We start from the raw sequence: 46,757 nt of genomic DNA on the forward strand, positions 1-46,757 counted from the left end.
GGTGAAGCGGTTGGCCCAAATATGATTAACTTCTACAAAAATATCAGTATTGCGGCAGGCTTCCTGCTGCTGGCGATTGCCGGTCCGGGGGCGATTTCTCTCGACCGACGCTGAGTGACCAACCCTGATATAAGTTGACCGTTTTTTGTCTGTAAACGCCTGATGAACTTCATCGGGCGTTTTGTATTTCAGGACCAGTTTACTCTTTTTTAATATTCAGCCCGTTAAGCACAAATAAACCCGACGGTCACAGCAAACCCCGTCATGCTGTCTGGCGGCAAGCGCTTTTAGAGAAGAGATTAAACATGGAGAGAAGAAAATGAACGATTTAAAGATAGTGCTGGCAGTTCTTTTATTATCCGGATGCGCCGCCCGGACGGCTAATCCCCCGCCCTCTCAGTCGCCTATGGATGAATGCAGACAGGCACAGCAAAGCGGCGATTCCATCGCCAGCGCAGAGAAGTGTGGCGCTATCATGCGCGACCAGTAGCCTGAAATAACAAAGCCCACGCGAAGTGGGCTTTAGCAATAATGCCTGTTAAGGCTTACGCGTAAACCGGGAAGCGCGCGCAGATTTCCAGGACTTTCCCTTTGATGCGCTCAATAACCGCTTCATCATTGATATTGTCCAGAACGTCACACATCCAGCCAGCCAGTTCTTTAGCTTCTGCTTCTTTAAAACCACGGCGCGTAATAGCCGGAGAACCGATACGGATGCCGGAAGTCACAAATGGGCTTTTCGGATCGTTCGGCACGCTGTTTTTGTTTACCGTGATATTGGCACGACCCAGCGCAGCGTCAGCTTCTTTACCGGTCAGGTTCTTATCAACCAGGTCCAGCAGAAACAGGTGGTTTTCAGTACCGCCGGACACCACTTTATAGCCACGGTTCAGGAACACTTCCACCATCGCTTTGGCGTTTTTCGCAACCTGCTGCTGGTAGACTTTGAACTCTGGCTCCATCGCTTCTTTCAGCGCCACCGCTTTCGCCGCGATAACGTGCATCAGCGGACCACCCTGCGCACTAGGGAAAACGGCAGAGTTCAGTTTTTTGTACAGTTCTTCATCGCCACCCTTCGCCAGGATCAGGCCACCGCGCGGGCCAGCCAGGGTTTTGTGGGTGGTGGTGGTGACAACGTGAGCATGGGGAACCGGGTTCGGGTAAACACCGGCGGCTATCAGACCGGCGACGTGCGCCATGTCCACGAACAGGTATGCGCCGATGCTGTCTGCGATTTCACGCATTTTTGCCCAGTCAACCACACCGGAGTAGGCAGAGAAGCCGCCGATGATCATCTTCGGCTTGTGGGTCTGAGCCTGCTTCGCCATGTCTTCGTAGTCAATTTTACCGGACTCATCAATACCATAAGGGATGATGTTGTACAGTTTGCCAGAGAAGTTAACCGGGGAGCCGTGAGTCAGGTGGCCGCCTTGCGCCAGGTTCATACCCAGAACGGTATCACCCGGTTGCAGCAGCGCGGTGTAGACCGCGAAGTTAGCCTGAGAGCCGGAGTGTGGCTGAACGTTAGCGTAGTCTGCGCCAAACAGCTCTTTTGCGCGATCGATAGCCAGCTGTTCCACGATATCCACATATTCACAACCGCCGTAGTAGCGCTTGCCCGGATATCCTTCAGCGTATTTGTTGGTCAGCTGAGAGCCCTGTGCCTGCATAACGCGTGGGCTGGTGTAGTTTTCGGAGGCGATCAGTTCGATGTGCTCTTCCTGACGTACTTTTTCCTGCTCCATAGCCTGCCACAGTTCGGCATCATAATCGGCAATGTTCATTTCACGCTTTAACATCCGCATCTCCTGACTCAACTAACGATAAAATTTTCGGCCTTAAAAGGCGGTCCGTAGGACAACGGCGAACAGTATAACTGAATCACTCTGCGATAACAGGTCTTGACAAAGGATTTTACGCAAACGATTACCTTCACGGCACGCAAGGCTTTGGCGAATGAAGACCTTATGAGTTTCAACGGATTTCTTTTCAGGTTTGTGATGCAGATTTTTCACGTTGTCACCCTAATTACACAAAGTGACAAAGAACCATTTACAGTGCAGGGGTATTTTTATAAGATGCATTTGATATACATCATTAAAAATTCACATAAAGGAAGAACGTATGCTTGACGCCCAAACCATCGCGACCGTAAAGGCCACCATTCCCCTGCTCGTTGCAACGGGTCCTAAGCTGACTGCCCATTTCTACGATCGCATGTTTACGCATAACCCTGAACTTAAAGAAATTTTTAACATGAGTAACCAGCGTAACGGCGATCAGCGTGAAGCCCTGTTCAACGCGATTGCCGCCTATGCCAGCAATATCGAGAATCTGCCTGCCCTGCTGCCTGCGGTCGAGAAAATAGCCCAGAAGCACACCAGCTTTCAGATCAAACCGGAACAATACAATATTGTGGGCACCCACCTGCTGGCGACTCTCGACGAAATGTTCAGCCCCGGTCAGGAAGTGCTGGATGCATGGGGTAAGGCTTACGGCGTGCTGGCGAATGTCTTTATCCATCGTGAGGCCGAAATCTACAGCGAAAGCGCCCGTAAAACCGGCGGCTGGAAGGGCACCCGCGCATTCCGCCTCGTGAAGAAAACCCCGCAAAGCGCGCTGATAACCAGCTTTGAATTTGAGCCTGTCGACGGTGGCCCGGTCGCAGAATACCGTCCGGGTCAGTATCTGGCGGTCTGGCTGAAGCCGGAAGGTTTCCCACATCAGGAAATTCGGCAATATTCCCTGACCCGGAAACCCGACGGGAAGGGCTATCGCATAGCGGTTAAGCGCGAAGACGGCGGTCAGGTTTCAAACTGGCTGCACAATCATGCTGACGTTGGCGGTGTGGTGCAGATTGCCGCCCCTGCTGGCGATTTCTTTATGGATGTGGCAACCGATACGCCGGTAACCCTGATTTCTGCTGGGGTGGGCCAAACCCCGATGCTGGCAATGCTCGACACACTGGCAAAAGCGGGCCATACGGCGCAGGTCAACTGGTTCCATGCGGCGGAAAATGGCGACGTGCACGCATTTGCAGATGAAGTAAACGCGCTGGGCAAAACGTTACCGCGCTTTACTGCACATACCTGGTATCGTGAACCGACCGAAGCCGATCGCGCCAAAGGTGCCTTTGACAGTTCCGGTCTGATGGATCTGAACAAACTGGAAGGGGCAATCAGCGATCCGGCCATGCAGTTTTATCTGTGCGGTCCGGTCGGTTTCATGCAGTTTGCCGCGAAGCAGCTGGTTGGGCTGGGCGTGAAAAACGAGAACATTCACTATGAATGCTTCGGCCCGCATAAGGTGCTGTAAGTAAAATCCCCTCCCCATGCGGGGAGGGGAATAAATCAGATTGCCGCGTCGTCTTCTTCACCGGTACGAATACGAATGACGCGCGCCACGTCAAAGACGAAAATTTTACCGTCGCCGATTTTGCCCGTCTGGGCAGTACGAATAATGGTGTCGACGCAGGTATCCACGATATCGTCAGTCACTACGATCTCAATTTTCACCTTCGGCAGAAAATCCACCATATATTCTGCGCCACGGTACAGTTCAGTATGCCCCTTCTGACGACCAAAGCCTTTGACTTCGGTGACCGTCATCCCTGTGATACCCACCTCCGCCAGCGCTTCACGTACATCATCCAGTTTGAAAGGTTTAATAATCGCATCAATCTTTTTCATGGTGGGTCCTTAAACTCTTGCCTGTCTGCGGCCTCGTAATCGATGGCTCACAGTACCATATTCATTCAAATTGTGGGGGACTACTCTTTAAAATCATTTGCCTCTAACTCGTGGCGAGAAAGGAGTTTATAGAACTCCGTCCGGTTACGCCCCGCCATTCGCGCCGCATGAGTGACGTTGCCTTTGGTGATTTGCAGCAGCTTACGCAGGTAGTTGAGTTCAAACTGGTTACGCGCTTCAACAAAGGTCGGCAGCGCGGTGTTCTCCCCTTCCAGCGCCTGCTCCACCAGCGCGTCGCTGATCACCGGCGAGGAGGTCAGCGCCACGCACTGCTCAATCACATTCACCAGCTGGCGCACGTTGCCCGGCCAGCTGGCGGTCATCAGTCGCTTCATCGCATCCGTTGAGAAGGCGCGCACGAACGGTTTATGCCGCTGCGCCGACTGGCGTAGCAAATGGTTTGCCAACAGCGGAATGTCTTCCGTACGTTCGGCCAGCGCCGGGATCTTCAGGCTTACCACGTTGAGGCGATAATACAAATCTTCGCGGAACTCGCCGCGGGCCATCGCTTTTGGCAAATCGCGGTGGGTCGCCGAAATAATCCGCACGTTAATATCGATATCCCGGTTGCTGCCGAGCGGTCTGACCTTGCGCTCCTGTAACACGCGCAGCAGCTTGACCTGCAACGGCGCGGGCATATCGCCAATCTCATCAAGGAACAACGTCCCGCCTTCGGCCGCCTGGAACAGCCCCTCGCGATTGCTTACCGCGCCGGTAAACGCCCCGCGCGCGTGGCCAAACAGTTCGGACTCCAGTAGCTGTTCCGGCAGCGCGCCGCAGTTAATGGCTATAAACGGCTTGCCGCCGCGCGGACCGGCATTATGAATGGCCTGAGCGAAAATCTCTTTCCCGGTACCACTTTGTCCATTAATCAGCACGCTAACGTCAGACTGCGCCATCATTCGCGCCTGCTCCAGCAGACGCAGCATCAGTGGGCTTCGGGTGACGATAGATTCACGCCAGCGGTCATCCGTTGCCGGGGCCGATTGTTCCAGCGCGTCATCAATAGCCTGGTACAGCGCATCTTTATCGACCGGTTTCGTCAGGAAGCTGAAAACGCCTTTTTGCGTCGCCGCAACGGCGTCAGGAATGGAACCGTGCGCGGTCAGAATGATCACCGGCATTCCCGGCTGAACTTTCTGGATTTCGCTAAACAGCTGCATGCCGTCCATTTCATCCATGCGCAGATCGCTGATCACCAGATCCACTTTTTCGCGGTTCAGCACACGTAACCCTTCCTGCCCGCTTTCGGCTGTGACCACGCTGTAACCTTCGCTGATGAGCCGCATACCCAGCAGTTTCAGCAGACCCGGATCGTCATCCACGAGCAATAAATGCGCCGGTTTACGACTCATTATGGCGTTACCTCATCTTGTGACGGCGCAGGCGTTGCCTCGTCTGGCTTATCAGTGCCGTGCGCCGCGTCGGGGTTATAGTTCCCGGCAGGCTTGCGGGTGGAAAGCTGGCGTTCAATATCGGTCAGATTCTCCAGCTTGCGGGTGGTGAGATCGAGCTGCGACTGGAGGTGCTGATGCTCCTGGCGCAGGGTGTCAAGATCGCTATCGGCCGTTTGCTGTAGCTTACTGTAACGCTGACGCTCTTCCGAAAGCTGCAATTGCAGTGTTTGCCCATCCCGCCAGAGCTGATACAGGGGGCGCACCTGTGCCGGGATCTGTGAACTGAAAGTATCCATTCGGTTCACAATATCGCGGCGTTCGAGAGGCGTAATTTTGGCGTCTGCCAGCAGGATCCCCCGCTTAAAGCTGTTCTGCCAGCCGTCATCCGCCAGCGCACGAGCCTCATTACGCGACTGCACCGGCAGCAGACGATTAGCACAATCTATCGCCCGCAGCCAGTAAAGTGGATTGCTCTCGGTTGTTTGTCCCTGCACTGCCCAGATATCAGTACATTCAATGGAAAGGGAGTCCGCCTGTTGATACGTCGGGATTTTTTCCTGTGAAGTATCGCCATTCGTCTGACTGGCGATGTGCGGAGCACAACCCACCAGCAGCAGACAAGGAACCCCCGCCAGCATCAACCGACGGGGAAAAATTCGTTGAAAAATGTGCACAAAAACGTGTGGCATATTCACCAGACTTAGCTTGATTTAGAACCGGCCTGTTAGGCTATTTTGCTTACCATTTTGAACCTGGGCAGTGCCCGCACAAAACCTGACAGCGTTTTGCACGCCGCATGCGGCGGCCCGAAGGGTGAGCGTCGCGAATCATCTTCACGTACTCCGTGTTCGCTCCGGTTGCACCGCGCTGTCCGTGTTCAGACTGTCTGCGCCCGTCAAGCCTGATGGACCGGGTTAGTTTTCGACGCAGAAAGCGGCAGCGCTATGCGAAAGCAAACTTCTTGCATATTCTCTTCATCCAGATACAACTTCCCCTGCATACGGCGAATACAATCTCTGGCAATGCTCAACCCCAGCCCGCTGCCCTTCACCGCCCCTTTGCGTTGGAGGCTCCCCTGAAAAAAAGGCTCGAAGATCATCGCTCTTTCCGCTTCCGGAATCGGTGCGCCGGTATTGATAACATCGATATACACCGTGGAGCCCTGCAAACGGCTACGGATGCAAATGTTACCGGATTCAGCACCATAGTGCACCGCATTGGAATAAAGATTGTCCAGCACGCTCATCAGCAACATCGGCTCAGCAAGGCAGCGCTTTGCCTGCAGGTCAATCCCGGTATGCATCATTTTAGCGCGGGCAGGTAAACTGTGAGCGGAAACCACCATATCGACCAACGGCTCAATCTCCACGCTCTCCAGCTCCACGGCAGAATCTGCCAGCTTTCGGTTGTAATCAAGCAGTTGTTCTATCAGTTTTTGCAGGTTACGGCTGCTGTTATCAAGGATGCCGACCACCTCTTTTTGCTCCACCGTCAGCGGGCCAACAACCTGATCGGCAAGCAGTTCGGTGCCTTCGCGCATACTGGCTAACGGGGTTTTCAGCTCGTGGGAAAGATGGCGTAAAAACTGATGGCGCTGAGATTCAAGCCAGGAGAGACGTTCGCTCAGCCAGATAATGCGTTGCCCGACGGAGCGCAGCTCGCGCGGCCCGGTGAACGAAATCGTGTTTCCCAGCGTTCTTCCTTCTCCGAGACGATTGATCATCCGCTCGATGCCCTTGACCGGCCCGATAATCATCCGCGTAAAAAGCAGCACCATCGCCAGACTCACCAGAAACAGCACCAGCGCCTGCCAGCCAAAGAACTGCCCGCGTTCAGCAATCTCTTGCTGCAACTGCTGGCCCCGGGAGAACACCACGGTACGCGTCGCCTGCACCATCTCAGTATTGGCATTGGCAAAGGCTTCCAGACGTGCGGCAGCGACAGAATCTGGCCCGCTGTTTTTGCACTGTAACCCGGCGAGATCGTTTAAATCCTGGCGCAGCGCCTGATAAAGTTTATCGTCCGGCAAAACGCCCGCGTGGGCATCCAGCATTTCGCTGTAGCGCTTACGCTGGCTCTGGTACACCTTCGCCAGGGTGGGATCGTCAAGGACGCAATACTGGCGGTAGCTTCGCTCCATCTCCAGAGCGGCGTTGGTCATGGCTTCGCTACGCCGGGCGTCAACGAGCGTCGTGCGGTTGGTCAACGCGGCCTGGGCGCTTAAGGTATTCAGACTCTGCCACGCCTGCCAGGCCAGCACCAAAAGCGGCAGCAGGATCAGAATAAATGCCAGCATAACCAGCTGTCGTAAAGACCGGGGGAAAACAGACCAGCGCTTCAAAGCGTTACTCTCATCGGACATGAATATCAGGATGCTAACCGAGGGAAAGTCCAGATACAACAAAGCCGGGATAAACCCGGCTTTGTTGTGAAATAAGGCGGTGCCTAACTCCACGTTTCGCCCGATGGTTGATAAAGCAAAGCTATTATCAGAAGCTGGACGGCAGGCACCTTGTTGTGCGTCATTCGAAGTTTATGTAGCGCGTCCCGAAGGGGCTGACATAAGAGGGTGAATGAGCCACTGCCCGTTATTATGCAGCAAACGTGCCAACATTGAAAACATATTATTATTCTATTGATTTAAATGAATTTATTAATATTTTTGTATAATTACCAGGGCGAGCAAAATTTAACCAAACCGTCGCCTTTCGGAGACACTTAAAACTCACATCACACCAGTCCATATAAATCAATAAGTTAAGCGTCTCTTATTGACGACAACCTAAACAGACCGTTGTCGCAAATTCCCGACATACTGCGGCAGGTAAAGCCAGGTTTACTAGCCATCGAATGCCCCGACTGTCGACGCGTCGGCAGATAATATTCGAGAGTGCCGGACTGCCCGGCGCCCCCTGCGGCAGGAAGCACTGCTCAGGATGCTGGGGCAGCCGCCGGATGCGCCAGCCCTGTCCCTCAGATAAACGGGGCCAGAAAGCAAAACGCCCGGGCAATCTCTGCCCGGGCGTGTATTTAATGCGCTGGATTAACCCAGCTGTTTGCGGGCATTACGGAAGATCCGCATCCACGGGCCGTCCTCGCCCCAATTTTCCGGATGCCAGGAGTTGCTGACCGTGCGGAAAACGCGTTCCGGGTGCGGCATCATAATGGTCACGCGACCATTTTCCGTCGTGACGGCGGTAATACCATTCGGCGAGCCGTTCGGGTTAGCCGGATAAGTTTCGGTCACTTTGCCAAAGTTATCGACATAACGCAGCGCCACCAGACCTTTGCTCTCAAGCGCGGCCAGATGTGCATCGTTGCGGACTTCAACACGCCCTTCCCCGTGAGAAACAGCGATTGGCATTTGTGAACCCACCATCCCCTGTAGCAGCAGAGACGGGCTCTGCGTGACTTCCACCAGGCTAAAGCGCGCTTCAAAACGGTCAGAATGGTTACGCACAAAGCGTGGCCACAGCTCGCTTCCTGGGATCAGCTCACGCAGATTCGACATCATCTGGCAACCGTTGCACACGCCGAGCGCCAACGTCTGCGGACGATGGAAGAAAGTCTCAAACTCATCGCGAACACGATTGTTGAACAGGATGGATTTCGCCCAGCCTTCCCCTGCCCCCAGCACATCGCCATAGGAGAAGCCGCCGCACGCCACCAGCGACTGGAAGTTCCCCAGACCAATACGACCGCCGAGCAGATCGCTCATATGGACGTCAATGGCGTCAAAACCCGCACGGTGGAAGGCTGCCGCCATCTCCACATGAGAGTTAACCCCCTGCTCGCGCAGCACGGCGACCTTCGGACGCGCACCGGTGGCAATGTATGGCGCGGCGATATCTTCATTGATATCGAACGACAACGTCACATTAAGACCCGGATCGGCATCGTTGGTTTTGGCGTTGTGCTCCTGATCGGCACACTCCGGGTTATCCCGCAGACGCTGCATCTGCCAGGTCGTTTCGGCCCACCAGGTACGCAACGTGGTGCGGCTTTCGCTGAACACGGCATGACCGTCCGCTTCAATCACAAAACGATCGCCGGACACCGCCTGCCCTAAATAATGTACGCAGTCGCCCAGGCCAAATTGTGCCAGCAGCGCTTCCACCGCGTCACGATCGTCTTCGCGAACCTGAATGACCGCGCCCAGCTCTTCATTGAACAGCACAGCCAGAGGATCGTCATCAAGCGTTGCGATATCAGCCTGAATACCGCAGTGGCCAGTAAACGCCATTTCAGCCAGGGTCACCAGCAAACCGCCGTCGGAGCGGTCGTGGTAAGCCAGTAGCTTACGCTGCGCCACCAGCGCCTGAATGGCGTCATAGAAGCCTTTCAGTTGCCCCACATCGCGTACGTCAGCGGGTTTGTCGCCAAGCTGACGATACACCTGAGCCAGCGCCGTGGCGCCCAACGCGTTATGCCCCTTGCCGAGATCGATCAGCAGCAGGGCGTTATCTTCGGTAGAAAGCTGCGGCGTAATGGTATGACGTACGTCTTCCACGCGGGCAAACGCGGAAATCACCAGCGACAGCGGGGACGTCATTTCGCGCTGCTCGTTGCCTTCCTGCCAGCGGGTTTTCATCGACATGGAGTCTTTGCCAACCGGAATCGTCAGGCCGAGAGCGGGACAAAGCTCCTCGCCCACCGCTTTCACCGCTTCATACAGACCGGCATCTTCCCCCGGATGGCCGGCTGCCGCCATCCAGTTTGCGGACAGCTTGATACGTTTAATATCGCCAATCTGCGTTGCCGCGATATTTGTCAGCGCTTCGCCAACGGCCAGACGCGCGGAGGCGGAAAAGTCCAGCAGTGCCACCGGCGCACGCTCGCCAATTGACATCGCTTCACCATAGTAGCTGTCGAGGCTGGCGGTGGTCACCGCACAGTTAGCAACCGGCACCTGCCACGGACCAACCATCTGATCGCGCGCCACCATACCGGTGACGGTACGGTCGCCGATGGTGACCAGGAAGGTTTTCTCTGCCACGGTCGGCAGATGCAGCACGCGGTTCACGGCGTCAGCAACCGTGATATCCGCACGGTTTAACGCATCACCCTGCGCCTTCAGCGTCTGCACGTCGCGGGTCATTTTGGGGGTTTTGCCCAGCAGCACATCCAGCGGTAAGTCAATCGGCTGGTTGTCGAAATGGCGATCGTTGAGCGATAAATGTTGTTCTTCGGTCGCTTCGCCAATCACCGCGTATGGCGCGCGCTCACGGCGGCACAGCTCATCAAACAGCGGCAACAGGTCAGCGGCCACTGCCAGCACGTAGCGCTCCTGGGATTCGTTACACCAGATTTCCAGCGGGCTCATACCTGGCTCATCGCTGAGGATATCACGCAGCTCAAACCTGCCGCCGCGCCCGCCGTCACTGACCAGTTCCGGCATGGCGTTAGAAAGGCCACCCGCCCCCACGTCATGGATAAACAGGATCGGGTTGGCGTCGCCCAGCTGCCAGCAGCGGTCGATCACTTCCTGGCAGCGGCGTTCCATCTCCGGGTTATCGCGCTGCACGGAAGCAAAGTCGAGATCCGCATCGGACTGACCGGAGGCCATTGAGGAAGCTGCCCCCCCGCCGAGGCCAATATTCATCGCCGGACCGCCGAGAACGATCAGCTTCGCGCCAACGACGATCTCGCCTTTCTGCACGTGATCGGCGCGAATGTTGCCGATCCCGCCCGCCAGCATGATCGGTTTGTGATAGCCGCGCAGCTCTTCGCCGTTGTGGCTGTTCACTTTTTCTTCATACGTCCGGAAATAGCCGTTCAGCGCCGGACGACCAAATTCGTTGTTAAACGCCGCGCCGCCCAGCGGGCCTTCGGTCATGATATCCAGGGCGGTAACAATACGCTCCGGCTTACCGAAATCTTCTTCCCACGGCTGCTCAAAGCCCGGAATACGCAGGTTGGATACGGAAAAACCGACCAGGCCGGCTTTTGGCTTGGCTCCGCGCCCCGTCGCGCCTTCATCACGAATTTCACCACCAGACCCCGTCGCCGCCCCCGGCCAGGGGGAGATCGCCGTCGGATGGTTGTGCGTTTCCACTTTCATCAGGATATGGGCAGGCTCCTGGTGGAAATCGTAGCGTCCGGTGGCGTGGTCGGCATAATAACGACCGACGTCAGAGCCTTCCATTACCGCTGCGTTGTCTTTATACGCAGAAAGAACGTGATCCGGGGTGGTTTCGAAGGTGTTTTTAATCATTTTAAACAGCGACTTCGGCTGCTGTTTCCCATCGATAACCCAGTCAGCATTGAAAATCTTGTGACGGCAGTGCTCAGAGTTCGCCTGGGCGAACATGTACAGTTCGATGTCGTTCGGGTTGCGCCCCAGCTGAGTGAACGCATCCTGCAGGTAATCAATTTCATCGTCCGCCAGCGCCAGACCAAGACGCAGGTTAGCGTCAATCAGCGCCTGACGGCCCTCACCCAGCAGATCCACACAGGAAACCGGCGCTGGCTGATGATGAACAAACAGCTTCTCTGCATCATCCAGTGAAGGGAATACCGTCTCCATCATGCGGTCATGCAGCACCGCTGCAACCTGCTGCCACTGTTCAGCCGTCAGTTCTGAGGCCTCAACATAGTACGCGACGCCGCGCTCAAGGCGGTTAATCTGTTGCAGGCCGCAGTTGTGGGCAATATCGGTCGCTTTGGAAGACCAGGGGGAGATGGTGCCAGGACGAGGCGTAACCAGCAGCAGCGTCCCTTCCGGGGTATGGCTGCTTAAGTTCGGGCCATATTCCAGCAGCCGGGCAAGCTGCGCCTGCTCATCGCCACTCAGCGGCGCATTCAGATCGGCAAAATGGACGTACTCAGCGTAAATATTGTGGACCTGGAGGTTGGCAGCCTGAAAGCGCGCCAGCAGTTTGTTAATACGGAATGCCGACAGTGCAGGCGAACCACGCAGAATTTCCATCATAAGTCTCTCGTCTTCTAAGCTTTCGGTGTGCCCAAGTGGGGAAACGGGCGTCATTATAAAGAATCTGGCGCGCTGACGAAACCGTTTGCGTCGAAATAAAATCCACAGCAATTTTTGCCATACGATGCGACCAATGACTGTAATTAGTTGCCAACTGGCGGAAGTTTACGCAAAATGCCGCTCATTAATGAATAATCCTGGTCTTTATATTGACATCAACAGCCTGAGGCATCGCACGGTTCAGAGAATTAACTAATTGAAAAAATTAAAGATTAATTATCTGTTCATCGGCATATTGACGCTGCTGTTGGCAGCGGCCCTCTGGCCATCCATCCCCTGGTTCGGAAAAGCCGACAACCGCATCGCCGCGATTCAGTCGCGGGGAGAACTGCGCGTGAGCACCATAAACTCGCCGCTTACCTGGTCCACACTCAACGGTAAAGACTATGGACTGGATTACGAACTGGCCCAACAGTTCGCCAGTTATCTTGGTGTGAAGCTGAAAGTCACCGTACGCCAGAACATCAGCCAGCTGTTTGACGACCTGGACAACGGCAATGCCGACCTGCTGGCTGCGGGTCTGGTTTACAACAGCGAGCGCGTGAAGAATTACCAGCCTGGCCCCACCTATTACTCTGTCTCCCAGCAGCTCGTTTACAAGGTCGGACAGTATCGTCCCCGTACGCTGGACAGCGTGAGCGCGGATCGGCTCACCATTGCCCCAGGGCAGGTGGTGATCAATGACCTGCAGGCGCTAAAAGAGAGTAAATTCCCCGAACTGGGCTGGAAGGTTGACGCCAGAAAAGGGTCGACAGAACTGCTTGATGCGGTGATTTCCGGCGATCTGGATTATACCATCGCCGATTCTGTCGCGATCAGCCTGTACCAACGCGTACACCCTGAGCTGGCGGTGGCGCTGGACGTTACCGATGAACAGCCCGTGACCTGGTTTAGCCCGCTGGATAATGACAACACGCTCTCTGCCGCCCTGCTCGACTTCTTCAACTCTATAAATGAAGACGGGTCGCTGGCGCGGCTGGAAGAAAAGTATCTGGGACACGGGGCCGACTTCGATTATGTCGATACCCGCACCTTCCTGCGCGCGGTGGATGCGGTATTGCCGGAACTGAAGCCACTGTTTGAAAAACACGCTCAGGAAATTGACTGGCGACTGCTGGCCGCCATCGCCTACCAGGAATCACACTGGGACGCCCAGGCAACGTCGCCAACCGGCGTGCGCGGGATGATGATGCTGACCAAAAATACCGCCCAAAGTCTGGGACTGACTGACCGGACCGATGCGGAACAGAGCATCAGCGGCGGCGCGCGATATCTCCAGGACATGATGAGGAAAGTGCCGGATACCGTGCCGGAAAATGAGCGTATCTGGTTCGCACTGGCGGCATACAATATGGGCTATGCACATATGCTCGACGCCCGGACGCTGACGGTTAAGACGAAGGGAAACCCGGACAGCTGGGCCGACGTTAAACAACGCCTGCCGCTGCTCAGTCAGAAACCGTATTACAGCAAACTGACCTACGGCTACGCACGCGGACACGAAGCCTATGCCTATGTGGAGAATATCCGTAAATATCAGATAAGCCTCGTGGGTTATTTGCAGGAGAAAGAAAAGCAGAAAGCGGAAACGATGAAACTGGCGCAGGACTACCCCGCCGTATCGCCAGATGAGTTCGATAATGAGAAGTTCCCGCTCTCCTCATTTCTTTCGCAAACATCATCAAACTATCTGACGCACTCTCCTTCTCTGCTGTTCTCAACGCAGAAGAAGGAGGAAAAATAAAGAGATGATCTTGCCGGATGGCGACGCTAAAGCGTCTTATCAGGCCTGCGATGATTGCTTCAGCGCCTTAATTTCCTGACGCCGCATACGGAAGAAATCGCTGAGTAGCGTGGCGCATTCTTCACGCAAAACGCCTTCGGTCACCTCCACCCGATGATTCATTCCAGGGTGATGCAGTACATCCATCAGTGAACCTGCCGCGCCGGTTTTTGCATCACGAGCACCAAACACGACCTGCTTAATACGGCTATGCACCATTGCGCCGGCGCACATCACGCACGGCTCCAGCGTCACGTACAGCGTGGCATCGATAAGACGGTAGTTTTGCAGCACCAGTCCCCCCTGGCGCAACGCCATAATCTCCGCATGTGCAGTGGGATCGTGGTGACCAATCGGGCGATTCCAGCCTTCACCAATAACGCGATTGTTATGCACCAATACCGCGCCAACCGGTACTTCTCGTTCGTCCCAGGCGCGCTTCGCCAGCGTTAACGCATGACGCATCCAGTATTCGTGGCTAAATTCAACATCAGACAATGGGGCTACTCCGGTAATAAAAGCGGGCGCATTATATACCTGTCCTACACCAGGTTGCATGTGCGTTAGCTTTCCCGCAGCGCGAATGATTCAGGGTAAACCCAGGCGCTCTGGTTTATTCGAGTTGCTGGAGTTCGCCCCGGGGCGTGACGCGCCAGCGATGTTCACAGAAATAGAGCAGCGGATTATCCTGCTTGCTGTCGCTGTAACCACTGTAAAGGCGCAGCGGCGCGCCAATCTGACGCTCCAGCTGTGTGACCTTCTCATGCCCCAGGCAGCGCATAGTCAGCAGCCAGCCGCCGTAGCCGCGCTGCATCTGACTGGCGATCAGATTAACGCGCGGCAGCCACGGCGTATCAAAATAAACCTGCTCCACCAGCGACTGCGGGGAACCGGTAATCAGCCAGATATCGGCATCAGAGCTTAACAGGTAGGTCGTCAGACGCTCCTGCACCAGTGGAAATGCCGTGACGTTATCGCGAAACCAGCGCACAAAGTCGGCCTGATGCGCCTTCAGACGCTCTTCGCTGCGACCAAACGTACATCCCCAGAGCAGCAAACTCATCGGCCAGCGAGCGGCACGTCCTTTTATTAGCAGCGCCACCGCAATAACCGGTAACAAAGGCAGCACAAGCAACGCATTCAATGGCTGGCGACGGAGTAAATAGCGCAGGAAACTACCGAACATGTCCTGCTGATGTAATGTACCGTCCAAATCAAAAAATACGACGCGACGCTCCTGACTGATCAAACCTTACTCCTCTGGATCGTTGAACCCCAACAGCCAGGTAAACAGAAACCCGGCGATAACCGCTACCAGATAGCCTAACAGATAGAACATCACTTTTCCGGTAACAATCGTCAACGCCAGCGGTAATCCTGAAATGCCAAAGGTGATGACCGTCGCCACTTTCCAGTAGCCGATCAGCGCCCCCCCCACCGCACCGCCCAGACAGGCGCCGATAAACGGTTTACCCAGCGGGAGGGTCACCCCAAAAATCAGCGGTTCGCCAATGCCGAGCAGTCCCACCGGCAGCGCGCCCTTAATCACTTTTTTCAACCGCGCATTGCGGGTTTTCATCAGTACGGCAATCGCCGCGCCAACCTGCCCCACGCCGGCCATAGAAAGAATAGGAAGCAATGCGTTGTAACCGTGAGCCTGCACCAGTTCAACATGAATCGGCACCAGCCCCTGATGCAATCCTGTCAGCACCAGCGGCAGGAAGCTACCCGCCAGCACTCCGCCGACCAGAAAACCGCCACGGTCGATAGCCCATGCAGCGCCATGCGCGATAGATTCAGAGATCCACCCACCCAGCGGCTGAAGCACCACAATGGCAATCGTTCCGGTGATGATGGTGGTCAGCAATGGATTAAGGATCAGCTCCAGCGACCCCGGAAGCACCTGGCGAAATTTACGCTCGATCCAGCACATCAGCGCCACCACCAGCAGCACGGCAATTACGCCACCGCGTCCTGGCTGTAGCGCCTCGCCAAACAGCGTTATCTGAGCCAGCTGCGGGCTGGAGAGAATTCCCGCCATCACGCCGCCCAACGCCAGCGAGCCACCAAATACTTTGGCGGTGTTAACCCCCACCAGAATATTCATAATGGCAAACACCGCGCTGCCGAAAATGCCCATCAGCCCCAGCATATTGGGGTAATGGGTGGCAAAGTCACCGACGATATCCGGACGTTTGAGAATGTTGATAATGCCGGTAATCAGGCCGGAAGCGATAAACGCAGGAATAAGAGGAATAAAGACGTTTGCCAGCTTACGCAGCGCGTCGCTCATTGGCGCTTTATACTTCGCTTTGGCCTGAGACTTCGTTCGCTCCATGTCGTCGATATCAGCCCGTTCACCGCCATTCGCCAGCAGCGCTCGCATCGCCTCCACCACCTGTGCCGCTCTGCCTGGCCCAACAATCAGCTGATGCTGTGCCCCCTGCTTCACATACCCGCTGACGCCAGGCAACAGTTTAAGACGTGGGATATCAAGCCGTCCGTCATCCTTTACTTCCACCCTGACGCGGGTCATACAGTTTTCCAGACGCAGAATGTTATTTTCTCCGCCTATTCCCAGCAAGATCCCGCTGGCAAGCGCCGCCGTCTTATCCATAAATACCTCTTTAAAGTTCTAACGCTGCCCGCAAGAATCCCTGGTGGGCGGAGAGCTTTTCTCTGGCCGCAGTCGCGTCCAGTCCGGTAAGCGCCATCAGGATGGCAGGTTTTACGTCAAAATCGGTTTGTTTGAGTAACGTTTCAGCGTCTTCCCTGCTAATACCGGTCGCTTCCACCACCATCCGACCAGCACGGTCGATCAGTTTGACGTTGGTGGCTTTCATATCCACCATCAGGTTCTGATACACCTTGCCGAACTTCACCATGGCACCGGTGGAAATCATATTGAGCACCAGCTTCTGCGCCGTGCCTGATTTTAATCGCGTTGAGCCGGTGAGCGCCTCTGGCCCGACAACCGGTGAAATGGCGATCTCCGCCTCCTGGGCGACAGGAGAATCAGGATTGCAGGAGATAGCCACCGTCGTACACCCTGTCGTACGGGCATATTTCAGACCGCCGATAACGTAAGGCGTGCGTCCCGATGCCGCCAGTCCAACCACCAGATCTTCAGGTGCAAGAGCAAGAGCCTTAAGATCGTCTTCGCCAAGCTGCGGGCTGTCCTCCGCCCCTTCCACGGCTTTCAGCAGCGCGCCGGGACCACCGGCGATCAATCCAACCACCAGCCCATGCGGCACGCCAAACGTCGGTGGACATTCGGAAGCATCCAGCACGCCAAGACGTCCACTGGTGCCAGCCCCCATATAAATAATGCGTCCTCCCGCCTTTAAAGCATCGGCAGCGGCGTCCACCGCACGCGCAACTTCCGGCAACGTGGCTTTTACTGCTTCCGCTACCAGCGTATCCTGTTGGTTAAAACGCTGAACCAGCTCAATGGTGGAGAGCGCGTCGAGATCCATTGTCTGCGGATTGCGGGTTTCTGAAACTAAAGTACCGAGATTCATTTTTATTCCTCAGGAATTTTTAATTCATATTAAGCGCCCATCATGGAATATTATATTCATCCGGGCGAGTGAAATTTTGTTTTGCAATCGCCATCACGTTTTCGCCAGGAGAGAGCATGAACTGTTTGAATCGCATTCGTCAGCGTTACCAGGGACTCGCACAGAGTGATAAGAAGCTCGCGGACTATCTCCTTGCCCAGCCTGATAATGCACGGCATCTCAGCTCGCTGCAGCTTGCTGCCGAAGCCGGCGTCAGCCAGTCCAGCGTCGTTAAATTTGCGCAAAAACTGGGATTTAAAGGATTTCCGGCACTGAAACTGGCGATTATCGAAGCGCTGGCCAGCAGCCCGAATCCCCATTCTGTGCCGGTACATAATCAAATCCGTGGCGACGACCCCATGCTCATCGTCGGGGAGAAACTTATTCAGGAGAACGTGGCGGCCATGCACGCCACGCTGGATGTCAACAGCGAAGAAAAGCTACTTGAAGGCGTGGCGATGCTACGTGCCGCACGCCGTATCGTCCTGACTGGCATCGGCGCCTCCGGTCTGGTTGCGCAAAACCTTGCCTGGAAATTAATGAAGATTGGTTTTAATGCCGTCGTTGAGCATGATATGCACGCCCTGCTGGCGACGGTGCAGGCGCTGGCGCCGGACGATCTGCTGCTGGCCATTTCTTATAGCGGCGAACGTCGGGAGCTTAATCTGGCAGCGGATGAAACATTACGCGCCGGCGCGAGTATCCTTGCGATCACCGGATTTACGCCCAACGCCCTGCAACAACGCGCAACCCGCTGTCTTTATACCATCGCCGAGGAGCAGGCCACGCGCAGCGCCGCCATCTCTTCGACACATGCGCAAATGATGCTGGCCGACCTGCTCTTTATGGCGCTGGTACAGCAGGATCTGGCACATGCCCCGGAGCGCATTCGCCACAGCGAGGCGCTGGTAAAAAAACTGGTCTGAGCAAAGAATGCGCGTATAATGCCCGCCCGGTTTGTGATATTTGAGAGTTTCCTGATGGCCCTGTTAATCACCAAAAAATGTATCAACTGCGATATGTGCGAACCCGAATGCCCGAATGAGGCGATTTCAATGGGTGACAGCATCTACGAGATTAACAGCGACAAGTGTACGGAATGTGTTGGTCATTACGAAACGCCAACCTGCCAGAAGGTGTGCCCAATCCCGAATACGATTCTGAAAGATCCGGCACATGTCGAAACGCAAGAGCAGCTGTGGGATAAGTTTGTGCTGATGCACCACGCGGATAAGCTTTAACTCTCGATAATCACCGTGGCGCAGGCATAGTGGCGCTCATCGGCCAGCGTCACATGCATATACGCAACGCCCAGTTTTTCAGCCAGCGTTAACGCCTCTCCCCATAGCCGCAAGCGTGGCTTGCCCAGATCGTCGTTAAACACCTCAAACTGATTGAACGCCAGACCGTTGCGGATGCCCGTCCCAAACGCTTTCGCCGCCGCCTCTTTTACCGCAAAACGTTTAGCAAGAAAACGCACGGGCTGCTGGTGGTTTTCCCAGATAGCCCACTCATTATCGCTGAGAACTCGTCTTGCCAGACGGTCGCCGGAGCGGGAGATGACCGCCTCAATGCGGGCAATCTCCACAATATCCGTCCCCAGTCCCAGAATCGCCATTAGCCGCGTGCTTCCAGCATCAGACGCTTCATTTCAGCCACTGCCTCTTTCAGACCGCTCATGACGGCACGTCCGATAATGGCATGACCGATATTCAGCTCGTGCATCTGTGGCAGCGCAGCAATCGCTTTCACGTTATGATAGGTCAGGCCGTGGCCTGCGTTCACTTTCAGCCCCAGGCTTGCCGCAAAGGTTGCCGCTTTCGCAATACGAGCCAGCTCCAGTGCCTGCTCAGCGTCGGTTTTCGCATCCGCATAGCAACCTGTATGAATTTCGATGTACGGCGCGCCCACTTCCGCAGCCGCTTTAATCTGCGTCTCATCGGCATCAATAAACAGCGACACCTGAATACCGGCGTCAGCCAGACGTTTGCAGGCATCACGCATCTTGTCGCGCTGGCCTGCCACATCCAGACCGCCTTCAGTGGTCACTTCCTGGCGTTTTTCCGGTACCAGACAACAAAAATGCGGCTGCGTTTCAACGGCGATCGCCAGCATCTCTTCGGTTACCGCCATTTCCAGATTCATCCGCGTATCCAGCGTCTGACGCAAAATGCGCACGTCGCGGTCGGTGATATGACGACGGTCCTCACGCAGGTGTACCGTGATCCCATCAGCCCCTGCCTGCTCCGCGATAAACGCCGCCTGAACCGGATCCGGATAAGCGGTGCCGCGTGCATTACGTAAAGTGGCAATATGGTCAATGTTGACGCCTAACAGTAATTCAGCCATGACAATCCTCGTTAATCATTATCCCCGTCATACTTCAGGCTGCAGGTTTATTGGCTTTACTCGCTCACCCCAGTCACATACTCATGTACGCTCCTGGGATGTATGAGGGACATCCATGTCCCTCACCGAAGGCAGCCTTTGGCTGTTCAAATTCGTTCCTGACGAATTTGTCCCCGTGTCGCCGTGTTACCCGGCCTTCGGCCTCGCCCCTTCGGGGGCCAGCGCAAGCGCTGTTCGAAACGACTACGCCGTTTTGTCCTGCAACTCGAATTATTTAAGGTATATTCGTTTTTACTGCACGTTTGGGTATAAATTGCCGAAACAGCTCCCGGCTTTTTAACGGCTTGCCCCCAAGATACGGCTTTAGCGCCATGCGGGTAAAGCGTTTCGCGGCGCGCAAGGTATCAACATCCGGAAATTCACGGGATTCAAGCGCTTTTAAGTGCCGCCCGGTAAAGGTGTTGTTATCCATCACCACGCTGGCGATAAAGCCCTTTTCTTCGCGGTAGCGGTAGGTCATCGTATCATCCACCGATTCGCCGCTACCTGCACAATGGGTAAAATCCACGCCATAGCCCAGATGCCCTAACAGGGCCAGTTCAAAACGACGAAGCACGGGTTCCGGCGTGCCGGTCGTGCCCGCCAGCGCCTGAATACAGTGCAGATAATCGAAAAAGAGTTCGGAGAAGCGCGTTTCATACTCGAGCACGCGTGAGAGTAGCTCATTGATATACAGGCCGCTGTAAAGCGTGATGCCGCTCAGAGGAAGTGCCAGAGAGACCGCTTCAGCGCTACGTAAGGTTTTGACCTCACCGCGCCCACCGAAGCGGATCAGGAGTGGCGTAAAAGGCTGCAAAGCGCCTTTCAGGTTAGAACGTCTGGAGCGAGCGCCTTTGGCGACGAGGCGCACACGCCCCGACTCTTCCGTGAAGACGTCCAGCATCAGGCTGGTTTCGCTCCAGGGGCGACTGTGAAGCACGAATGCGCGCTGCCACCCTTCCATCATACTCGTCGCCTTTCAGGTCGCACTGAGGCAATATTAAAGGTCGTCTACGTAACCGAGACTGCGAAGCGCTCGTTCGTCGTCGGCCCAGCCGGATTTCACTTTCACCCACAGTTCCAGATGAACCGGGGCTTCAAACATGTCCTGCATATCCTTACGCGCTTCAATACCGATCGTCTTGATTTTGGCCCCTTTGTTGCCAATAACCATCTTCTTCTGCCCTTCGCGCTCAACGAGGATCAGCCCGTTGATGTCATAACCACCGCGCTCGTTAGAGACAAAACGCTCGATTTCAACGGTGACGGAGTACGGCAATTCTGCGCCAAGGAAACGCATCAGCTTTTCACGGATGATTTCTGACGCCATAAACCGCTGAGAACGATCGGTGATGTAATCTTCCGGGAAGTGATGGACAGCCTCCGGCAGGTGTTTACGCACGATACCCGCAACAGTATCGACGTTCATCCCTGTTTCTGCGGAAACAGGCACGATATCGAGAAAGTTCATCTGGCTTGCCAGGAACTGCAGGTGCGGCAGTAGCTCAGCTTTATCCTGCACGTTATCCACTTTGTTAACGGCCAGAATAACCGGCGCTTTACCGTCACGCAGTTTGTTGAGCACCATATCATCGTCCGGCGTCCAGCGAGTGCCTTCTACGACAAAAATCACCAGTTCAACGTCGCCGATGGAGCTGCTCGCCGCTTTGTTCATCAGGCGGTTGATGGCGCGTTTTTCTTCCATGTGCAGACCGGGGGTATCGACGTAAATCGCCTGATATACACCTTCGGTATGGATCCCGACAATACGGTGACGCGTGGTCTGCGCTTTACGGGACGTAATCGAAATCTTCTGTCCAAGCAGCTTGTTCAACAACGTGGATTTGCCAACGTTCGGGCGACCGACGATGGCAATAAATCCGCAATAGCTTTTATCTTCGCTCATTCCAGCTCCAGTTTTTTCAGCGCCTGTTCGGCGGCAGCCTGCTCCGCCTTGCGGCGGCTTGAACCTGTGCCTACCACCGGTTCACTCAGGCCGCTAACCTGGCAGTGGATTGTAAATTCCTGATCGTGCGCTTCACCACGCACCTGAACCACCAGATAAGACGGCAGTGGGAGATGGCGACCCTGCAAATATTCCTGCAAACGCGTTTTCGGATCTTTTTGTTTATCACCCGGACTGATTTCATCCAGGCGGGTCTGGTACCAGTTAAGGATCAACCTTTCAACAGTTTGAATATCGCTGTCGAGGAATACACCACCAATTAACGCTTCTACGGTATCGGCCAGAATAGACTCACGACGGAAGCCACCGCTTTTGAGTTCGCCAGGGCCTAAACGCAGGCATTCCCCTAAATCAAATTCACGGGCCAGCTCCGCCAGCGTATTACCGCGCACGAGCGTGGCGCGCATACGGCTCATATCCCCTTCATCCACTCGCGGAAAACGGTGATACAGCGCATTGGCGATAACAAAACTCAAAATAGAGTCACCCAAAAACTCTAAACGCTCGTTATGTTTGCTGCTGGCGCTGCGATGGGTTAATGCCTGCTGCAACAGCTCCTGATGATTAAAAGTGTAGCCCAGCTTCCGTTGAAGCCGATTAATTACGATGGGGTTCATGCGATACCAATAAATAAATGCGTCAACAAATACAGCACACGAAACAGACCTGATATACATGGCATCCTGCCAGCCGCGTTGATGCAGCTTCAATACGCTTGTATATGGGGGAACCAACGCTGTTTCGTGTGCCGTGGCGACCAGAGGGCGCCAACCTGAAACTTCGGGGGATTATTCTATACACAACGACCGGGGATGTCGTTAGTCAGGGGAGATTTATCGAAGAAATAATTCACGTTGCCGCCATAATGACGGCAACGTGAATAAATATCCATTAATGGATACCGCCAATACGGCTTAAACGAACGCCAGTCGGCCACTCGCCTTCTTGTTTATCAAAACTCATCCAGATCGCCGTCGCCTTACCCACCAGATTCGCTTCCGGTACAAATCCCCAGTAACGGCTGTCCGCGCTGTTATCGCGGTTATCACCCATCATGAAGTACTGTCCCGGAGGAACGATCCAGGTTGCCGGCTGCTGGCCTGGCTGACGGTAATACATCCCCACCTGATCCTGCGCAATCGGCACCATCAGAATACGGTGCGTCACTTCACCCAGCGTCTCTTTACGCCCGGAGAGCCGAATCCCGTTATCTTTGGTTTCATTCAGCGGAACTTCGAAGAATCCGCTGCTGGCTTCCCCGCCGTTACGACGAGCAAACGTCTGCACGAAATCGCTCGGCTGAACATCGCTATAGGTCACCGGCAACGCGTTTTCACACGCCTGACCAGAGCTGCATCCCGGCTGAATCGTCACCTCTTTCGCCACCGGATCGTAAGTCACCTTATCGCCCGGCAAGCCCACCGCACGTTTGATGTAATCCAGACGCGGGTCTTCAGGGTATTTAAAGACCACGATATCACCACGTTTCGGGTGGCCCGTTTCGATCAGGGTTTTCTGGTAAATCGGATCTTTAATTCCATAGGCGAATTTCTCCACCAGAATAAAATCACCGATTAGCAGAGTCGGCATCATCGAACCGGACGGGATCTGGAAGGGTTCATAGATAAATGAACGCACCACCAACACGATCGCCAGAACCGGGAAAACTGACGCGCCGGTTTCCAGCCAGCCAGGCTTGGGCGCAACTTTTTTCAGGGTCGCGTCATCCAGCGTATCACCAGCCGCCGCTTGTGCAGCAGCCTGGCGCTCCCGACGTTTTGGCGCGAAAACAAATTTATCCACGCACCACAAAATGCCCGTCACCAGTGTGGCAATCACCAGAATCAGGGCAAACATATTCGCCATGCCAACAACTCCTTAAGGATTATTTGCTGTCTTTACCGACATGCAGAATGGCGAGGAATGCTTCCTGAGGCAGCTCAACGTTACCGATTTGCTTCATGCGCTTCTTACCTTCTTTCTGCTTCTGCAACAGCTTTTTCTTACGGCTGATATCACCGCCATAGCACTTGGCCAGAACGTTTTTACGCAGCTGCTTAACGGTGGAACGCGCAATAATGTGCGTTCCGATCGCCGCCTGAATCGCAATGTCGAACTGCTGACGTGGGATCAGATCTTTCATCTTCTCCACCAGCTCGCGACCACGGTTCTGGGAGTTATCCCGGTGAGTGATCAGCGCCAGCGCATCAACACGTTCGTTGTTGATAAGAACATCAACACGCACCATGTCAGACGCCTGGAAGCGTTTGAAGTTATAGTCCAGCGAGGCATAACCGCGCGAGGTTGACTTCAGGCGATCGAAGAAATCGAGCACCACTTCCGCCATTGGGATTTCGTAGGTCAGCGCGACCTGATTACCGTGGTAAACCATGTTGGTCTGTACGCCACGCTTCTCAATGCACAGGGTGATCACGTTACCGAGATACGCCTGAGGCAGCAGCATGTGGCATTCAGCAATCGGCTCACGCAGTTCGTAGATGTTATTCAGCGGCGGCAGTTTAGACGGGCTATCAACATAGATAGTCTCTTTCGCCGTGGTTTCCACCTCGTACACGACCGTCGGCGCGGTGGTGATCAGATCCAGATCGTATTCACGCTCCAGACGTTCCTGAATGATCTCCATGTGCAGCAGGCCGAGGAAGCCGCAGCGGAAGCCGAAGCCCAGTGCGGTTGAACTTTCCGGCTCATAGAACAGAGACGCATCGTTCAGGCTCAGTTTGCCAAGCGCATCGCGGAAACCTTCATAGTCATCAGAGCTGACCGGGAACAGGCCCGCATAAACCTGCGGCTTCACTTTTTTAAAGCCTGGCAGCGCTTTCTCTGCCGGGTTACGCGCCTGCGTTAGCGTATCGCCAACCGGTGCGCCAAGAATGTCTTTAATCGCACAGACCAGCCAACCGACCTCGCCACACTTCAGCTCGGTCCGGTCAACCTGTTTTGGCGTGAAGATCCCCAGACGGTCTGCGTTGTAGACCTGCCCGGTACTCATCACTTTGATTTTGTCGCCCTTCCGCATGGTGCCGTTTTTAATGCGCACCAGCGAAACAACGCCCAGATAGTTGTCAAACCAGGAGTCGATGATCAGCGCCTGTAGCGGCCCTTCCGGATCGCCTTCCGGCGGCGGGATATCGCGCACCAGACGTTCCAGAACGTCGGTCACGCCAACGCCGGTTTTCGCAGAGCAGCGTACGGCGTCGGTCGCATCAATACCGACAATGTCTTCAATCTCTTCAGCAACGCGCTCAGGATCGGCGGCAGGCAGATCAATTTTATTAAGTACCGGCACCACCTCGAGATCCATTTCCATCGCGGTGTAGCAGTTAGCCAGCGTTTGCGCTTCAACGCCCTGCCCGGCATCAACCACCAGCAGCGCCCCTTCACAGGCTGCCAGCGAGCGGGAAACTTCATACGAGAAGTCAACGTGGCCTGGCGTGTCGATAAAGTTAAGCTGATAGGTTTCGCCGTCAGACGCTTTGTAATCCAGCGTCACGCTCTGCGCTTTGATGGTAATACCGCGCTCACGTTCAAGATCCATCGAGTCGAGAACCTGCGCTTCCATTTCACGGTCAGACAGGCCACCGCAGATCTGGATAATACGGTCAGACAGCGTCGATTTACCGTGGTCAATGTGAGCTATGATCGAAAAGTTACGTATGTTCTTCATATAGTGTAATTATTGTGCCTTACGCCTGCCTGGGCAGGCTCTGAGAAGTCGCTGTTCTGAGCTTAACGTCTGTTTAACTGAAACGCCGCATTCTACACTACAACGCTGAGGCGAGGAAATGTTCATACAGCAAGGATAGCGGGAACTGGAAACGACTTAGCAATATCGGTGAAAGTTTTGCCGGATGGCGGCAAAAACGCCGGCTCCGGCATGATGGTGAGTATCCAAATCAGGCCTGATAAACCCGGCCGAAAGTATCAGGACGTTTCACCAGAAGAGGTTTCAACGCGAACCAGACCAGGCGGGAGAGCAACGTTGAGAATGACCGGCTGCCAGGCCTCACGTTCAGCAAGTTTACGCGAATATCCTCGCGCAATCAGGAATCCGCCCACGCCCCCAAGCACGGCACCGCTTAACGCAGCAAGGTCGGAACCAAACAGCACCTGAAACAGCGAAGCGATGATGAACAGTCCCGCCAGCGGCGACATGTAGACCAGCATCGCCGAACCCAGCAAACTGCCCTCAGCAATACCCAACTCAACTTTTTGCCCAGGGATGAGTGGTTCATCGCTCGGCACCACGATCGTGTGGGTGGTTTGCGGACCCAGCTTGTTCAGCACCCGGCTGCCGCAGCCAGCCCGGGATGCGCAGCTGCTGCATGAGGCTTTCACGTCGCAGCTGACCATCGCCTGACCATTCTGCCAGGAGACCACCGTCGCCCACTCTTTAATCATTGCGCCGCTCCGAACTTGATATTGTCCGCAATGCGCTTGGCGGTCTGCGGCGGCAGTTCGCCGACAATAGTGATCTCAACGTTGTCACGCACGCTGGTGCTGACCGTTCTGCGACCGGTGCGCAGTATTTGATCGGTGCTGGCCTGCGTTGCACGGTTGATGTTGACTGAGAAGCTGAACAGCCCGTCAGAGTAGAGGCGTGATTCGACAGGCAGGTTGTCCATTGTAGGTAACGGACGACGGCTGCTGGAGACCTCGCTAAAACCTTGCGGCAGCCAGGACGGACTCCAGTTGAATTTGCTTTTCTCGCCTGCAGGCACGGAGAGTAGCGGCGGCAGGCTCGCCTTCGCCAGCGTCTGCATGCTGTTACCCACATCCTGATTTATCGTAAAAGCGATCACCCGGAACTGTTCCAGCGTTTCGCCATCGCGATCAAGGAGATCCACACGCATCGGCAACCTGGTTTCAGTATCCATCCACACGATGTAGCTGTAACGAGTTCCGTCACGCGCCACAACGCGGATCACTTCACACAAGCGGTCTGCAATACGGGTTCTGCCCACCGAGATAAAATCGTAATACGGAGCAAGGCGCTTGAAATCGGCATAGATGAGAGATGGCAGGGAATCAACGATGTAGTCGCCATTCAGGGTGAACGGTTCGAGTCCCGGTTCAAAATAGCTGATTTCATTACCACGCTGTACCACTTCCCGGCGTGGGCCATCCATTTGCAACAATTGCGCAAGCGGACGGTTATCCAGGCGAGCATGGCGATAGCGAAGAGATTCAACGCCTTGTTTATTGATGCTGACGAAAGACAGCTCGTAAGTAAGTGACTGGCTGGCCAGATTCATCTGCTGCAATAACGCCCCGGACGCAGGATTGGCCGAGGCGTTAACAGAGAAGAACAGGCTACCCGCCACAAGTGACATGGCAAACCAAAGTTGCTTCATTACTGCGATTGCGTTCCTAAAGTTTGAATTCCTGGCACCTGTACAGCGGCTTGCTGTGTTTGCGCCTGCTCAAACTGAAGCTGTTCGGAGTGCAGTCGACGTTGCAGTTCGTAATCCTGCAACATGGCGTTAATGCGACGACGCTGCTCCTGTACCTGCTGCTGTTGCCCGTTACTTGCCGTGGCGTCAGAAGGTACTCCCAGGCTCACCGGACTGGCTTTACCCATCATCGGTAAGGTGTTGAATACCGGTGTTTCAGGCTGCCGGGACGTTTCAGATTGTCCATTATAGTGCTGGACGCCAACAATAACTGCAAGCGATACGCACGCCGCCACGCCCATTTGGGTCAGCTGCGCCGCCCACGGACGCACTTTCTTCCAGAACGGCATCTTCTGCCACTGGTGCGGTGCTGGCTGGGCTTCAGGAATCAACGGCACCGTATGGCGTACTGGCTCATCTTCAATGGCGGCCATTACGCGAGCGGAAATATCAAAATGGAGCACGTCAGGCGTATCACCGCGCATAGAATCGCGGATCAAATGATACCCTTCCCAGGTTTTTTGCATTTCCGGGTCATGAGCCAGTTCATTGAACAGCTCACTATCCAGCGTTTCACCATCCATTAAAGCGGAAAGTTTTTCTTTCTGCATGCCTAATACCTTTTCCAGTATCCCGCTATCGTCAACGCCTGATAAGCGGTTGAACTTTATTATCAATAGCTTCCCTCGCTCGGAAGATACGTGAACGCACCGTACCCACCGGACAATCCATGATAGCCGCTATCTCTTCATAGCTTAGACCATCAAGCTCCCGCAAGGTTATTGCCATGCGTAAATCTTCCGGGAGGGACTCAATAGTTCGGAAAACTATCTGTCTCAGTTCTTCTGACAACATTAAGTTCTCAGGGTTCGAAATTTCTTTCAGCGCACCGCCACTTTCGAAGTTTTCTGCTTCAATCGCATCCACATCACTGGAAGGTGGACGACGCCCCTGAGCAACCAGGTAATTTTTCGCGGTATTGACCGCAATACGATACAGCCAGGTATAGAAAGCGCTATCTCCCCGGAACGAGTCCAGCGCACGATAGGCTTTAATAAACGATTCTTGCACCACATCGGGAACGTCACCCGACGGCACATAGCGGGAAACCAGACTCGCCACTTTATGCTGGTAGCGCACTACCAGTAAGTTGAAGGCTTTCTGATCTCCCTTCTGGACCCGTTCAACCAGGACCTGGTCCGTTAACTGCTCGCTCATCCGAGGTAAAGTCTCCCCAAACCAAATTTCCACGCGCTATCGAAACGCCACTCCATTAGCTGCACTACGAGCAAGCAACTGGTTAGAGTGTCTGGTTTTCGTAAAGTTCCGTCGCGCATCTGTTTTTGTTTGTCATGTTTGTAGACCGGTTTTATATCTCATTATATACCCTAAATAATTCGAGTTGCAGGAAGGCGGCGACACAGCGAATCCCCGGGAGCGTACACGAGTACGTGACTGGGGTGAGTGAGGAAAGCCAACACACCTGCAACTTGAAGTATGACGGGTATAAGTCTACAGAATCTGAACAACGCACTATCTATTTAGAAATGCCCATTTAACCGCCTGAAGAGTAACCCAACGGCCTTTTTATTTCATCACATAATCGGACGCTAACAATCTGCTACACAAAATATTTTCCTTCTTTTATATCCCGTATCGCTCAATCGCGATGTTTAGCCATTGCGACACCAACAAAAATAAATGGTGCTTAATCGCACAATACGGTGCTATGCTCGTCATACCGTGTTTAGTAAATTAAACAAAGCTCATGAATACCACTCCTGAACTGTCTTGTGACGTGTTGATCATTGGTAGCGGCGCTGCCGGACTCTCTCTTGCGCTGCGCCTGGCCGAAAAACATCAGGTCATTGTCCTGAGTAAAGGCCCCGTCAGCGAAGGTTCCACCTTCTACGCTCAGGGCGGCATTGCCGCCGTTTTTGATGAAACCGACAGTATTGACTCTCATGTTGAAGACACGCTGATTGCTGGTGCCGGAATCTGCGATCGTCATGCGGTTGAGTTCGTCGCCAGTAACGCCCGCTCCTGCGTACAGTGGCTTATCGATCAGGGCGTGCTGTTTGATACCCACGTCCAGCCCAACGGTGAAGAGGGCTACCACCTTACCCGTGAAGGAGGGCACAGCCATCGTCGTATTTTGCATGCCGCCGACGCGACGGGTAAAGAAGTTGAAACCACGCTGGTCAGCCAGGCGCAAAATCATCCCAATATTCAGGTGCTGGAACGCAGCAATGCCGTTGATTTAATCATCTCCGATAAAATCGGCCTGCCGGGAACGCGCCGGGTCGTCGGGGCATGGATCTGGAACCGCAACAAAGAGGCGGTCGAAACCTGCCATGCTAAATCGGTGGTACTGGCGACCGGCGGCGCGTCGAAGGTGTATCAGTACACGACGAATCCGGATATCTCTTCAGGTGACGGAATCGCCATGGCCTGGCGCGCAGGATGTCGCGTAGCCAACCTCGAATTTAACCAGTTCCACCCAACCGCGTTGTATCACCCGCAGGCGCGTAACTTTTTGCTCACCGAAGCGCTGCGCGGTGAAGGCGCGCACCTCAAACGCCCGGACGGCACGCGCTTTATGCCCGATTTTGACCAGCGCGGCGAACTGGCCCCGCGTGATATCGTCGCCCGCGCTATCGACCATGAAATGAAACGCCTTGGCGCGGACTGTATGTTCCTCGACATCAGCCATAAGCCGGAAGCGTTTATCCGCCAGCATTTCCCGATGATTTATGAAAAACTGCTGGGGCTGGGGATCGACCTCACGAAAGAACCGGTTCCCATTGTTCCTGCCGCGCACTACACCTGCGGTGGCGTTATGGTCGATGATTTTGGCCGTACCGATGTTGACGGGCTGTATGCTATCGGTGAAGTGAGCTATACCGGGCTGCACGGCGCGAACCGGATGGCTTCGAACTCGTTGCTGGAGTGCCTGGTTTATGGCTGGTCAGCGGCAGAAGATATAGACCGACGAATGCCTTACGCCCGCAGCGTCGCGACGCTGCCCGAGTGGGATGAAAGCCGGGTAGAGAATCCGGATGAACTGGTCGTGATTCAGCATAACTGGCACGAGCTGCGCCTGTTTATGTGGGACTATGTCGGAATTGTGCGCACCACCAAACGACTGGAGCGCGCCTTGCGTCGTATCACCATGCTCCAGCAGGAGATCGATGAGTATTACGCTAATTTTCGCGTGTCGAATAACCTGCTGGAATTGCGCAATCTGGTACAGGTTGCCGAACTGATCGTGCGCTGTGCAATGATGCGCAAAGAGAGTCGCGGCCTGCACTATACGCTGGACTATCCCGACCTGCTTACGGCGTCCGGCCCGTCAGTTCTCTCGCCGTTAAGCACTCACATAAACAGATAAAACGCCTGGGTCAGCGCCGTGTAACCTTCAGAGTAACGCTGGTCTGGCCCACGAATCACCAGTCTGTCGCTAAAACACTCCCCGGCCTGTGGGGAGAAAGCCAGCAATACCCGATGCGGTAAGCGCGCTTCGGTTTCCGCAACATCCGTCCGCAAGCGTAAATGCCAGCCCATGCTTAACGCCTGCTGCGTGAAGGTATGACCAACCTGTTCTGGCAGCACAACGCACAAAAACCCCTCTTCCGTAATGCATTCCGTCGCGCAGGCCAGCAACGTTTGATGATCAAGCGTTGTGGTATAACGAGCCTGCTCGCGCTGTGGCGTGGCACACTCCACTCCCTGCTCATAGTAAGGGGGATTGCTAATGATCAAATCAAAACGCACCGTTTGCCTGGGGATCCACTGTTGAATATCTTCTGTATGCACCTTCACGCGTTGTGGCCATGGCGACTGGGCGATATTTTCCTGAGCCTGGGCAGCGGCGTCGCTGTCCAGCTCAACGGCATCAATAATGACCTGTTCATCAGTACGTTGCGCCAGCATCAGGGCCAGCAGCCCACTGCCTGCGCCGATATCAAGAATTCGCTTTACACCCGCCACCGGCGCCCATGCGCCAAGTAAAATGCCATCTGTCCCCACTTTCATCGCACAGCGATCGTGCGCCACAAAAAACCGTTTAAACGTAAATCCATTACGACGAAGGACAGATGTAGACTGGGACATGAAAAAATAACCTTGCAGGAAAAACGGCGACAGAGCCACGTGAAAACAATACCTGAGAAGCGATATCCATACAAACAGATGAAGATTGCCGCCGTAACGTCTATAATCAGCGCCCCACACAGAGGTAGAACATGACTGTAACGACTTTTTCCGAACTTGAACTCGACGAAAGCCTGCTGGATGCCCTCCAGAGTAAAGGTTTCACTCGCCCGACCGCCATTCAGGCTGCCGCTATTCCGCCTGCGCTCGATGGCCGTGATGTACTCGGTTCTGCGCCGACAGGCACCGGTAAAACGGCGGCATATCTGCTGCCAGCGTTGCAGCACCTGCTCGACTTCCCGCGTAAGAAATCCGGTCCGCCGCGTATTTTGATCCTCACGCCGACTCGCGAACTGGCGATGCAGGTTGCCGATCACGCGCGTGAACTGGCGAAACACACTCATCTGGATATTGCCACCATTACCGGCGGCGTCGCGTACATGAACCATGCGGAAGTGTTCAGCGAAAACCAGGATATCGTCGTCGCTACTACCGGGCGTCTGCTGCAATATATTAAAGAAGAGAACTTTGACTGCCGCGCGGTAGAAACGCTGATTCTCGATGAAGCCGACCGCATGCTGGATATGGGCTTCGCCCAGGATATCGAACACATCGCCGGTGAAACCCGCTGGCGTAAGCAGACGATGCTGTTCTCAGCCACGCTGGAAGGCGATGCGATCAAAGATTTTGCCGATCGCCTGCTGGAAGATCCGGTTGAGGTTTCTGCGAATCCTTCCACGCGTGAGCGGAAGAAGATTCACCAGTGGTACTACCGCGCCGATAATTTCGAACATAAAGTCGCGCTGTTAAAGCACCTGCTGAAACAGGAAGATGCGACCCGCACTATTGTGTTTGTGCGTAAGCGTGAGCGCGTACACGAGCTGGCAGAAATGCTGCGCTCGGCCGGCATCAATAACTGCTATCTCGAAGGCGAAATGCCGCAGATCAAACGTAACGAAGGCATTAAGCGTCTCACCGATGGCCGCGTTAACGTACTGGTTGCCACTGACGTTGCGGCGCGCGGGATCGATATTCCCGATGTAAGCCACGTCATTAACTTCGACATGCCGCGCAGTGGAGATACCTACCTGCACCGCATCGGTCGTACGGGTCGTGCGGGGCGCAAAGGTATTGCCCTTTCGCTGGTCGAAGCACACGATCACCTGCTGCTGCTGAAAGTCGGCCGCTACATCGAAGAACCACTGAAGCCGCGCGTCATTGATGAGCTTCGCCCAACGACACGTGCGCCAAGCGACAAGATGACCGGGAAACCGTCGAAGAAAGCGCTGGCCAAACGCGAAGAGAAGAAAAAAGAGAAAGATAAGCCACGCGTGAAGAAACGCCACCGCGACACCAAAAATATTGGGAAACGTCGCAAGCCGCGCGGGACGGACGCAACAGCGCAGAATACCGAAGAATAAGGCAAACGCCGGGAAAACCTCCCGGCGTTTTCATCTTTACGGGTAAGGGAAACCTGCCATGAAGAAAAAAGAGTTTGTTACTCAGGATCTGCTTAGCAAAATCTACCAGCAACACAGCGACGGGCTGCGCAAACTGCCTCCGGAACGCCAGCTGGCACAGGAGTATGGCGTGTCGCGCTTTACCATCCGTCAGGCGCTGGAGAAGCTCGCCAGCATCGGTGTGGTACGCATTGTGCAGGGTTCCGGCATCTGGATAAACGAACAAACCCGTAGTAACCCGCTGGTTTACAACTCGATCACTGAAAAGCGCTTTGATCAAATGCGCTACCGAATGATTAGCCTGCATAAGAAACGCCCGGACCGGGAAGATCAGCAGATTTTCGATCTCACCGACGACGACTTTGTATGGCAGTTTTGCCGCCTGCGCTTCGTCGATGAGGTCGCCACACAGATTGAGATCTCCCGAATGCCCGCCGCCATGTTCAGCGATCTCAACCAGCAGGCGATCGAACACTCGCTACAGCAGTACGTACTGACAAAGGGCTATCCGATCTCCCATCTGCTGACCAGCTACCGGGCGATCGGCGTGAGCCGTGAGCAGGCAACGCTCCTGGGCTGCAAAAAAGGCATCCCGGCGATGCATATCAATAACCGCGGGATCCTCGACGGCGGTCGGGTCTATGAGATTAGCGACATCATTGATATCAACTACTCCTGCACCTACGTGATCCCACACAACCGCGACAACCTCGCCTTTCGCCAGCTGCCGCCAGGTTGATTCAGGGTGTGTGCATCGTACCGTCAGGCAGACGGCTCTGCGTCCATTCGTGCTGACGATACGTTACCGGATATGCCAGCGCCATCTGTTCGTCAAAGCCGACGCCAATGCCTGGCATGATTGGCGGATAGATAAAGCCGTTTCTCACCTGCGGAGCACCAGGGAAGATGGCATCAGTGGTGGCGGATCGCGGAATAAATTCCTGGATAGCGGCATTGTGCAGATGGATGTTCAGATGGGTATTCACCGCCACGCCGATGGGTGTCATGTCCCCCGGACCGTGCCAGGCCAGACGAACGCCAAAGGCCTGGCACAGCACCGCCAGCTTCAGCGCTGGGGTGATGCCGCCAATCTGCGAAACATGGCAGCGGATAAAATCAATCTGTCGGTTAACGATTAAATCGTGCCACTCCGCCGGGTTGTTAAACAGCTCGCCCATCGCCAGCGGCACGCTGCTCTGCTGGCGAATCTGCGCCAGCCACGGGCTTTGCTGCGGCGGCAGAATATCTTCGATAAACCATGGCTGATAAGGCTCCAGCTGTTTCGCTAACTGTAGCGCCTGCTGTGGAAACAGCCGCTCGTGGACATCATGCAGGATGTGAAAACGGTGGCCGTAACGCACGCGCAGCAAGTGGAACATCTCCACTGTATTACGCACATATTCGTCCTGATCGAACCAGGCGCCAGGCGTTGGGTTATCCGGGGTATGCATTTCCCGTGGCGTACCACCATAAAAACCCAACTGGCAGCGAATGTGGCGATAGCCCTGCTCCAGCAGGGCATCAACGGAGGCAAACAATTCATCCGTCGTCTCGCCGCTGGCATGGGTATAAGCGGCAATGGCGTCGCGGGATTTGCCGCCCAGTAGCTGATACAGCGGCATACCGGCGAGCTGCGCTTTGATATCCCACAGCGCCATATCCACGCCGGAGATAGCGTTATTCATTAGCGGGCCGTTGCGCCAGTAGGCATTGACGTTCATCATCTGCCAGAGATCTTCAATGTTGTTCGCATCGCGGCCAATCAGCAACGGCTGCAAATATTCATCCACCAGTGTCTTCACCGCCAGCGGGCGCTGCTGGAAGGTCGCGCAGCCCAGGCCCACCGTTCCGTTGTTGGTCGTCACCCGTACCGTCACCAGATTATGGCGGTCCGGACGGGTGATAAAACACTCAATAGCAGTAATCAGCGTAGGCTTCACAGAAGGCTCCCAGGAGAGAATAAAAATAAAATCCTTATTATCTTCACTCTATTTTCAAGTCCCGGTAAACCTTTTTATTAAATAATTTTTTTGGTCTGCAAACAGAGCCATTTATATTTAAAAAACGGACCAATTCATATAAAACCAACCAAACAGCGCCGTACCAACCGGAAATTGTGATTATCATCATATTTTATTGGTTTGTTTTTATTGAATTGCTTACTTACCATTCAGCGGGAAAAGAAAACAACAAACTCACCGCAGGAGCCGTTATGGGGACGCAAGAAGCTATCAGCAGAATTATTCGTCTGGTAGGTGGTCAGAAGAATATAAATAAAGTCTGGCACTGTATGACCCGGCTACGCTTTGATTTGATTGACGATAACAAAGTGGCACTGGATGAGATTAAGAAATTACCCGGTGTATTGGGCGCGCAGCGACAAAGCGATCAGTTTCAGATAATCATCGGTCCGAAGGTCAACAGCTGGTATGAGCTGCTGCGGGATACCTTAGGCACCGACAGCCAGGCGGCCAGCAGCGGTAAAAGCAAAGAACGCAAAAGCCTGGTATCAATGTTTATGGATACCGTATCCGGCGTATTTGGCCCAATCGTTCCGGCCATTGCGGGCGCCGGGATGATCAAAGGTTTGCTGGCGGGACTTATTGCGCTCAAACTGGTGTCGCCGAAGAGCGATACCGTAATGATCATCGATCTTATCGCCAGCGGCGTGTTCCATTTCCTGCCGTTTTTCCTTGCGGTTTCAGCAGCGAAAATCTTTAAAACCAACGAGTATCTGGCCGCCACTATTGCCGCCTGCCTGATGTACCCGACGCTTATTGACGCGGCAAAAGCGCTGGCAGCGCATCAGGCCGACGCCGCCTCCGCCCTGTGGCTGCTCAACGCCATTCCGGTTTCGGTCTTCAACTATGCCTCCAGCGTGATCCCGGTAATTTTCTCCATTCTGGCGCTGAAATACATCCATCAGGGGGTCGACAAGATCATGCCGGAGGTGCTGAAAACCGTCTTTACGCCGACGCTGACGCTGTTCCTCGCCGCGCTGGCGGCACTGGTGGTGATTGGTCCCACCGGTATCTGGCTGGGCAAAATGCTGGCATGGCTTATTGAGGGACTGTTTGGCGTGTCGGCGAGCTTTGCGGGGTTGATTGTCGGCGCGATTCGTCCGGTAGCAGTCCTCACCGGGATGCACCATGCCATGACGCCTGTCGCGCTGCAAAACTTCAGCGACCGCGGCTACGACATGCTGATGCCAATGATGTTTATGGCCAACATGGCCATCGCCGGGGCAACCTTTGCTATCTGGCGGCTGAACAAAGAAAATCGCACGGTGACGCTGTCTGCCGCTATCTCCGCACTGCTGGGGATTACCGAGCCGGCACTGTTCGGCGTGCTGACGCGCTACAAAAAAGCGTTTATCGCGGCCACCGTTGCCAGTTCACTGGCTTCAGCGTTTATCGCTTTCTTTGGCGTGCGCCTGTATGGCTATATTCTATCGAGCATTTTCAGCCTGCCCGCCTATATTGGCCCCTGGTTTATCTTCGCGATTTCCGGCGTAGCCATCGCGCTGGTTCTCTCCTTCACGCTGACCACTATTCTGGTGGGTCGCGAGCAGGAAAAGTAAAAAAAATCCCCCCACAGATACCCTGTGGGGGGATTACTTCCCTGGTGCCGGAAAAAGCCCGGCGCACTCATTTTTCAGCCTGAGAAATTACAGGCTTTCGGTAAAGGTACGAGCAATAACGTCGCGCTGCTGTTCCGGCGTCAGTGAGTTAAAGCGCACCGCGTAACCAGAAACACGGATAGTCAGCTGCGGATATTTTTCCGGATGCTTAACAGCATCTTCCAGCGTTTCACGACGCAGAACGTTAACGTTCAGATGCTGACCACCTTCCACGCGAACTTCCGGTTTCACTTCCATCGGGATTTCACGATATTCGATGTCACCCAGTTTGTTTACTGCGACAACTTCATCTTCAGCAAAACCGGCTTTCGCCACGATGCAGCGTGCTTCGCCTTTTTCGCTGTCCAGCAGCCAGAAAGAGTTCAGCAGATCGTCGTTAGCGGCTTTAGTAATCTGGATACCTGTAATCATGTAATGCCTCCCCGGCAAATTTATTTGATGATCATGACTGGCCTGAGCATGGCCAATTGGTAAAACCATTGTTGCTTGAGTGTATATATACCCCTCAAACACCCTTGATTCTTTGATTTAAATCAATAAAAACCACACCACAAAGAGGGTGATGAGTGGATTTTATTGTTTTACATCAACTTACGCCCTGTGCGGCACTAAACTTTTTACATACAATTTCAACTCTCGTTAAGGTGTTGCTCTCTTTGTGACACGCAGCGTTTTGCGCCATAGAAAGAAGCAGTTAAGCTATGTGAATTGAAAATTCGCAGGAGAGCGAGATGGCCACCGAATTAACCTGGCATGACGTGCTGGCTGATGAGAAGCAGCAGCCCTACTTTGTTAACACACTTCACACTGTTGCCGGAGAGCGTCAGTCCGGGATGACAATCTATCCGCCACAAAAAGATGTGTTTAACGCTTTTCGCTTCACTGAGCTGGGCGATGTTAAAGTAGTGATTCTGGGGCAGGACCCTTATCACGGGCCTGGTCAGGCGCACGGGCTGGCGTTTTCTGTTCGTCCGGGCATTGCCACGCCGCCCTCGTTACTGAATATGTATAAAGAGCTTGAAGGGTCAGTACCTGGTTTTACCCGCCCTGCTCACGGCTATCTTGAAAGCTGGGCGCGCCAGGGTGTGCTGTTGCTCAATACGGTGCTGACGGTACGTGCGGGCCAGGCGCATTCGCACGCCAGCCTGGGCTGGGAAACGTTTACGGATAAAGTGATTAGCCTGATTAACGAACACCGTGAAGGCGTTGTCTTTCTGCTCTGGGGCTCACATGCGCAGAAGAAAGGGGCGATTATCGATAAGCAGCGTCATCATGTGCTGAAAGCGCCACATCCGTCACCGCTGTCGGCCCATCGCGGCTTCTTTGGCTGTAACCATTTTGTCCTCGCCAACCAGTGGCTGGAACAGCATGGCGAAACCCCCGTCAACTGGATGCCGGTATTACCAGCTGAAAGCGAGTAAAACAATGCCAGCGATTCGCTGGCATTTTGCTTACTGACAATTTATCTGCCCTGTTTTGCCGGATGGCGTCGCAAGCGACTTATCTGGCCAGGGAAACGCAATTGTTTGCGCCGATCAAATAGTTCAGGCTTTATTCTGGCGCCACCATTCTGCAAGCAGCACTCCGGTCTCCACCGAAACGTTGAGGTTTTCAACCTTTCCTGTGCCGTCGATCTTCACGCACAGATCGTTCGGATCGCGTGCGGCATCCGGCAGGCCATCCAGTTCCTGACCCAGCACCAGCACCATTTTTGCCGGTAGCGCCGTGTTGAACAGCGGCTTACCGCGATCGCTGGAGGTCGTGACAACGGTGTAACCCGCCTGGCGGAAATCATCCAGTACATCCACAATGCTGTCACCGGTAATCGGCTGAACGTGTTCCGCGCCACCTTCGGCAGTACGAATCGCCGCGCCGGATTCCAGCAGCGCCGCATCCTGCACCACGACCCCTTTCACACCAAAGTGCGCACAGCTACGCATCATACCGCCAAGGTTGTGCGGGTTAGAAACGTCTTCCAGCGCCAGAACGCAGTCCTGCTCCGCCGCCTGATTTACCCACTGCTTAACCGTTGTGCCGTTACGCTTTTTGATCAGGAAGCAAACGCCGCCATGATGTTCCGTGCCGGAGGCTTTCGCCAGTTCGGCTTCATCAACAACATGGTACGCTTTGCGGTTTGCCGCCATCCAGCGTAATGCTTCTTTAAAACGTGGGGTAACGCTCTGAATAAACCATGCGCGAACAATCGCGTCCGGACGGCTCTGGAACAGGGCCTGGCAGGCATTCTCACCGTAAACGCGCGTCTCTTCCGCACGCTGACGACGAATGATCTCCGGGTCGATAAAGCTTTTACCGCTGATCCCGCCGTGATCGGCTTTCTCTGACGTTTCATCACCCGGCGCGCGGGAAACGGTACGCCACGGAGAGTCTTCACGCTTACGGTCACGGCTCTGAGTGTTTCGTTCATCGCGGGCGGGGCGACGGCCACCGTCTGCACGAGACTTTCCTGGACGTCCTCCCCCTTTCCCGGTACGCGGGTTCTGGGTACGTTTATCAGAATCATCATCACTGCGGACATACATCACTTTGACCTTGCCGCTTTTGTTTTTCAATTCATCGTTCATGCTTTTCTCCACCAGCGCTGCGCGAAGCGCGCAGATTACCCGATGTGTCTCCGGTTAGCCATTATTTCATTTAAAAGCTTACGACTATTGTACTCATTGAATAAAACGCATTGTTGTTTAAAACAGTCTCACCGATAATAAGTAACATATTGGAAACATATTGGCAGGGTTGCCGGGAATTCCATCCATTCATCCAGAGGTTAGATATGAATACCGTTTGTACCAGCTGCCAGGCCATCAACCGCATCCCTGACGACAGGGTTGAAGATGCGGCAAAATGCGGACGCTGTGGTCACGACCTGTTTGATGGGGAGGTGATTAATGCGACCGGTGACACGCTGGATAAATTACTGAAAGACGATCTCCCTGTCGTCATCGATTTCTGGGCTCCCTGGTGCGGACCGTGCCGTAACTTTGCCCCTATTTTCGAAGATGTTGCCGAAGAGCGTAGCGGCAAAGTGCGCTTTATAAAAGTCAATACGGAAGCAGAGCGTGAGCTAAGCGCCCGCTTTGGCATCCGCAGCATTCCGACCATCATGATTTTAAAAGAGGGTCAGATTGTCGATATGCTCAACGGTGCGGTACCCAAAGCGCCGTTTGATAGCTGGCTGAACGAATCACTGTAATCTTCACGGGGCGCATCTTGTGCCCCGTTTTCACCTCTGCGACAATAGCGTTTTTCAACGCACTCTTCCATGACTGATAACGCTGTTCTTCGACTCCGCGCCGAGCGCCTCGCGCGCGCCACGCGTCCTTTTCTCGCCAGAGGCAACCGCATTCTTCGCTGCCAGCGCTGTTTGCTACCGCAGAAACTCTGCCTGTGCGATACGCTCATTCCCTCACACGCAACGAGCCGTTTTTGCCTGGTGATGTTTGATACCGAGCCAATGAAACCCAGCAATACAGGTCGGCTGATTGCGGATATTTTGCCGGATACCACGGCCTTCCAGTGGTCACGAACCGAACCACCGCAGGCGCTGCTTGCTCTGGTGCAAAATCCAGATTATCAGCCGATGGTGGTATTCCCGGCCTCCTATGCGGGTGAAGAACGAGAGGTCATTTACACGCCAGTGTCAGGTAAACCGCCGCTGTTTATCATGCTTGATGGAACCTGGCCGGAGGCGCGAAAAATGTTCCGTAAGAGTCCCTATCTTGACAACCTGCCGGTGATCTCTGTCGACCTGTCGCGCCTTTCAGCTTATCACCTGCGCGAAGTCCATGCCGAAGGGCAGTATTGTACTGCCGAAGTCGCCATCGCCTTGCTCGATCTGGCTGGTGATACCGACGCGGCAAACGCGTTAGGCGAACACTTTACTCGTTTTAAAACACGCTACCTGGCAGGAAAAACACAACATCAGGGAAGCGTCACAGCAGATCCGGCAGAAAGCGTTTAAAATCATTCGGTCACTTCTGCGTAAGGGAAACCGATATGAGTCAGCGAGGACTGGAAGCGCTACTGCGACCAAAATCGATAGCGGTAATTGGCGCGTCGATGAAGCCCAATCGTGCGGGTTATCTGATGATGCGTAACCTCCTGGCAGGAGGCTTCAATGGACCGGTCTTACCGGTAACCCCCGCCTGGAAAGCCGTATTAGGCGTTCTTGCCTGGCCAGATGTCTCCAGCCTGCCCTTTACGCCTGACCTTGCCGTACTCTGTACCAACGCCAGTCGTAATCTGGCACTGCTGGAAGCGCTGGGAGAAAAAGGCTGCAAAACCTGCATTATTCTTTCGGCCCCGGCCTCTCAGCACGACGCACTGTTAGCCTGCGCTGCACGTTACAAGATGCGCCTGCTCGGCCCTAACAGCCTAGGGCTACTCGCCCCCTGGCAGGGACTCAATGCCAGCTTTTCACCGGTTCCCATTAAACGTGGCAAACTGGCGTTTATCTCTCAGTCCGCCGCGGTATCCAATACGATCCTCGACTGGGCGCAGCAGCGGGAAATGGGCTTCTCTTACTTTATCGCCCTTGGCGATAGTCTTGATATTGATGTCGACGAGCTGCTCGATTATCTGGCTCGTGACAGTAAGACCAGCGCGATCCTGCTCTATCTTGAACATTTAAGCGATGCACGCCGCTTTGTCTCCGCCGCACGAAGCGCCTCGCGCAATAAACCTATTCTGGTGATTAAAAGTGGTCGTAGCCCGGCAGCGCAGCGTTTACTCCATACCAGCGCCGGGATGGATCCCGCGTGGGACGCCGCCATTCAGCGTGCCGGTTTGCTGCGCGTGCAGGATACCCACGAGCTTTTCTCCGCAGTTGAGACCCTCAGCCATATGCGCCCTTTACGCGGAGACAGGCTGATGATCATCAGTAACGGTGCCGCACCTGCCGCGCTGGCGCTGGATGAGCTTTGGTCACACAACGGTAAGCTGGCTACGCTGAGCGAAGAGACCAGCAAGAGGCTGCGCGAAGCGCTCCCCGACCATGTTGAGATCGCTAACCCACTGGATCTGCGTGATGACGCCAGCATCGGGCATTTCAATAAGACGCTGGATATCCTGCTCGCCAGTCAGGATTTTGACGCCCTGATGGTAATTCACTCCCCGAGTGCCACTGCGCCAGCTACCGAATGCGCCCAGGCGCTGATTGAAACGGTGAAGCATCACCCGCGGGGTAAATTTGTCTCGTTACTGACGAACTGGTGCGGGGAGTTTTCCTCGCAGGAGGCGCGCAGACTGTTCAGCGAAGCCGGACTGCCAACTTATCGAACGCCCGAAGGCACGATTACCGCCTTTATGCATATGGTGGAATACCGCCGTAACCAGAAGCAGTTACGGGAAACCCCGACGCTGCCCGACAGTCTGACGGCCAATACCAGCGAAGCGCACCACCTTATACAACAGGCAATTGCCGATGGTGCAACCTCGCTGGATACCCATGAGGTTCAGCCGATTCTTCAGGCTTACGGTCTGCACACGCTCCCCACCTGGATTGCCAGCGACAGTGCAGAAGCCGTACACATCGCCGAGCAGATCGGATACCCGGTTGCTCTGAAACTCCGCTCCCCTGATATTCCGCATAAATCGGAAGTTCAGGGAGTTATGCTTTACCTGCGCACGGCCAGTGAGGTTCAACAGGCAGCCAACGCGATTTTCGATCGCGTTAAAATGACCTGGCCACAGGCACGGATCCACGGCTTACTGGTACAAAGCATGGCCAACCGTGCGGGTGCGCAAGAACTGCGGGTGGTGGTCGAGCACGATCCCGTTTTCGGCCCGCTGATTATGCTGGGCGAAGGCGGTGTCGAATGGCGTCCAGAAGAACAGGCAGTCGTGGCGTTGCCACCGCTGAATATGAATCTGGCGCGCTATTTGGTGATCCAGGGGATTAAGAATAAAAAAATCCGCGGCCGGAGTGCGCTGCGCCCGCTGGATGTAGCCGGTCTGAGCCAGTTACTGGTGCAGGTCTCGAACCTGATTGTCGATTGCCCGGAAATTCAGCGTCTGGATATCCACCCGCTGCTGGCCTCGGCTGGCGAGTTTACGGCGCTGGATGTGACGCTGGACATCGCTCCGTTCATCGGCGATAACGAAAGCCGCCTGGCTGTCCGTCCTTACCCTCAGCATCTGGAAGAGTGGGTCGAGCTAAAAGACGGTGAACGTTGCCTGTTCCGTCCAATCCTCCCTGAAGATGAACCCCATCTCCAGCAGTTCATCTCACTGGTGACCAAAGAAGATCTCTATTATCGTTATTTCAGTGAGATCAATGAATTTACCCATGAAGATTTAGCCAATATGACGCAGATCGACTACGATCGGGAAATGGCATTCGTCGCTGTCCGACGCGTTGAGCAAAGCGAAGAGATCCTTGGCGTAACGCGCGCGATCTCCGACCCGGATAACATTGATGCTGAGTTTGCCGTACTGGTTCGCTCAGATCTCAAAGGGTTAGGATTAGGACGTCGATTGATGGAAAAATTGATTACTTATACACGCGATCACGGATTGCAACGTCTGAATGGCATTACGATGCCAAACAACCGCGGCATGGTGGCGCTGGCGCGTAAGCTCGGGTTTAGCGTCGATATCCAGCTCGAGGAGGGGATCGTTGGGCTGACGCTGGATCTGTCCCAACGCGAGGAATCGTAAGTAAGGTACTGGAAATGTTGACCACTTTAATCGGGACTGGTGTTATCATTGCTCGCTTATGTCGTCTGCATAGCACAGAGGACCCTTCAATGAACAGAGAAGAAATGCACTGTGATGTTGTCAAAATTTAAGCGTAATAAACATCAACAACACCTTGCCCAACTACCTAAGATTTCTCAATCAGTTGATGATGTCGATTTCTTTTATGCTCCCGCTAATTTCAGGGAGACTCTGCTGGAGAAAATAGCCAGCGCGAAGCACCGCATTTGCATCATCGCCCTATACCTTGAGCAGGACGACGGTGGCAAAGGCATACTTAACGCGCTCTACGAGGCTAAGCGGCAGCGTCCTGAGTTGGATGTCCGGGTGCTTGTCGACTGGCATCGTGCACAACGCGGACGTATTGGCGCAGCAGCATCCAACACCAATGCCGACTGGTATTGCCGGATGGCCCATGAAAACCCAGGTGTGGACGTTCCGGTCTATGGCGTCCCCATTAACACTCGTGAGGCGCTTGGCGTTCTGCACTTTAAAGGCTTTATCATTGATGATAGCGTTCTTTACAGCGGGGCCAGCCTGAACGATGTCTATCTGCATCAGCATGATAAATATCGCTATGACCGTTACCAGCTCATCCGCAACGCGAAGATGGCGGACATCATGTTTGAGTGGGTTACCCAAAACCTGATGAACGGTCGCGGCGTTAATCGTCTGGATAACACACAACGCCCGAAAAGCCCGGAAATCAAAAATGACATCCGCTTGTACCGTCAGGAATTGCGCGATGCGGCCTACCATTTCCAGGGCGACGCAGACAACGAGCAGCTGTCCGTTACGCCGTTAGTCGGTCTGGGAAAATCCAGCCTGCTTAATAAAACTATTTTTCACCTTATGCCCTGCGCAGAGCATAAGCTCACTATCTGTACTCCCTATTTCAACCTGCCTGCACTGTTAGTGAGAAATATCATTCAACTGCTGCGCGAAGGGAAAAAGGTAGAGATCATTGTTGGCGATAAGACCGCGAACGATTTTTATATTCCGGAAGATGAACCGTTCAAGATCATCGGGGCGCTGCCTTATCTTTATGAGATAAACCTGCGCCGCTTCCTGAGCCGTCTGCAGTATTACGTCAATACCGATCAGCTGGTTGTTCGCCTGTGGAAAGATGATGACAATACCTATCATCTGAAGGGCATGTGGGTTGATGATAAGTGGATGCTGATCACCGGCAATAACCTTAATCCTCGCGCCTGGCGCCTGGATCTGGAAAATGCTATTTTGATCCACGATCCAAAAGGTGAGCTGACAGATCAGAGAGAGAAAGAGCTGGCACTGATCCGCACGCATACCACCGTAGTGAAGCATTACCGCGATTTACAGAGCATTGCCGATTATCCGGTGAAAGTTCGCAAACTCATCCGCCGCTTACGTCGTATTCGAATCGACAGGCTAATCAGCCGCATTCTGTAACTAAAACCCCGTCCAGTACGGGGTTTTTCTTTGGAGGTACCGGTGCGCACTTTGCTTCTTTTCTCAGCGTTAGCTCTTTCAGGCTGTAGCCATATGGCGAATGACCGCTGGAGCGGTCAGGATAAAGCCCAGCATTTTATCGCTTCTGCCATGCTGTCAGCGGCAGGAAATGAGTATGCCTACCATCAGGGGATGAGTCGGGATCGCAGCGCCGCTTTCGGGTTGATGTTTTCCATCAGTCTCGGCGCATCGAAAGAGTTCTGGGACAGCCGCCCCGCAGGGAGCGGCTGGAGCTGGAAAGATTTTGCCTGGGATGTCGCTGGCGCAACGACCGGCTATGCCGTCTGGCAAATGGCACATTACTAGAGACGCAACCCTTTACCTTTACGATGCAGCATCAACGAAACCAGGAACGCCAGCACCGACATCGCGGTGACATACCAGAAGAATGAGCTCTCCATACCGACGGATTTCAGTGACAGCGCCACGTATTCCGCAGAACCGCCAAACAGCGCATTTGCTACCGCGTAAGAAAGGCCAACCCCCAGTGCGCGGACCTGTGCCGGAAACATTTCCGCCTTCAGGATCCCGCTGATTGAGGTATAGAAACTGACGATTAATAAGGCGCACATCACCAGACCAAATGCAGCGTAAGGTGAAGTCACATTCTGTAGCGCGGACAAAATCGGTACGGTGAAAAGTGTCGCCAGCGCACCAAAACAGAGCATGGAGGTCCTTCTGCCTATTTTATCTGACAGCGCGCCAAACAGAGGCTGTACGAGCATATACGCAAACAGTGCCGCAGTCATAACCCCACTGGCGACGTTAGCGTGCATACCTGCGGTATTGACCAGATATTTCTGCATGTAAGTGGTAAAGGTATAAAAACACAGCGAACCCGCCGCAGTGAAACCCAATACCATCACGAACGCTTTGCGGTTACGCCATAACCCTTTCAGTGAACCTGCCTCTTTTAGCGCACGTGTCTCTTGCTTAGACGTTTCATCCAGTTGACGTCGCAACCAGAGCGCCACCACTGCCAGCACAGCCCCCAGCGCAAACGGAATACGCCATCCCCACGCCCTCAGAGCAGAATCTTCTAACGTCTGTTGCAGGACCACCACAACCAGCAGAGCCAGTAATTGTCCGCCAATTAATGTGACATACTGGAATGAGGCATAGAACCCTTTACGTCCCTCAACAGCAACCTCACTCATATAGGTTGCGCTGGTGCCATATTCCCCCCCTACGGATAACCCCTGAAACAGGCGGGCCAGCAGTAACAAAGCCGGAGCCCAGGTGCCGATAGTGTCATAACCCGGCAAGCAGGCAATAACTAACGATCCCAGACACATCATGCAAACGGACAGTAGCATCGATTTCTTACGGCCATGTTTATCTGCAATCCGACCAAACAGCCAACCACCAATTGGACGCATCAGGAAGCCAGCAGCAAATACCCCGGCGGTCTGTAACAACTGAGTGGTGGTATTTCCTGAAGGGAAAAAGATGTGTGCAAAATAGAGAGAACAGAAAGAGTAAACATAGAAATCAAACCACTCGACCAGATTCCCGGACGACGCGCCAACTATTGCCCATACGCGTCGACGGGTGTCACTGCCTGTCAACGACTCGTTCGCCGTTACACTGCTATCAGCCATTAGAATTGTACTCCTGCCATGCTCTCAGCCCGAGCCTGTCTGTTGTGTTTTTTGTATTTTCCAGTAAACCAAATGTTATATAATTGTTATATATAATTGTGTGACAGGGGTCGAGGTTTTAATTAGCAGAGGAACGATTTCGGATTATACGGAGGAGTAAAAACGCAAAAAGGCCATCCTGACGGATGGCCTTTTTACTTGTTTGATGCCTGGCAGTTCCCTACTCTCGCATGGGGAGACCCCACACTACCATCGGCGCTACGGCGTTTCACTTCTGAGTTCGGCATGGGGTCAGGTGGGACCACCGCGCTGTTGCCGCCAGGCAAATTCTGTCTGTCAACACGCATTCCTGCGCATCAACTAATCTGTATCAAACTGAATATTGTTTCTGTCTCTCATCCGCCAAAACATCTTCGGCGTTGTAAGGTTAAGCCTCACGGTTCATTAGTACCGGTTA

The 46,757-nt window shown here is 54.2% G+C and carries 43 protein-coding genes and 1 rRNA gene (1 of these 44 cut by a window edge); 16 read left to right on the forward strand and 28 right to left on the reverse strand.

The annotated features are described in order from the left end of the window. On the forward strand, positions 1-114 hold the end of the coding sequence (locus C3432_RS05125; RefSeq protein WP_103775566.1) for a DoxX family protein. It extends 309 nt beyond the left edge of the window; only the last 114 of its 423 coding nucleotides appear in the window; its start codon lies off the left edge, out of view; its stop codon occupies positions 112-114. A 205-nt stretch (positions 115-319) separates the two neighbouring features. After that, on the forward strand, positions 320-490 hold the full coding sequence (locus C3432_RS27625) for a hypothetical protein (RefSeq protein WP_181012870.1): 171 nt from the start codon (positions 320-322) through the stop codon (positions 488-490). A gap of 55 nt (positions 491-545) precedes the next feature. Here the strand turns inward: C3432_RS27625 and glyA are convergent, their stop codons facing one another. Continuing rightward, positions 546-1,799 carry a serine hydroxymethyltransferase gene (gene glyA, locus C3432_RS05130; protein WP_103775567.1) on the reverse strand — a complete coding sequence of 418 codons (1,254 nt, stop codon included), beginning with the start codon at positions 1,797-1,799 and terminating at the stop codon, positions 546-548. A 325-nt stretch (positions 1,800-2,124) separates the two neighbouring features. On the opposite strand from glyA, the gene hmpA reads away from it, so the two are divergent. Beyond that, entirely contained in the window at positions 2,125-3,315 is a 1,191-nt protein-coding gene (hmpA, locus tag C3432_RS05135) for an NO-inducible flavohemoprotein (RefSeq protein WP_103775568.1), read from the forward strand. Between the two features lie 35 nt (positions 3,316-3,350). Here hmpA and glnB read toward each other — a convergent pair whose 3' ends face one another. The 5 genes from glnB to purL form a co-directional block, all read right to left on the reverse strand. Further along, positions 3,351-3,689, reverse strand: a complete 339-nt coding sequence (gene glnB / locus C3432_RS05140) for a nitrogen regulatory protein P-II (RefSeq protein ID WP_002914032.1) — start codon at positions 3,687-3,689, stop codon at positions 3,351-3,353. A gap of 80 nt (positions 3,690-3,769) precedes the next feature. Beyond that, positions 3,770-5,104, reverse strand: coding sequence for a two-component system response regulator GlrR (gene glrR / locus C3432_RS05145; RefSeq protein WP_103775569.1), 1,335 nt, complete (start codon positions 5,102-5,104; stop codon positions 3,770-3,772). Further along, on the reverse strand, positions 5,104-5,835 hold the full coding sequence (gene qseG / locus C3432_RS05150) for a two-component system QseEF-associated lipoprotein QseG (protein ID WP_103775570.1): 732 nt from the start codon (positions 5,833-5,835) through the stop codon (positions 5,104-5,106). Before qseG ends, glrR begins: the two co-directional genes overlap by 1 nt. Before the next feature lie 206 nt (positions 5,836-6,041). Then, positions 6,042-7,487 carry a two component system sensor histidine kinase QseE/GlrK gene (qseE, locus tag C3432_RS05160; RefSeq protein WP_146050919.1) on the reverse strand — a complete coding sequence of 482 codons (1,446 nt, stop codon included), beginning with the start codon at positions 7,485-7,487 and terminating at the stop codon, positions 6,042-6,044. 702 nt (positions 7,488-8,189) lie between these two features. Further along, complete coding sequence (gene purL, locus C3432_RS05165) at positions 8,190-12,077, reverse strand: phosphoribosylformylglycinamidine synthase (RefSeq protein ID WP_103775571.1); 3,888 nt, start codon at positions 12,075-12,077, stop codon at positions 8,190-8,192. A 256-nt stretch (positions 12,078-12,333) separates the two neighbouring features. Between purL and mltF the strand changes: the two genes are divergently transcribed. Beyond that, a complete protein-coding gene (mltF, locus tag C3432_RS05170) occupies positions 12,334-13,881 on the forward strand; it encodes a membrane-bound lytic murein transglycosylase MltF (RefSeq protein ID WP_103775572.1) in 1,548 nt (515 codons plus the stop codon). A 39-nt stretch (positions 13,882-13,920) separates the two neighbouring features. On the opposite strand, the gene tadA is transcribed toward mltF, so the two are convergent. From tadA to murQ, 4 genes are read right to left on the reverse strand one after another with little or no spacing between them, the layout of a single operon-like run. Then, positions 13,921-14,478 (reverse strand): tRNA adenosine(34) deaminase TadA, encoded by a 558-nt coding sequence (gene tadA, locus C3432_RS05175; RefSeq protein ID WP_103775573.1) that lies wholly within the window; start codon positions 14,476-14,478, stop codon positions 13,921-13,923. Between the two features lie 55 nt (positions 14,479-14,533). Further along, entirely contained in the window at positions 14,534-15,169 is a 636-nt protein-coding gene (yfhb, locus tag C3432_RS05180) for a phosphatidylglycerophosphatase C (protein WP_103775574.1), read from the reverse strand. A gap of 3 nt (positions 15,170-15,172) precedes the next feature. Beyond that, on the reverse strand, positions 15,173-16,537 hold the full coding sequence (locus tag C3432_RS05185; RefSeq protein ID WP_103775575.1) for a PTS transporter subunit EIIC: 1,365 nt from the start codon (positions 16,535-16,537) through the stop codon (positions 15,173-15,175). A gap of 10 nt (positions 16,538-16,547) precedes the next feature. After that, complete coding sequence (gene murQ / locus C3432_RS05190) at positions 16,548-17,441, reverse strand: N-acetylmuramic acid 6-phosphate etherase (protein ID WP_103775576.1); 894 nt, start codon at positions 17,439-17,441, stop codon at positions 16,548-16,550. Between the two features lie 116 nt (positions 17,442-17,557). On the opposite strand from murQ, the gene C3432_RS05195 reads away from it, so the two are divergent. Together C3432_RS05195 and C3432_RS05200 are read left to right on the forward strand one after the other, a co-directional pair. Beyond that, positions 17,558-18,406 carry a MurR/RpiR family transcriptional regulator gene (locus C3432_RS05195; RefSeq protein ID WP_103775641.1) on the forward strand — a complete coding sequence of 283 codons (849 nt, stop codon included), beginning with the start codon at positions 17,558-17,560 and terminating at the stop codon, positions 18,404-18,406. A 54-nt stretch (positions 18,407-18,460) separates the two neighbouring features. After that, positions 18,461-18,721, forward strand: a complete 261-nt coding sequence (locus tag C3432_RS05200) for a YfhL family 4Fe-4S dicluster ferredoxin (RefSeq protein ID WP_103775642.1) — start codon at positions 18,461-18,463, stop codon at positions 18,719-18,721. Here C3432_RS05200 and acpS read toward each other — a convergent pair. The 12 genes from acpS to rseD all read right to left on the reverse strand — a co-directional run bounded on the left by acpS (position 18,718) and on the right by rseD (position 28,582). After that, positions 18,718-19,098: a holo-ACP synthase gene (acpS, locus tag C3432_RS05205; RefSeq protein ID WP_103775577.1), complete on the reverse strand. Its 381-nt coding sequence runs from the start codon at positions 19,096-19,098 to the stop codon at positions 18,718-18,720. The two genes, C3432_RS05200 and acpS, sit on opposite strands and share 4 nt — an antisense overlap. After that, entirely contained in the window at positions 19,098-19,829 is a 732-nt protein-coding gene (gene pdxJ, locus C3432_RS05210; protein WP_103775578.1) for a pyridoxine 5'-phosphate synthase, read from the reverse strand. Before pdxJ ends, acpS begins: the two co-directional genes overlap by 1 nt. Before the next feature lie 274 nt (positions 19,830-20,103). Next, positions 20,104-20,832 carry a DNA repair protein RecO gene (gene recO / locus C3432_RS05220; protein WP_103775643.1) on the reverse strand — a complete coding sequence of 243 codons (729 nt, stop codon included), beginning with the start codon at positions 20,830-20,832 and terminating at the stop codon, positions 20,104-20,106. Between the two features lie 36 nt (positions 20,833-20,868). Then, positions 20,869-21,774 (reverse strand): GTPase Era, encoded by a 906-nt coding sequence (era, locus tag C3432_RS05225; protein WP_103775579.1) that lies wholly within the window; start codon positions 21,772-21,774, stop codon positions 20,869-20,871. Further along, positions 21,771-22,451: a ribonuclease III gene (rnc, locus tag C3432_RS05230; protein ID WP_103775580.1), complete on the reverse strand. Its 681-nt coding sequence runs from the start codon at positions 22,449-22,451 to the stop codon at positions 21,771-21,773. Before rnc ends, era begins: the two co-directional genes overlap by 4 nt. Before the next feature lie 274 nt (positions 22,452-22,725). Continuing rightward, positions 22,726-23,700 (reverse strand): signal peptidase I, encoded by a 975-nt coding sequence (gene lepB, locus C3432_RS05240; RefSeq protein WP_103775581.1) that lies wholly within the window; start codon positions 23,698-23,700, stop codon positions 22,726-22,728. Positions 23,701-23,719: 19 nt separating this feature from the next. Further along, entirely contained in the window at positions 23,720-25,519 is a 1,800-nt protein-coding gene (gene lepA, locus C3432_RS05245) for a translation elongation factor 4 (protein WP_103775582.1), read from the reverse strand. 257 nt (positions 25,520-25,776) lie between these two features. Then, complete coding sequence (gene rseC / locus C3432_RS05250) at positions 25,777-26,253, reverse strand: SoxR-reducing system protein RseC (RefSeq protein WP_103775583.1); 477 nt, start codon at positions 26,251-26,253, stop codon at positions 25,777-25,779. Then, positions 26,250-27,206, reverse strand: a complete 957-nt coding sequence (gene rseB / locus C3432_RS05255; protein WP_103775584.1) for a sigma-E factor regulatory protein RseB — start codon at positions 27,204-27,206, stop codon at positions 26,250-26,252. Before rseB ends, rseC begins: the two co-directional genes overlap by 4 nt. Then, positions 27,206-27,856, reverse strand: coding sequence for an anti-sigma-E factor RseA (rseA, locus tag C3432_RS05260; protein ID WP_103775585.1), 651 nt, complete (start codon positions 27,854-27,856; stop codon positions 27,206-27,208). The genes rseB and rseA overlap by 1 nt, the downstream gene beginning before the upstream one ends. Positions 27,857-27,887: 31 nt before the next feature. Further along, positions 27,888-28,463 carry an RNA polymerase sigma factor RpoE gene (gene rpoE, locus C3432_RS05265; protein ID WP_000003307.1) on the reverse strand — a complete coding sequence of 192 codons (576 nt, stop codon included), beginning with the start codon at positions 28,461-28,463 and terminating at the stop codon, positions 27,888-27,890. Then, on the reverse strand, positions 28,460-28,582 hold the full coding sequence (gene rseD / locus C3432_RS27395) for a rpoE leader peptide RseD (RefSeq protein WP_146050910.1): 123 nt from the start codon (positions 28,580-28,582) through the stop codon (positions 28,460-28,462). Before rseD ends, rpoE begins: the two co-directional genes overlap by 4 nt. Positions 28,583-29,013: 431 nt before the next feature. Between rseD and nadB the strand changes: the two genes are divergently transcribed. Next, the gene (gene nadB, locus C3432_RS05270; RefSeq protein ID WP_103775586.1) at positions 29,014-30,636 is read left to right on the forward strand and encodes an L-aspartate oxidase; all 1,623 of its coding nucleotides are present in this window, start codon (positions 29,014-29,016) and stop codon (positions 30,634-30,636) included. Here nadB and trmN read toward each other — a convergent pair. Next, on the reverse strand, positions 30,621-31,358 hold the full coding sequence (gene trmN / locus C3432_RS05275; protein ID WP_103775644.1) for a tRNA(1)(Val) (adenine(37)-N(6))-methyltransferase TrmN: 738 nt from the start codon (positions 31,356-31,358) through the stop codon (positions 30,621-30,623). The genes nadB and trmN overlap by 16 nt on opposite strands. Positions 31,359-31,489: 131 nt before the next feature. Between trmN and srmB the strand changes: the two genes are divergently transcribed. Both srmB and C3432_RS05285 read left to right on the forward strand, forming a co-directional pair. Beyond that, positions 31,490-32,818, forward strand: coding sequence for an ATP-dependent RNA helicase SrmB (srmB, locus tag C3432_RS05280; protein ID WP_103775587.1), 1,329 nt, complete (start codon positions 31,490-31,492; stop codon positions 32,816-32,818). 58 nt (positions 32,819-32,876) lie between these two features. Continuing rightward, positions 32,877-33,596: a GntR family transcriptional regulator gene (locus C3432_RS05285; RefSeq protein ID WP_103775588.1), complete on the forward strand. Its 720-nt coding sequence runs from the start codon at positions 32,877-32,879 to the stop codon at positions 33,594-33,596. Position 33,597: 1 nt separating this feature from the next. Here the strand turns inward: C3432_RS05285 and C3432_RS05290 are convergent, their stop codons facing one another. Next, on the reverse strand, positions 33,598-34,797 hold the full coding sequence (locus C3432_RS05290) for an enolase C-terminal domain-like protein (protein ID WP_103775589.1): 1,200 nt from the start codon (positions 34,795-34,797) through the stop codon (positions 33,598-33,600). A gap of 272 nt (positions 34,798-35,069) precedes the next feature. On the opposite strand from C3432_RS05290, the gene C3432_RS05295 reads away from it, so the two are divergent. After that, on the forward strand, positions 35,070-36,437 hold the full coding sequence (locus C3432_RS05295) for a PTS transporter subunit EIIC (RefSeq protein WP_103775590.1): 1,368 nt from the start codon (positions 35,070-35,072) through the stop codon (positions 36,435-36,437). Between the two features lie 87 nt (positions 36,438-36,524). Here C3432_RS05295 and grcA read toward each other — a convergent pair whose 3' ends face one another. Beyond that, positions 36,525-36,908, reverse strand: coding sequence for an autonomous glycyl radical cofactor GrcA (gene grcA, locus C3432_RS05300; protein ID WP_042291706.1), 384 nt, complete (start codon positions 36,906-36,908; stop codon positions 36,525-36,527). A 320-nt stretch (positions 36,909-37,228) separates the two neighbouring features. Between grcA and ung the strand changes: the two genes are divergently transcribed. Continuing rightward, entirely contained in the window at positions 37,229-37,918 is a 690-nt protein-coding gene (ung, locus tag C3432_RS05305) for a uracil-DNA glycosylase (protein ID WP_103775591.1), read from the forward strand. Between the two features lie 123 nt (positions 37,919-38,041). On the opposite strand, the gene C3432_RS05310 is transcribed toward ung, so the two are convergent. Beyond that, positions 38,042-39,079, reverse strand: a complete 1,038-nt coding sequence (locus C3432_RS05310; protein ID WP_103775592.1) for a tRNA/rRNA methyltransferase — start codon at positions 39,077-39,079, stop codon at positions 38,042-38,044. Positions 39,080-39,285: 206 nt separating this feature from the next. Here C3432_RS05310 and trxC point away from each other — a divergent pair, with 206 nt between their 5' ends. From trxC to C3432_RS05340, 5 genes are all read left to right on the forward strand, one after another. Further along, positions 39,286-39,705 (forward strand): thioredoxin TrxC, encoded by a 420-nt coding sequence (trxC, locus tag C3432_RS05320; RefSeq protein WP_103775593.1) that lies wholly within the window; start codon positions 39,286-39,288, stop codon positions 39,703-39,705. A gap of 69 nt (positions 39,706-39,774) precedes the next feature. Then, positions 39,775-40,473 (forward strand): tRNA-uridine aminocarboxypropyltransferase, encoded by a 699-nt coding sequence (gene tapT, locus C3432_RS05325; RefSeq protein ID WP_103775594.1) that lies wholly within the window; start codon positions 39,775-39,777, stop codon positions 40,471-40,473. Positions 40,474-40,508: 35 nt separating this feature from the next. Further along, positions 40,509-43,169, forward strand: coding sequence for a bifunctional acetate--CoA ligase family protein/GNAT family N-acetyltransferase (locus tag C3432_RS05330; RefSeq protein ID WP_103775595.1), 2,661 nt, complete (start codon positions 40,509-40,511; stop codon positions 43,167-43,169). A gap of 114 nt (positions 43,170-43,283) precedes the next feature. After that, a complete protein-coding gene (gene pssA / locus C3432_RS05335) occupies positions 43,284-44,639 on the forward strand; it encodes a CDP-diacylglycerol--serine O-phosphatidyltransferase (RefSeq protein ID WP_103775596.1) in 1,356 nt (451 codons plus the stop codon). Positions 44,640-44,681: 42 nt separating this feature from the next. Next, positions 44,682-45,005, forward strand: a complete 324-nt coding sequence (locus C3432_RS05340) for a YfiM family lipoprotein (protein ID WP_103775645.1) — start codon at positions 44,682-44,684, stop codon at positions 45,003-45,005. Here C3432_RS05340 and C3432_RS05345 read toward each other — a convergent pair. Next, positions 45,002-46,300 carry an MFS transporter gene (locus C3432_RS05345; protein ID WP_103775597.1) on the reverse strand — a complete coding sequence of 433 codons (1,299 nt, stop codon included), beginning with the start codon at positions 46,298-46,300 and terminating at the stop codon, positions 45,002-45,004. The genes C3432_RS05340 and C3432_RS05345 overlap by 4 nt on opposite strands. A gap of 207 nt (positions 46,301-46,507) precedes the next feature. Continuing rightward, positions 46,508-46,623: ribosomal RNA gene (gene rrf / locus C3432_RS05350) — 5S ribosomal RNA — on the reverse strand. Between the last annotated feature and the right edge of the window lie 134 nt (positions 46,624-46,757).

The organism is Citrobacter amalonaticus (assembly GCF_002918555.1).
Lineage (GTDB): Bacteria > Pseudomonadota > Gammaproteobacteria > Enterobacterales > Enterobacteriaceae > Citrobacter_C > Citrobacter_C amalonaticus_A.

Excerpts from the sequence above, each read along its gene's own strand:
- srmB (WP_103775587.1), top strand. The coding sequence starts at position 31,490 with ATGACTGTAACGACTTTTTCCGAACTTGAACTCGACGAAAGCCTGCTG.
- glnB (WP_002914032.1), bottom strand. The coding sequence starts at position 3,689 with ATGAAAAAGATTGATGCGATTATTAAACCTTTCAAACTGGATGATGTA.
- C3432_RS05185 (WP_103775575.1), bottom strand. The coding sequence starts at position 16,537 with ATGGATAAGACGGCGGCGCTTGCCAGCGGGATCTTGCTGGGAATAGGC.
- acpS (WP_103775577.1), bottom strand. The coding sequence starts at position 19,098 with ATGGCGATTCTGGGACTGGGGACGGATATTGTGGAGATTGCCCGCATT.
- rpoE (WP_000003307.1), bottom strand. The coding sequence starts at position 28,463 with ATGAGCGAGCAGTTAACGGACCAGGTCCTGGTTGAACGGGTCCAGAAG.
- grcA (WP_042291706.1), bottom strand. The coding sequence starts at position 36,908 with ATGATTACAGGTATCCAGATTACTAAAGCCGCTAACGACGATCTGCTG.
- rseD (WP_146050910.1), bottom strand. The coding sequence starts at position 28,582 with ATGCGCGACGGAACTTTACGAAAACCAGACACTCTAACCAGTTGCTTG.
- glyA (WP_103775567.1), bottom strand. The coding sequence starts at position 1,799 with ATGTTAAAGCGTGAAATGAACATTGCCGATTATGATGCCGAACTGTGG.
- C3432_RS05345 (WP_103775597.1), bottom strand. The coding sequence starts at position 46,300 with ATGGCTGATAGCAGTGTAACGGCGAACGAGTCGTTGACAGGCAGTGAC.
- ung (WP_103775591.1), top strand. The coding sequence starts at position 37,229 with ATGGCCACCGAATTAACCTGGCATGACGTGCTGGCTGATGAGAAGCAG.
- lepB (WP_103775581.1), bottom strand. The coding sequence starts at position 23,700 with ATGGCGAATATGTTTGCCCTGATTCTGGTGATTGCCACACTGGTGACG.
- recO (WP_103775643.1), bottom strand. The coding sequence starts at position 20,832 with ATGGAAGGGTGGCAGCGCGCATTCGTGCTTCACAGTCGCCCCTGGAGC.
- glrR (WP_103775569.1), bottom strand. The coding sequence starts at position 5,104 with ATGAGTCGTAAACCGGCGCATTTATTGCTCGTGGATGACGATCCGGGT.
- era (WP_103775579.1), bottom strand. The coding sequence starts at position 21,774 with ATGAGCGAAGATAAAAGCTATTGCGGATTTATTGCCATCGTCGGTCGC.
- murQ (WP_103775576.1), bottom strand. The coding sequence starts at position 17,441 with ATGAATCTCGGTACTTTAGTTTCAGAAACCCGCAATCCGCAGACAATG.
- trxC (WP_103775593.1), top strand. The coding sequence starts at position 39,286 with ATGAATACCGTTTGTACCAGCTGCCAGGCCATCAACCGCATCCCTGAC.
- trmN (WP_103775644.1), bottom strand. The coding sequence starts at position 31,358 with ATGTCCCAGTCTACATCTGTCCTTCGTCGTAATGGATTTACGTTTAAA.
- rnc (WP_103775580.1), bottom strand. The coding sequence starts at position 22,451 with ATGAACCCCATCGTAATTAATCGGCTTCAACGGAAGCTGGGCTACACT.
- nadB (WP_103775586.1), top strand. The coding sequence starts at position 29,014 with ATGAATACCACTCCTGAACTGTCTTGTGACGTGTTGATCATTGGTAGC.
- pssA (WP_103775596.1), top strand. The coding sequence starts at position 43,284 with ATGTTGTCAAAATTTAAGCGTAATAAACATCAACAACACCTTGCCCAA.
- purL (WP_103775571.1), bottom strand. The coding sequence starts at position 12,077 with ATGATGGAAATTCTGCGTGGTTCGCCTGCACTGTCGGCATTCCGTATT.
- C3432_RS05295 (WP_103775590.1), top strand. The coding sequence starts at position 35,070 with ATGGGGACGCAAGAAGCTATCAGCAGAATTATTCGTCTGGTAGGTGGT.
- qseG (WP_103775570.1), bottom strand. The coding sequence starts at position 5,835 with ATGCCACACGTTTTTGTGCACATTTTTCAACGAATTTTTCCCCGTCGG.
- C3432_RS05195 (WP_103775641.1), top strand. The coding sequence starts at position 17,558 with ATGAACTGTTTGAATCGCATTCGTCAGCGTTACCAGGGACTCGCACAG.
- rseC (WP_103775583.1), bottom strand. The coding sequence starts at position 26,253 with ATGATTAAAGAGTGGGCGACGGTGGTCTCCTGGCAGAATGGTCAGGCG.
- C3432_RS27625 (WP_181012870.1), top strand. The coding sequence starts at position 320 with ATGAACGATTTAAAGATAGTGCTGGCAGTTCTTTTATTATCCGGATGC.
- tapT (WP_103775594.1), top strand. The coding sequence starts at position 39,775 with ATGACTGATAACGCTGTTCTTCGACTCCGCGCCGAGCGCCTCGCGCGC.
- C3432_RS05310 (WP_103775592.1), bottom strand. The coding sequence starts at position 39,079 with ATGAACGATGAATTGAAAAACAAAAGCGGCAAGGTCAAAGTGATGTAT.
- C3432_RS05330 (WP_103775595.1), top strand. The coding sequence starts at position 40,509 with ATGAGTCAGCGAGGACTGGAAGCGCTACTGCGACCAAAATCGATAGCG.
- pdxJ (WP_103775578.1), bottom strand. The coding sequence starts at position 19,829 with ATGGCTGAATTACTGTTAGGCGTCAACATTGACCATATTGCCACTTTA.
- rseA (WP_103775585.1), bottom strand. The coding sequence starts at position 27,856 with ATGCAGAAAGAAAAACTTTCCGCTTTAATGGATGGTGAAACGCTGGAT.
- C3432_RS05285 (WP_103775588.1), top strand. The coding sequence starts at position 32,877 with ATGAAGAAAAAAGAGTTTGTTACTCAGGATCTGCTTAGCAAAATCTAC.
- lepA (WP_103775582.1), bottom strand. The coding sequence starts at position 25,519 with ATGAAGAACATACGTAACTTTTCGATCATAGCTCACATTGACCACGGT.
- rseB (WP_103775584.1), bottom strand. The coding sequence starts at position 27,206 with ATGAAGCAACTTTGGTTTGCCATGTCACTTGTGGCGGGTAGCCTGTTC.
- hmpA (WP_103775568.1), top strand. The coding sequence starts at position 2,125 with ATGCTTGACGCCCAAACCATCGCGACCGTAAAGGCCACCATTCCCCTG.
- C3432_RS05200 (WP_103775642.1), top strand. The coding sequence starts at position 18,461 with ATGGCCCTGTTAATCACCAAAAAATGTATCAACTGCGATATGTGCGAA.
- tadA (WP_103775573.1), bottom strand. The coding sequence starts at position 14,478 with ATGCAACCTGGTGTAGGACAGGTATATAATGCGCCCGCTTTTATTACC.